This window comes from Agrobacterium sp. CNPSo 3708 (genome assembly GCF_028674915.1).
GTDB lineage: Bacteria > Pseudomonadota > Alphaproteobacteria > Rhizobiales > Rhizobiaceae > Agrobacterium > Agrobacterium cavarae.
In genome coordinates, this window is the sequence record NZ_JAQZSF010000003.1 from 1 (window position 1) to 55,966 (window position 55,966).

57 protein-coding genes and 1 pseudogene (1 of these 58 cut by a window edge) are annotated in these 55,966 nt (G+C 59.2%); 34 read left to right on the forward strand and 24 right to left on the reverse strand.

The window, feature by feature from the left end; all coding sequences use genetic code 11:
* The 3 genes from PVA19_RS07470 to PVA19_RS07480 all read right to left on the reverse strand — a co-directional run.
* Positions 1–225: ACT domain-containing protein (locus PVA19_RS07470; RefSeq protein ID WP_337993146.1), on the reverse strand; the 225-nt coding region annotated here is incomplete at its 3' end.
* 218 nt (positions 226–443) lie between these two features.
* A complete protein-coding gene (hutX, locus tag PVA19_RS07475; protein ID WP_440598529.1) occupies positions 444–983 on the reverse strand; it encodes a heme utilization cystosolic carrier protein HutX in 540 nt (179 codons plus the stop codon).
* The gene (locus PVA19_RS07480; protein ID WP_062439883.1) at positions 980–1,327 is read right to left on the reverse strand and encodes an antibiotic biosynthesis monooxygenase family protein; all 348 of its coding nucleotides are present in this window, start codon (positions 1,325–1,327) and stop codon (positions 980–982) included. The genes hutX and PVA19_RS07480 overlap by 4 nt, the downstream gene beginning before the upstream one ends.
* Positions 1,328–1,511: 184 nt before the next feature.
* Between PVA19_RS07480 and PVA19_RS07485 the strand changes: the two genes are divergently transcribed.
* Genes PVA19_RS07485 through PVA19_RS07495 form a run of 3 tightly spaced genes read left to right on the forward strand, consistent with a single transcriptional unit; the run spans position 1,512 to position 4,263 of the window.
* The gene (locus tag PVA19_RS07485; RefSeq protein WP_274101869.1) at positions 1,512–2,399 is read left to right on the forward strand and encodes a heme/hemin ABC transporter substrate-binding protein; all 888 of its coding nucleotides are present in this window, start codon (positions 1,512–1,514) and stop codon (positions 2,397–2,399) included.
* An 11-nt stretch (positions 2,400–2,410) separates the two neighbouring features.
* Positions 2,411–3,484 (forward strand): FecCD family ABC transporter permease, encoded by a 1,074-nt coding sequence (locus tag PVA19_RS07490; RefSeq protein WP_440598600.1) that lies wholly within the window; start codon positions 2,411–2,413, stop codon positions 3,482–3,484.
* A complete protein-coding gene (locus PVA19_RS07495; protein ID WP_274101872.1) occupies positions 3,481–4,263 on the forward strand; it encodes a heme ABC transporter ATP-binding protein in 783 nt (260 codons plus the stop codon). Before PVA19_RS07490 ends, PVA19_RS07495 begins: the two co-directional genes overlap by 4 nt.
* Before the next feature lie 9 nt (positions 4,264–4,272).
* Here the strand turns inward: PVA19_RS07495 and PVA19_RS07500 are convergent, their stop codons facing one another.
* The gene (locus tag PVA19_RS07500; protein ID WP_113180712.1) at positions 4,273–4,638 is read right to left on the reverse strand and encodes a YbaN family protein; all 366 of its coding nucleotides are present in this window, start codon (positions 4,636–4,638) and stop codon (positions 4,273–4,275) included.
* 256 nt (positions 4,639–4,894) lie between these two features.
* Here PVA19_RS07500 and PVA19_RS07505 point away from each other — a divergent pair, with 256 nt between their 5' ends.
* Together PVA19_RS07505 and ung are read left to right on the forward strand one after the other, a co-directional pair.
* Positions 4,895–5,290 (forward strand): VOC family protein, encoded by a 396-nt coding sequence (locus PVA19_RS07505; protein ID WP_062598821.1) that lies wholly within the window; start codon positions 4,895–4,897, stop codon positions 5,288–5,290.
* A 24-nt stretch (positions 5,291–5,314) separates the two neighbouring features.
* On the forward strand, positions 5,315–6,007 hold the full coding sequence (gene ung / locus PVA19_RS07510) for a uracil-DNA glycosylase (RefSeq protein ID WP_274101873.1): 693 nt from the start codon (positions 5,315–5,317) through the stop codon (positions 6,005–6,007).
* A 100-nt stretch (positions 6,008–6,107) separates the two neighbouring features.
* Here the strand turns inward: ung and PVA19_RS07515 are convergent, their stop codons facing one another.
* Positions 6,108–6,527 (reverse strand): hypothetical protein, encoded by a 420-nt coding sequence (locus PVA19_RS07515; RefSeq protein WP_274101874.1) that lies wholly within the window; start codon positions 6,525–6,527, stop codon positions 6,108–6,110.
* Between the two features lie 314 nt (positions 6,528–6,841).
* Between PVA19_RS07515 and PVA19_RS07520 the strand changes: the two genes are divergently transcribed.
* On the forward strand, positions 6,842–7,786 hold the full coding sequence (locus tag PVA19_RS07520; protein ID WP_274101875.1) for a VOC family protein: 945 nt from the start codon (positions 6,842–6,844) through the stop codon (positions 7,784–7,786).
* Positions 7,787–7,846: 60 nt separating this feature from the next.
* On the forward strand, positions 7,847–8,458 hold the full coding sequence (locus tag PVA19_RS07525) for an alpha/beta hydrolase (protein ID WP_274101876.1): 612 nt from the start codon (positions 7,847–7,849) through the stop codon (positions 8,456–8,458).
* Positions 8,459–8,525: 67 nt separating this feature from the next.
* Here the strand turns inward: PVA19_RS07525 and PVA19_RS07530 are convergent, their stop codons facing one another.
* From PVA19_RS07530 to PVA19_RS07540, 3 genes are all read right to left on the reverse strand, one after another.
* On the reverse strand, positions 8,526–9,107 hold the full coding sequence (locus PVA19_RS07530) for a transglycosylase SLT domain-containing protein (protein ID WP_062598816.1): 582 nt from the start codon (positions 9,105–9,107) through the stop codon (positions 8,526–8,528).
* 103 nt (positions 9,108–9,210) lie between these two features.
* Positions 9,211–10,065 carry a TrmH family RNA methyltransferase gene (locus tag PVA19_RS07535; protein WP_274102259.1) on the reverse strand — a complete coding sequence of 285 codons (855 nt, stop codon included), beginning with the start codon at positions 10,063–10,065 and terminating at the stop codon, positions 9,211–9,213.
* Positions 10,055–10,441: a hypothetical protein gene (locus tag PVA19_RS07540; protein ID WP_274101877.1), complete on the reverse strand. Its 387-nt coding sequence runs from the start codon at positions 10,439–10,441 to the stop codon at positions 10,055–10,057. Before PVA19_RS07540 ends, PVA19_RS07535 begins: the two co-directional genes overlap by 11 nt.
* A 40-nt stretch (positions 10,442–10,481) precedes the next feature.
* On the opposite strand from PVA19_RS07540, the gene PVA19_RS07545 reads away from it, so the two are divergent.
* On the forward strand, positions 10,482–11,504 hold the full coding sequence (locus PVA19_RS07545) for an RluA family pseudouridine synthase (protein ID WP_111850335.1): 1,023 nt from the start codon (positions 10,482–10,484) through the stop codon (positions 11,502–11,504).
* A 262-nt stretch (positions 11,505–11,766) separates the two neighbouring features.
* Complete coding sequence (rpoH, locus tag PVA19_RS07550) at positions 11,767–12,669, forward strand: RNA polymerase sigma factor RpoH (RefSeq protein WP_062425133.1); 903 nt, start codon at positions 11,767–11,769, stop codon at positions 12,667–12,669.
* Between the two features lie 229 nt (positions 12,670–12,898).
* On the opposite strand, the gene PVA19_RS07555 is transcribed toward rpoH, so the two are convergent.
* Positions 12,899–15,319, reverse strand: coding sequence for a hypothetical protein (locus PVA19_RS07555; protein WP_274101878.1), 2,421 nt, complete (start codon positions 15,317–15,319; stop codon positions 12,899–12,901).
* Between the two features lie 70 nt (positions 15,320–15,389).
* The gene (locus PVA19_RS07560; protein ID WP_062425131.1) at positions 15,390–16,688 is read right to left on the reverse strand and encodes an adenylosuccinate synthase; all 1,299 of its coding nucleotides are present in this window, start codon (positions 16,686–16,688) and stop codon (positions 15,390–15,392) included.
* 219 nt (positions 16,689–16,907) lie between these two features.
* Here PVA19_RS07560 and PVA19_RS07565 point away from each other — a divergent pair, with 219 nt between their 5' ends.
* Complete coding sequence (locus PVA19_RS07565; protein ID WP_274102261.1) at positions 16,908–17,795, forward strand: DMT family transporter; 888 nt, start codon at positions 16,908–16,910, stop codon at positions 17,793–17,795.
* A 56-nt stretch (positions 17,796–17,851) separates the two neighbouring features.
* Here the strand turns inward: PVA19_RS07565 and PVA19_RS07570 are convergent, their stop codons facing one another.
* The gene (locus PVA19_RS07570) at positions 17,852–18,091 is read right to left on the reverse strand and encodes a hypothetical protein (RefSeq protein WP_062439919.1); all 240 of its coding nucleotides are present in this window, start codon (positions 18,089–18,091) and stop codon (positions 17,852–17,854) included.
* 196 nt (positions 18,092–18,287) lie between these two features.
* On the reverse strand, positions 18,288–19,004 hold the full coding sequence (locus PVA19_RS07575; protein WP_274101879.1) for an SDR family oxidoreductase: 717 nt from the start codon (positions 19,002–19,004) through the stop codon (positions 18,288–18,290).
* 130 nt (positions 19,005–19,134) lie between these two features.
* Between PVA19_RS07575 and PVA19_RS07580 the strand changes: the two genes are divergently transcribed.
* Together PVA19_RS07580 and PVA19_RS07585 are read left to right on the forward strand one after the other, a co-directional pair.
* Positions 19,135–20,067, forward strand: coding sequence for a LysR family transcriptional regulator (locus PVA19_RS07580; protein WP_274101880.1), 933 nt, complete (start codon positions 19,135–19,137; stop codon positions 20,065–20,067).
* Positions 20,068–20,221: 154 nt separating this feature from the next.
* Positions 20,222–20,951: pseudogene (locus PVA19_RS07585) on the forward strand (3-keto-5-aminohexanoate cleavage protein).
* 97 nt (positions 20,952–21,048) lie between these two features.
* On the opposite strand, the gene PVA19_RS07590 reads toward PVA19_RS07585, so the two are convergent.
* On the reverse strand, positions 21,049–22,158 hold the full coding sequence (locus PVA19_RS07590) for a hypothetical protein (RefSeq protein ID WP_274101881.1): 1,110 nt from the start codon (positions 22,156–22,158) through the stop codon (positions 21,049–21,051).
* Positions 22,159–22,424: 266 nt separating this feature from the next.
* Positions 22,425–23,021, reverse strand: a complete 597-nt coding sequence (locus tag PVA19_RS07595) for a DUF1134 domain-containing protein (RefSeq protein WP_062425158.1) — start codon at positions 23,019–23,021, stop codon at positions 22,425–22,427.
* A 335-nt stretch (positions 23,022–23,356) separates the two neighbouring features.
* On the opposite strand from PVA19_RS07595, the gene chpT reads away from it, so the two are divergent.
* Positions 23,357–24,016 (forward strand): histidine phosphotransferase ChpT, encoded by a 660-nt coding sequence (gene chpT, locus PVA19_RS07600; protein WP_062599040.1) that lies wholly within the window; start codon positions 23,357–23,359, stop codon positions 24,014–24,016.
* Positions 24,017–24,127: 111 nt separating this feature from the next.
* Here chpT and PVA19_RS07605 read toward each other — a convergent pair whose 3' ends face one another.
* Positions 24,128–24,634 carry a GNAT family N-acetyltransferase gene (locus tag PVA19_RS07605; RefSeq protein ID WP_274101883.1) on the reverse strand — a complete coding sequence of 169 codons (507 nt, stop codon included), beginning with the start codon at positions 24,632–24,634 and terminating at the stop codon, positions 24,128–24,130.
* Positions 24,635–24,741: 107 nt separating this feature from the next.
* On the reverse strand, positions 24,742–25,446 hold the full coding sequence (gene ctrA / locus PVA19_RS07610; RefSeq protein WP_062425123.1) for a response regulator transcription factor CtrA: 705 nt from the start codon (positions 25,444–25,446) through the stop codon (positions 24,742–24,744).
* A 445-nt stretch (positions 25,447–25,891) separates the two neighbouring features.
* On the opposite strand from ctrA, the gene PVA19_RS07615 reads away from it, so the two are divergent.
* Positions 25,892–26,242, forward strand: a complete 351-nt coding sequence (locus PVA19_RS07615; protein WP_274101884.1) for a flagellar export protein FliJ — start codon at positions 25,892–25,894, stop codon at positions 26,240–26,242.
* Positions 26,243–26,548: 306 nt separating this feature from the next.
* Here PVA19_RS07615 and sciP read toward each other — a convergent pair whose 3' ends face one another.
* Both sciP and cysQ read right to left on the reverse strand, forming a co-directional pair.
* The gene (gene sciP, locus PVA19_RS07620; protein ID WP_062426213.1) at positions 26,549–26,824 is read right to left on the reverse strand and encodes a CtrA inhibitor SciP; all 276 of its coding nucleotides are present in this window, start codon (positions 26,822–26,824) and stop codon (positions 26,549–26,551) included.
* A 355-nt stretch (positions 26,825–27,179) separates the two neighbouring features.
* Positions 27,180–27,956: a 3'(2'),5'-bisphosphate nucleotidase CysQ gene (gene cysQ / locus PVA19_RS07625; RefSeq protein ID WP_113225569.1), complete on the reverse strand. Its 777-nt coding sequence runs from the start codon at positions 27,954–27,956 to the stop codon at positions 27,180–27,182.
* A 375-nt stretch (positions 27,957–28,331) separates the two neighbouring features.
* Between cysQ and PVA19_RS07630 the strand changes: the two genes are divergently transcribed.
* The 7 genes from PVA19_RS07630 (at position 28,332) to PVA19_RS07660 (ending at position 34,562) form a co-directional block, all read left to right on the forward strand.
* Positions 28,332–29,234 (forward strand): branched-chain amino acid ABC transporter permease, encoded by a 903-nt coding sequence (locus PVA19_RS07630; RefSeq protein WP_062426214.1) that lies wholly within the window; start codon positions 28,332–28,334, stop codon positions 29,232–29,234.
* Between the two features lie 4 nt (positions 29,235–29,238).
* On the forward strand, positions 29,239–30,633 hold the full coding sequence (gene livM / locus PVA19_RS07635) for a high-affinity branched-chain amino acid ABC transporter permease LivM (RefSeq protein ID WP_062439931.1): 1,395 nt from the start codon (positions 29,239–29,241) through the stop codon (positions 30,631–30,633).
* On the forward strand, positions 30,633–31,499 hold the full coding sequence (locus PVA19_RS07640) for an ABC transporter ATP-binding protein (RefSeq protein ID WP_062439932.1): 867 nt from the start codon (positions 30,633–30,635) through the stop codon (positions 31,497–31,499). Before livM ends, PVA19_RS07640 begins: the two co-directional genes overlap by 1 nt.
* Positions 31,499–32,224, forward strand: coding sequence for an ABC transporter ATP-binding protein (locus PVA19_RS07645; protein ID WP_274101886.1), 726 nt, complete (start codon positions 31,499–31,501; stop codon positions 32,222–32,224). Before PVA19_RS07640 ends, PVA19_RS07645 begins: the two co-directional genes overlap by 1 nt.
* Positions 32,225–32,477: 253 nt before the next feature.
* Positions 32,478–32,831, forward strand: coding sequence for a DUF6867 family protein (locus tag PVA19_RS07650; RefSeq protein WP_062426612.1), 354 nt, complete (start codon positions 32,478–32,480; stop codon positions 32,829–32,831).
* Between the two features lie 116 nt (positions 32,832–32,947).
* On the forward strand, positions 32,948–34,066 hold the full coding sequence (locus PVA19_RS07655; protein WP_062426218.1) for a branched-chain amino acid ABC transporter substrate-binding protein: 1,119 nt from the start codon (positions 32,948–32,950) through the stop codon (positions 34,064–34,066).
* Between the two features lie 259 nt (positions 34,067–34,325).
* Complete coding sequence (locus PVA19_RS07660) at positions 34,326–34,562, forward strand: hypothetical protein (protein ID WP_062426219.1); 237 nt, start codon at positions 34,326–34,328, stop codon at positions 34,560–34,562.
* Between the two features lie 252 nt (positions 34,563–34,814).
* On the opposite strand, the gene PVA19_RS07665 is transcribed toward PVA19_RS07660, so the two are convergent.
* The 5 genes from PVA19_RS07665 to PVA19_RS07685 all read right to left on the reverse strand — a co-directional run bounded on the left by PVA19_RS07665 (position 34,815) and on the right by PVA19_RS07685 (position 41,156).
* On the reverse strand, positions 34,815–35,348 hold the full coding sequence (locus PVA19_RS07665; protein WP_062426220.1) for an AAA family ATPase: 534 nt from the start codon (positions 35,346–35,348) through the stop codon (positions 34,815–34,817).
* Between the two features lie 252 nt (positions 35,349–35,600).
* Positions 35,601–36,512, reverse strand: a complete 912-nt coding sequence (locus PVA19_RS07670; protein ID WP_062426221.1) for a response regulator transcription factor — start codon at positions 36,510–36,512, stop codon at positions 35,601–35,603.
* On the reverse strand, positions 36,509–39,904 hold the full coding sequence (locus PVA19_RS07675; RefSeq protein ID WP_274101887.1) for a hybrid sensor histidine kinase/response regulator: 3,396 nt from the start codon (positions 39,902–39,904) through the stop codon (positions 36,509–36,511). Before PVA19_RS07675 ends, PVA19_RS07670 begins: the two co-directional genes overlap by 4 nt.
* A gap of 21 nt (positions 39,905–39,925) precedes the next feature.
* Positions 39,926–40,111 carry a hypothetical protein gene (locus PVA19_RS07680; protein ID WP_062426223.1) on the reverse strand — a complete coding sequence of 62 codons (186 nt, stop codon included), beginning with the start codon at positions 40,109–40,111 and terminating at the stop codon, positions 39,926–39,928.
* A 10-nt stretch (positions 40,112–40,121) separates the two neighbouring features.
* Positions 40,122–41,156: a glutamine synthetase beta-grasp domain-containing protein gene (locus PVA19_RS07685; protein ID WP_062426224.1), complete on the reverse strand. Its 1,035-nt coding sequence runs from the start codon at positions 41,154–41,156 to the stop codon at positions 40,122–40,124.
* A gap of 500 nt (positions 41,157–41,656) precedes the next feature.
* On the opposite strand from PVA19_RS07685, the gene PVA19_RS07690 reads away from it, so the two are divergent.
* The 12 genes from PVA19_RS07690 to ureC all read left to right on the forward strand — a co-directional run bounded on the left by PVA19_RS07690 (position 41,657) and on the right by ureC (position 53,165).
* On the forward strand, positions 41,657–41,842 hold the full coding sequence (locus tag PVA19_RS07690) for a DUF2735 domain-containing protein (RefSeq protein WP_062426225.1): 186 nt from the start codon (positions 41,657–41,659) through the stop codon (positions 41,840–41,842).
* Between the two features lie 194 nt (positions 41,843–42,036).
* Positions 42,037–43,326 (forward strand): urea ABC transporter substrate-binding protein, encoded by a 1,290-nt coding sequence (urtA, locus tag PVA19_RS07695; RefSeq protein ID WP_062426226.1) that lies wholly within the window; start codon positions 42,037–42,039, stop codon positions 43,324–43,326.
* Positions 43,327–43,562: 236 nt separating this feature from the next.
* On the forward strand, positions 43,563–45,170 hold the full coding sequence (gene urtB, locus PVA19_RS07700; RefSeq protein WP_274101889.1) for an urea ABC transporter permease subunit UrtB: 1,608 nt from the start codon (positions 43,563–43,565) through the stop codon (positions 45,168–45,170).
* Positions 45,167–46,336, forward strand: a complete 1,170-nt coding sequence (gene urtC / locus PVA19_RS07705; protein ID WP_274101891.1) for an urea ABC transporter permease subunit UrtC — start codon at positions 45,167–45,169, stop codon at positions 46,334–46,336. Before urtB ends, urtC begins: the two co-directional genes overlap by 4 nt.
* A 7-nt stretch (positions 46,337–46,343) precedes the next feature.
* Complete coding sequence (gene urtD / locus PVA19_RS07710) at positions 46,344–47,105, forward strand: urea ABC transporter ATP-binding protein UrtD (protein WP_062426613.1); 762 nt, start codon at positions 46,344–46,346, stop codon at positions 47,103–47,105.
* A gap of 2 nt (positions 47,106–47,107) precedes the next feature.
* Entirely contained in the window at positions 47,108–47,803 is a 696-nt protein-coding gene (gene urtE, locus PVA19_RS07715; protein ID WP_062598804.1) for an urea ABC transporter ATP-binding subunit UrtE, read from the forward strand.
* 242 nt (positions 47,804–48,045) lie between these two features.
* The gene (locus PVA19_RS07720; RefSeq protein WP_112359984.1) at positions 48,046–49,260 is read left to right on the forward strand and encodes an alpha/beta hydrolase family esterase; all 1,215 of its coding nucleotides are present in this window, start codon (positions 48,046–48,048) and stop codon (positions 49,258–49,260) included.
* 35 nt (positions 49,261–49,295) lie between these two features.
* Entirely contained in the window at positions 49,296–50,018 is a 723-nt protein-coding gene (locus tag PVA19_RS07725) for an urease accessory protein UreD (RefSeq protein WP_440598601.1), read from the forward strand.
* Positions 50,019–50,135: 117 nt separating this feature from the next.
* Positions 50,136–50,438, forward strand: a complete 303-nt coding sequence (locus PVA19_RS07730; RefSeq protein ID WP_062426232.1) for an urease subunit gamma — start codon at positions 50,136–50,138, stop codon at positions 50,436–50,438.
* Between the two features lie 184 nt (positions 50,439–50,622).
* Entirely contained in the window at positions 50,623–50,928 is a 306-nt protein-coding gene (locus PVA19_RS07735; protein WP_111850354.1) for an urease subunit beta, read from the forward strand.
* Complete coding sequence (locus PVA19_RS07740) at positions 50,928–51,356, forward strand: lysozyme inhibitor LprI family protein (protein ID WP_112359983.1); 429 nt, start codon at positions 50,928–50,930, stop codon at positions 51,354–51,356. Before PVA19_RS07735 ends, PVA19_RS07740 begins: the two co-directional genes overlap by 1 nt.
* A 99-nt stretch (positions 51,357–51,455) precedes the next feature.
* Entirely contained in the window at positions 51,456–53,165 is a 1,710-nt protein-coding gene (gene ureC / locus PVA19_RS07745; protein WP_274101895.1) for an urease subunit alpha, read from the forward strand.
* 230 nt (positions 53,166–53,395) lie between these two features.
* On the opposite strand, the gene PVA19_RS07750 is transcribed toward ureC, so the two are convergent.
* Complete coding sequence (locus tag PVA19_RS07750) at positions 53,396–54,715, reverse strand: MFS transporter (protein WP_111850444.1); 1,320 nt, start codon at positions 54,713–54,715, stop codon at positions 53,396–53,398.
* Between the two features lie 369 nt (positions 54,716–55,084).
* Between PVA19_RS07750 and PVA19_RS07755 the strand changes: the two genes are divergently transcribed.
* Positions 55,085–55,966, forward strand: partial view of a sensor histidine kinase gene (locus PVA19_RS07755; RefSeq protein ID WP_274101896.1) — the 5' portion only. 870 nt of this gene lie beyond the right edge of the window; only the first 882 of its 1,752 coding nucleotides appear in the window; it begins with the start codon at positions 55,085–55,087; its stop codon lies beyond the right edge, outside the window.

A 55,966-nucleotide genomic window follows, 5' to 3' on the forward strand; every position in this document is an offset into this window, starting at 1 on the left:
CATCTTGAAGCGCTCGGCAACCGGCTTGAAGCCTTCCTTGATGTCTGAAAGCGACACGCCCTCTTCCGAAATGAAGGAGACGCGCATGAAGAACTTGCCAGTTTCGAGGTCGTCGAATTGCGAGCTATCGACGATGTTGCAACCCTTGTCCGCGAGATAACCCGAGATGGCGGCGACGATGCCGCGTGTGGATTTGCAAGCTACGGTCAATACATAGGTCGTCATCTGGTCTTACCCCTCGCGATCTTTATGGTGCCTAATAGCGCAAGCGTGCGTGGGCGCAAGTCCTCCATCGCGCCGCTTTTGCGCTTCAGATCAATGTATGGAATTCATAAGGCACGCGCAGGGCGCGGAACATGCCGGGAGCGACATCGGCTGTTCAAAGCAGGAGTGGCGTCGGGCTGCCGAGATGGGATCATTCGGCAGCCCCTGATTCATGACCGTCAGGCGCGAAAACTATCGCGAAGGGTCTGGAAGCGGGCGACCTGGTGGGGCAGCAATTCCTTCTCCGCATCGCGACGCACGAAGATCTTGAACATGGCGCTGCCCGCCGCATTCATGAACCAGACCGAGAGCGACCGGCGTCCATGAAAGGTACGGTCGACGAAGGCGATGGAGGCGCAGGCCTCTTTCTTGATATGGCCGCCAATCGGGCTATCGCCGTGGATGTTGAACCAGCCATGTCCCTCGCTGCCTTCCGGCAACGTGCCTGCCACTTCGAAGACGATATCCGGCGTCTGGACGATCATCAGGATTTCGCCCCAACTGCGAAGCTCTTCCCAGATGGCGTTGAAGCTTTCGGCAGGCGCCTGGACAGCAGCACCGGGCGGCAGGATCGCCAGAATTTCGGCAGGTGTCACCTCAGCCTTGCCGGCAATGGCTTCCACCACACCATCGGGCTTTTCGGCGAGCGCGGCTTGAGCGCGGGCGCGGCGTTCGGTTGCCTCGTTCGAAGCGTTCAGCGTTGCGGCTGTCATCGTCATGCGGCGACCGAACGGGTTTCGCCGTTGGCGTCTTCATGGATGATCACATCGAAGCCTTCGAAATGCGGGCCTGAGAGATATTCGACCTTGCCGCGATTGTTGCCGGCATTGGCATGGGCAGCGCGGAACTGCTCGGAGCGCGTCCATGCGGTGAAATCGTCCTTGGTGGCCCAGACGGTGTGCGATGCGTAAAGCGTATGGTCTTCGGCCTTCGGGCCTTTCAGCATATGAAACTCCAGATAGCCGGGCATTTCGGCCAAATGGCGCTTGCGCTCGCGCCAGATGGTCTCAAAGGCCTCTTCATAGCCCGGGACGACGCGGAAGCGGTTCATTGCGATAAACATTGGGGTCTCCATTAAGTGGTGTATGCTACTCAGGATATTGAGCGCCTCGGCAAATGAAAAGAGGAAAATAGAAAAGATAACGCTCATACTCCACTTTATCGGATTGTGCGCATTTTAAAGATGTGTAAATAACTCAACTTATAGGCGGCACGCCTGCCGCACCGTTCGATAGCAGGGTTATGACATGCCGGTTTTCACGCGTTCCGCTCTCTTTGGTGTTGTTTTGCCAGCGCTCGCCGCGCTCGTGCCGTTGCACGCCGCCGCCTCGGACAAGGGCAATCCTGAGGCGAAGCGGATCGTTGCCGTCGGCGGTACGATCACGGAAATCCTTTATGCACTGGGTGCGGGCGAGCGCGTGATTGCGCGCGATTCCACCAGCACCTATCCTGCCGAGGCCATGCAAAAGCCGGACGTCGGCTACATGCGTGCGCTCTCCTCCGAAGGCGTTCTGGCGCAGAAGCCGGACCTCATCCTTTCCGAAGACGGTGCCGGGCCGCCGGACGTGATCGGCATCCTGAAAGCCAGTGAAGTGCCGATGGTGACGATCGATACCCCGCCGGATGCCAGGGCAATCGCCAAGAAGATTGAAGACGTTGGGGCGGCGGTCGGTCTGGACGATAAAGCGAAGGTGCTGGCCGACAAGGTCGATGCTGAGCTTGCTGCTCTCTCCAAGGATGTCGCCACCGTCGGCGACAAGAAAAAGCGGGTTCTCTTCGTGTTGTCCATGGCCGGAGGCCGCATCATGGCGGCGGGCAAGGATACCGAAGCGGCTGCGATCATCGAGCTTGCAGGCGGCGTCAATGCCGCGCCCGAGATTACCGGCTACAAGCCGCTGACGGACGAAGCGGTGATTGCCGCAGCACCCGATGTCATTCTCACCATGCAGCGTGGCGATCACGCGGCGAAGCCCGACGAGGTCTTTGCACTGCCCGCCTTCCAGTCCACACCCGCTGCTGCCGCAAAAGCCCTGATCAGCATGGACGGGCTTTACCTGATCGGCTTTGGCCCGCGCACGCCCGCTGCCGGTCGTGAGCTTGCGTCCAAACTCTATCCGGAGATCGTCAAGCCGTGAGTGCGATTGCGATGAATGCGGCTGCGGGAAGGGTGCCAGGAGATCGCTCCCGCAAGGGCGTCGTGACGCTTGGCGCACTCTGCCTCATCCTGTTTCTCGCCTGTCTCGTGTCGCTGGCAAGCGGCCCGACAGGCGTTGGCTTGCATGAACTCTGGCTTTATTTTACCGGCGGTGCCGAGGGCATGGATGCGCGTGACCGCATCATTCTGGAGGCCGTGCGCCTGCCGCGCACCGGGCTTGGGCTGATGATCGGTGCTGCCCTTGCCGTTTCGGGTGCGATGATGCAGGGGCTGTTTCGCAATCCTCTGGCCGACCCTGGCCTTGTCGGCGTGACCTCGGGTGCCGCCCTCTTTGCCGTTGCGGCATTGGCGCTGGGCGGCGGGCTGCTTGCGCCGCTGTCGCTCTTGCTCGGCGTCCACTTTCTGCCGGTCATGGCCTTTGCCGGCGGGCTGATCAACACATTCCTTCTCTACATTATTGCCACGCGCAATGGCGCCACCTCGACCACGGTGCTGATCCTTGCCGGCATTGCGGTGGCCGCCTTGAGCGGTGCCCTGACGGGCCTGATGATCTTCATGGCGGACGACCGGGCGCTACGCGACATCACCTTCTGGAGCCTTGGCTCGCTTGGCGGCGCCACCTCCACCAAGGTGCTGGCGACGCTGCCCTTCGTGCTGGCGATCCTTGTCAGCATTCCCTTCGTCTCCAAGGGGCTGGATGCGCTGATCCTTGGCGATGCCGCGGCTTTTCACATGGGGATTCCGGTGCAGCGGCTGAAGCGCATCGTTATCGTCGTCGTGGCCGCTGCCTGTGGCGCAAGTGTCGCGGCGGCGGGCTCCATCGGCTTTGTCGGCATTGTCGTGCCGCACCTGCTGCGCCTCGTCATCGGCTCGTCGCATCGTTTCCTGCTGCCCTCCTCGGCCATTGGCGGAGCGGCACTTCTGCTGCTTGCGGACAGTTTTGCCCGCACCGTCGCCGCTCCTGCCGAATTGCCGATCGGGGTGGTCATGGCGCTGATCGGTGCACCGGTCTTCCTCTTCCTGCTGCTTGGCAAGAACGGTCTCGGTCTGAGGAGCACGACATGATTTCGGCGCGCAATGTCACCGTCACGCGTGGAGAGCGGCATCTGATCGATGACGTGTCGATCAGCCTTGCACCTGGGACTTTCAGCATCATCATCGGCCCCAATGGTGCGGGAAAATCGACCTTGATGAAGGTGTTGTGCGGCGAGATGACGCCCGATCAGGGTCATGTCGCCTATGGCAATGTCGACCTCTCGGTTTTCTCTCCGGTGCAACTCGCGCGCCGTCGCGCCGTGCTGCCGCAGAGCACGGTACTCGCCTTTCCCTTCACCGCGCTTGAAATCGTGCGGATGGGTGCGGTGGCGCAAGGGTCGCGCACCCCGGATGAACAGGCACGACGCGCGCTTGCGAAAGTGGGCTTGAGCGGCTTCGAGGGCCGGGCCTACAACATGCTGTCTGGCGGAGAGCAGCAACGGGTGCAGTTTGCCCGTGCGCTTGCCCAGGTGCCGCTTGCCGTGGAGAACGGCGAAAGCCGTGTGCTGCTTCTCGACGAGCCGACCTCCAGCCTCGATCTCGGTCATCAGATTTCCGTCCTGGAAACAACGAAAGACTTTGTTGCGGCTGGCGGCACGGTGCTGGCGATCCTCCACGATCTCAATCTTGCGGCGGAGTTTGCTGATCAACTTATCGTCATGCACCGTGGCACCGTCACCGCGTGCGGATCGGCGCTCGAGACCATCAATGACGAAACCATTGCGCGGGTCTATGGCGTAGGTGGCGCGGTCGGGCGTCTGCCGGCCGATCACATCGCCTATGTGCTGCCCCAGGCGCGGCACCGTTAGGCCGCTCGTTCAGTCCTTCGGCGGCGATGGCCGCGTGACGACGAAGGTTCCGGCGCCGATCATCACCACCGCGACGATCAATGCATGAAGCGCCAACGGGGCCATGATGATGAGGTAAAACAGATAACTCATTGTCATCAAAGAGACTGCGGCGATCTTGGCGCGCCGCGGAATGGCGCCGTGTTCGCGCCAGTTGCGCAAGGATTTGCCGAAGCGTGGGTGGTTCAGCAGCCATGCCTCCAGTCGCGGCGACGATTTGGAAAAACACCAGAGCGCCAGCAGAAGAAACGGCGTCGTCGGCAGCACGGGCAAAAACGCACCGACCACACCGGTGGCGACCATCAGACAGCCAAGACAGAGATAAACAATGCGCATATCTGCCGGTAACACGGGCGTGCCATTCCTGACAAAGAAAAAGCGTGGCAGACCCTCGTTCCGAGCCAAGGGGTTGAACTCTCTGCCTTTCGGCTTTATCTGGCTGCCAAAATGCCGGGGTACAACCGGCCCAGCATGGTCCGCGCAATATGCGTTGCGGTTTTGCGATAAGGACATGCGACAAAACAAAAACTCGAAGCGTGAGGCGCGAATCCGAAAGATCGCGACACGCTTTAACAGGAAGAAGGAAAACACCATGGCCAAGCTGATCCACTCGATGGTCCGGGTGCTGGACGAGACGCGTTCGGTGAATTTCTACAAGCAGGCTTTCAATCTCGATGTTGCCGAGCGCTTCGAATTCGAAACCTTCACGTTGATTTATCTGAGCAACAGCCAGGGCGACTTCGAACTGGAACTGACGGTCAACAAGGGCCGCGAGGTGCCGTATGCGCTGGGTGACGGCTACGGCCATCTTGCCGTCAGCGTCGACGATGTGGATGCAGAGCATGCCCGCCTTTCCGAACTCGGCCTTTCGGTTGGCAAGATCATCGAGGCGGATTACAAAGGCATGCCGTTCGCCAAATATTTCTTCATCTGCGATCCGGACGGCTACAAGATCGAAGTGCTGCAGCGCGGCAATCGCTTCAAGTAAGAAGCTTACAGGGGACGGCTCACCATGGCAGAGGCTGGCGTAAAACTCGAAGAGAGCTGGAAACAGGCGCTTTCGGGTGAATTCGACAGCCAGTATATGCAGAAGCTGAAAGGCTTTCTGCTGGCCGAAAAGGACGCCGGCAAGCAGATCTTTCCCAAGGGGCCGGAGTATTTTCGCGCGCTCGATCTGACCCCGCTCAACGAGGTCAAGGTCGTGATCCTAGGGCAGGACCCGTATCATGGTCCGGGCCAGGCGCATGGTCTCTGCTTTTCCGTGCGCCCCGGCGTGCGCATTCCGCCCTCGCTCGTCAATATCTACAAGGAATTGCAGAGCGATCTCGGCGTCCACCCAGTCAAGCACGGCTTTCTGGAAAGCTGGGCCAAGCAGGGCGTTCTGCTTCTCAACAGCGTCCTGACGGTGGAGCAGGCGCGGGCCGCCTCGCATCAGGGAAAAGGCTGGGAGACGTTCACCGACGCCGTCATCCGCGCCGTCAACGAGCAGTGCGATCATGTCGTCTTCCTGCTCTGGGGCGCTTACGCCCAGAAGAAGGCGTCCTTCGTCGATCAGCGCAAACATCTGGTGCTGAAATCGGCCCACCCATCGCCGCTTTCCGCCCATAACGGCTTCTTCGGCAACCACCATTTCTCCAAGGCCAATGCCTTCCTCATCTCGCATGGAAGAGACCCGATCGACTGGCAGTTGCCGGACGAAGTGTAAGGGCTTTGCTCGTCAGGAGTCATGCAAAAACCCGCAGCGCCGAATGAGCGCATGCGGGTTCCAACACGACCGTCCGAGCGGTCTCAGCCTTTAACGTCAATCACTTGACGACGTTGATCTCGGCGACAGAATCTCGCACCACACCGTCCTTGTATGAGTTGCGGATCACAACCTTGTCACTGCCGGTGAACCCCTTTTTCGAGGTGTAATAAGCGGCGGCCCCTTGCACGTCTTTTCCGGTGCATTTTGCATAGGTCCCGTGGAATTTTCCATCTAGCTTTTCGTGGACGATGTCGACGGTGCCGTGTTGAGGGGCTTGCAGAACGCGCAGTTCCGGGATGACGCGAGCGCTGCAATCTCCCTTCACCGCGACAGCCCAATCGATTTTGGTGCGCTCGCCGCTGAGGGCGTTCTTTGTATAAGTGGTTTGCTTGATGCCTTCGGCATTCGTGGTGACACAGCTTGATACTGCAGTGGAAATCAATATTGCGGCAGAAATTTTAAGGAGGATTTTGTTCATGGTGGTTGTCCCAACCGAGGAATTTACACGCGAAATCTAGAAGTGCCGGTAGTACAGTCAAATTAAATTTCGTTTAGAATTGCGCATGTATTTCAGCGACTTGAGATATAGTGAGAAAACAACTGTCAGCGAGGAATCTGCGTAATTGCAGATAAGCTGGTGACGATTGACAGCCCAGAACTGTTCTCGGAAAAAGAACGATCCGTTCTGATTGTTCACTCTATGCGTCAGGGCCGATCTGCACCATCTTCAGCCCATCAAACACGGCACCTGCTTCCAGAGTGAAGCCCCCGCCGAAGCACAAGGGTTTTATCATGTTGAACCAGATCAAGGGCCTGCACCACGTCACCTCCATGGCCGCGAGTGCATCGGGCAACAACCGCTTCTTCACCGATACGCTGGGCCTGCGCCGGGTCAAGCAGACCGTCAATTTCGACGCGCCGGATGTCTATCACCTGTATTATGGTGATGAGGTCGGTTCGCCGGGCTCGGTCATGACCTACTTTCCGTTTCCGCATATTGCTCGCGGGCGTCCGGGTACGGGTGAAGTCGGCACCACGCTATTTTCAATTCCAGAAGGGTCGCTCGGTTATTGGCAGGATCGCCTCTCCAAGGCGAATGTCGAGGGGCTGAAGAGCGATGAAGCCTTTGGCAACAAGCGCCTGCATTTTGCTGGCCCCGATGGCGATGGCTTTGCTCTGGTGGAAGTCAAGGATGACAGCCGGGCGCAGTTCACTGGCAATGGTGTCGGCCAGGATCAGGCGATCCATGGTTTCCAGGGTGCGTCGCTGCGCCTACGCGATGAGGGTGCGACAGCGGAGCTTTTGAAGTTCATGGGCTATCAGGAAGTAGACCGGCAGGATGGCGTTGTCCGTCTTGGCATTCCCGGTGGCAATGGTGCCGATGTGATCGATATCGAGACGATGCCAAATATCTCCGGCGCGCGTCTGGGTGCCGGTTCCGTCCATCACATCGCCTTTGCTGTCGAAAACCGTGCAAAGCAGTTGGAGGTTCGCAAAGCGCTGATGGATACGGGGTATCAGGTCACGCCGGTCATCGACCGCGATTACTTCTGGGCGATCTATTTCCGGACGCCGGGTGGGGTGCTGTTCGAGATCGCCACCAACGAGCCGGGCTTCGATCGCGATGAGGATACCGCGCATCTGGGTGAGACGCTGCAACTACCCGAGCAGCACCAGCATCTGCGGCCCTTCCTTGAGCAGCATCTCGAGCCGCTCGATGGTTCGCTAAAGGCTTGAACATCAGGGGAACGAGGCTGGCTCAAACGCCGGCCTCGTAGAGGATTTGAGGAGTACGAGATGAGCATCGACAGTTACATTCATAAGCTGCGCGCCGGCACGCCCGGCCAGCCGGCTTTCTTTGTCTTTCACGGCACGGGCGGCGACGAGAACCAGTTCTTCGATTTCGCCTCACGGCTTTTGCCAAGCGCAAGCGTGATTTCGCCACGAGGTGATGTTTCCGAACATGGCGCGGCGCGATTCTTCCGCCGCAAGGCCGAAGGCGTCTATGATCTTGACGACCTTGACCGGGCGACCCGCCGCATGGCCAATTTCGTTACGGCGCACCGCGACGCGCATCAGGCGGGCAAGGTTGTTGGGCTCGGCTTTTCCAATGGCGCGAATATCCTTGCCAATATCCTGATCGAATTCCCCGATCTCTTCGATGCGGCAGCGCTCATGCATCCGCTTATTCCGTTCGAGCCGAAAGCGGCGCCTGCGCCGCAGACACGTCGGGTTCTGATCACGGCCGGGGAGCGCGACCCGATTTGCCCGGTGCCGATGACCAAGACCTTTGCGGACTATCTGAAAGCCCAAGGCGGAGAGGTCACGGAAGAATGGCATCCGGGCGGGCATGAGATTCGGTCGAATGAAATCGAAGCGGTGCGGACGTTTTTGACGCCTTATATGTGAGGCGTAAGAGAAGCGGCGGCCAAGCCTATTTGCGGCTCAGCCGCGGCTATTTCTCAATAGCCGCTTGTCAATAGCCGCATTGGCGAAGCTGTGCTTCGTAGCGGATCGCCATATTGGCCGAGCGCCGCGCCGCCTTTTGAATGGCGGTGTTGTTGCGCCACACGCCATTGGCGTAGCCGCCATGGCCGGAGTAATACGCGAGATAGAGGTTGTAGGGGTCGTTCAGCGCAATGCCGTTCTGGCGGTTGCTGGTGGAGTGATACCAGCCGACGAAATGAATGGCGTCGGTGAAGTCGGTGCGGCTGGCGCCCCAGCGACCGGTTTCGCGGCGGTAACGATCCCACGTACCGTCCAGCGCCTGGGCATAGCCATAGGCGGTGGATTTACGCTTCCACGGGATGAAGCCGAGAAGCTTGGTGCGCGGCGGGCGGGCATAGGGCTGGAAGCTCGATTCCGTATAGATCGTCGCCATCATCACCGGCACGGGCACGCCGAACTCGCGTTGTGCGGCCTCGGCATCCTTGCGCCAGTTGTTGAACATGCCGTTGCGCTGTTCGAAAATGGCACAGGCATTGGTAATCTGCGACGGGGCTGTCGCACAACCTGCCAGAACGATCAAAAGAAAAAGGGCGACAAAAACGCTACGCATCGCGAAAACCTTTCGTTCCGCGCATTAGTAAATCGTAAATCTTAATGCTCGGTTTTGAGACAGGGTTAATGCAAATGCGATCTGTTAAGGACCTGTTAACCGCTCAGATACGGCCCATGGCCGACGCCATCTGGTAGAGTGCGAGACCGGATGCGGTGCCAGCGTTGAGGCTATCGAGCTGCGGCGATTGGGCGATGCGCGCCGAATGGAAGCGCGAGAGCACGGCAGGCGGCAGTCCCTCTCCTTCGGTGCCAATCACGAGCGCCATGCGGGGCGAGGGCGGGATATGTCGGATTTCCGTTTTGCCGGCTGGCGAGAGGCTCCAGATCTCGAAACCTTCATTTGCCAGTGCCTCCAGCATGGAAAGCGCGTCTCCGCCGCGATGATAGGGGACGGAGAGGACCGAGCCGACAGAGACGCGCAGCGCCTTACGATAGAGCGGATCACAGGAGGTGGAGTCCAGAAACACCGCGTCCGCCATGAAGGCTGCGGCGTTGCGAAACATGGCGCCCATATTGTCGTGGTTGGAAAGGCCGCAGCCTGCGACGACCAGCGAGGCTTCCGGCAGGCTGGCAATCGTCTGCGCTCTGTCGCGGCTTCCCACCCTCACGCCCAAAGCCAATATGCCCCGGTGCAAGTGAAAGCCGACGATGGTGTCCAGGACCTCGGCCTCAGCGACATAGACCGGCACGTCTGCTGGAAAATCGGAGAGAATATCCAGTACGCCGGCGAGGCGATTTTTCAGGATCAGGATGCATTCGGCGCGGAAATCGCCGCCTGTCTTGTGGGCTGCCGCCAGCATGCGCAGCACAACCGTGCCTTCGACGATAAATTTGCCGTGCCTGCCGGTCAGGTCGCGTTCCTTGATGTCGCGAAAGGCAGCGATCCTTGGATCGTCCGCTCGCTCTATCGCAATGGGACGCGCGCCATTCGGCAGGGCAGGCAGATCATTGAGCATCGATGGTGACGTCTGCGACGAAGCGGCGTGTCTGGACATTGAAGACCAGCGCCTTGCGTGTGCCGTTGGCGAGGCGACCATAGAACAGCATGTCGCCATTGGCGAAGGAGACGTTCTCGATGGTGAAGCCCTGCGGCAGGCTTGCGGTTGCCGAGACCGGCTGATCGGACGGCACCTGCATGGACTGGCTCGCCGCCGGTGTGGCGGTTTTCGATGATCCCATCGCCTTGTAGACAACCGCGCCGAAGACGGCCATAAGGCTGATAAACATCACCAAGCCCGACACGATCTGCAAACGGATCATCTTGCGGCGAACTTTTTCCATGGCCGGGTCTAGCGGCTTGTCGTCCTGTTCGTCTTGCTCGATCTGCGTCATCGGGGTCCTTGGAAGTCTCGGATTGATCGGAAAAATAAGAATGAACGACCCCTTTAAACAAGGCGAAGACGCAAGGAAAGTCCTGATTGCTGGCGATGATGCCGAAGGGCGCCTCGATTCCTGGCTGGCAGCCGAAGTTGGGGGCGATCTTTCTCGCAGCCGCCTCAAGGCGCTGATCGAGCAGGGGGCCGTCTTCGTCAATGGTGTGGCCGTCACCGAGCCGAAGAAGAAGATCCGCGTCGGCGACCGCATCGAGATCACCATGCCGGAGCCGGAAGATCCCGAACCCAAGGGTGAGGATATTCCACTCGAGGTGGAATATGAGGATGATGACCTGATCGTGCTGATCAAGCCCGCCGGTCTCGTGGTGCATCCGGGTGCCGGCAACTGGACGGGAACGCTGGTCAACGCGCTGATCCATCATTGCGGCGACAGTCTCTCCGGCATCGGCGGCGTCAAGCGCCCCGGCATCGTTCACCGGCTGGACAAGGAAACCAGCGGTGTGATGGTGGTCGCCAAGAACGACAATGCCCACCGGCATCTGGCCGCACAATTTGCCGACCACGGCCGCACCGGCCCGCTGGAGCGTGCCTATAAGGCGATTGTCTGGGGCCGCCCGAAGAGCCTGCGCGGTACGATCGATGCCGCCTTGGGACGCAGCACCGACCGAACGAAACGCGCCGTCAAGCGCGAGGATGCCGATGATGCGCGGGAAGCCATAACCCATTATGAGGTGGTGGAGCGCTATCACGAAAAGCCGGATGCAACCTCGCTCGCCTCCATGGTGGAATGCCAGCTGGAGACCGGGCGCACCCACCAGATCCGCGTTCACATGGCCCATATCGGCCATCCACTGATCGGCGATCCCGAATATGGCGCGGCCTTCCGCACCAAGGCGAACCTTCTGCCGGAACCGGCGAAGATCGTCGTCAACCGCTTCCCGCGCCAGGCGCTGCATGCCTATCTGCTGGTCTTCGAACATCCGCGTACCGGCGAGGTGATGGAGTTCGAAACGGATATGCCGGACGACATGGCAGAACTGGCCGAAGCGTTGCGGGCTTAAGCGGCAAGCAACGCCTGACGGTGCGCGCCACCCTGCCGTTTTTCAATGATGATTTTTTTGGGAACGATTTCCGCTGAGATCGGTTTTTTCAACGTCCCGTGATGAGGTATTATTGGTCGCTATGGGAGTGTCGCGTTTCCTTGAAACGTGACATCCGCATACATATTTAAGACATGGCTTGAAGCGGGGTCGGAAATGAACCGCGATAAGGTTCGCCTTAGGTTTGGGAACCGTGCCTGAAAAAACATAAAGGGGGTGCTTTATGGCCCGCAATAGTTTGCCATCGATTACGGCTGGTGAAGCCGGTCTGAACCGATATCTAGACGAAATTCGCAAGTTCCCGATGTTGGAACCGCAGGAAGAATATATGCTGGGCAAGCGTTATGCCGAGCACGGCGACAGAGATGCCGCCCATAAGCTCGTGACCAGTCACCTTCGCCTCGTTGCCAAGATCGCCATGGGTTACCGTGGTTACGGTCTGCCGATCGGCGAAGTCGTGTCCGAGGGCAATGTCGGCCTGATGCAGGCGGTGAAGAAGTTCGATCCCGATCGCGGCTTTCGCCTTGCGACCTATGCCATGTGGTGGATCAAGGCGTCGATCCAGGAATATATCCTGCGCTCGTGGTCTCTGGTCAAAATGGGCACGACCGCCAACCAGAAGCGCCTCTTCTTCAACCTGCGTCGTCTCAAAGGGCGTCTGCAGGCGATCGACGACGGCGATCTGAAGGCCGAGCATGTCAAGGAAATCGCGACGAAGCTGCAGGTGTCCGAGGAAGAAGTCATCTCGATGAACCGCCGCCTGTCCGGCGACGCCTCGCTGAATGCGCCGATCAAGGCGTCCGAGGGCGAATCCGGCCAGTGGCAGGATTGGCTGGTGGACGACCAGGAAAGCCAGGAAGCGGTGCTGATCGAGCAGGACGAGCTCGAAACCCGCCGCCGCATGCTTTCCAAGGCACTCGGCGTTCTGAACGATCGCGAACGCCGCATCTTCGAGGCACGCCGTCTGGCGGAAGATCCGGTAACGCTCGAAGAGCTGTCCACCGAATTCGACATCAGCCGCGAACGCGTTCGCCAGATCGAAGTCCGCGCCTTTGAAAAGGTGCAGGACGCGGTGCAGAAGCAAGCCGAAGAGGCTGCCAAGGCACTCCGGCTCGTGGACGCCTGATACGTTTAAAGCGTGTCGCGATCTTTCAGATTCGCTCCCTACGCTTTAAGTCCTTGTTTTGTCGCATGTCGTTATCGCAAAACCGCTGCACACTTTTGCGCGACATGCGTTAGAGCGCCGTGCGTCCTATTGGACGCACAAAGGACGCTCTATCTTCTTTGATCTACGCATCGTGCTTTCCGAAAATCGATTCCGATTTTCGGGCCGATGGTTGAGTTATCCGACCTGCTTACTGCGCGGGCGTCGGCGATGCCGCCATCCACTCGCGAAGCGCGGTCTCAAATGCAGACTTGCCGTCAGCGCCCTTCTGAAGCGTCAGAAGCGCCCGGCGACCGTTGCGGTAGGACACCGGGATGTCGATCCAGTCGCGGGTTCTGAGCAATTCCAGATTGGTCTTGCGTGCGTCGGGGAAGTCGTTCAGCGCGATCATGTGGAAATCGTCGGTGATCTTTGCAGGAACGGCGATGAGTGCGTTGCCGCGGTCCTGTTCAGTGGACTTCATGGCGATGCGCTGGACGCTGTCGATGGCGCCGCCTTCGAAGCCGGGCGAGACCGAGAAGACGATCTCGACCAGATGGCTTGCGGGAAGCGACGGGTCGGTGTTGCGCTTGAAGGTGATGAGTGCGCTGAGGCCACGGCCGGGAATGGTGATCTGGCCCTGAACCTCAGGCGATGGCTTTCCAGCCTCGTCCTTCTCGTTCTGCAACGTCCAGGAGACCGTTCCTTCGATCGCTGTCGGAACCGTCTGGCCAAGCACTTCCTCGTAAAGGAACATGCGGTCGCCGGTTGCTGCGGCAGCCGGGGCTGCGGTCTGCTGTGCGGCGGGCTGGTTGCCAGAGGCTGCAGGTGCCGCGGCAGCTGTGTTCTGGGCCGAAGGCGCTTCGTTCTGCTGATAGACCGATTGGCCTTCTGCGGTCACAGGCTGGCCATTGGCGCCTGGGCCTGGGCCTTCGTCCTTCTCCGTACCATCGGCGAGAAGCCGCTGGGTGAACTTCGTGCCGGTGACGGAGCCGTCATCGGCAGGACGCGTCGCTGCCGGCGTCGCTGTCGACGCCTGGCCCTGGGCCGGTGCCTGGCCGTTGGCCGCTGGCTGATTGCCAGCCGGTGTTTGGCCATTGGCCGGTGCCGATGCCGTCTGCGAGGTTCCGTTGGATGGTGTCTCGGTCGATGTGCCCGTCTTGGCCGAATTGACCAGACCGCCGACCATGTCGTTCAGGGCCTCGCGGTTCATCCAAGCGGCGTAACCACCGCCTGCAAGCAGCACCAGGAGGCCAACGCCAAGAACCATGCCGGCATAATTGCGCTTCGGCTTTTTCTTCGTCGCATAGGCGGCGGCCGGAATGCCAGCGCCGGTAAAGCCGTTGTCGAAATTATTGCCGGCCGTCTTGTCGGAGCGCTCGTTTGCGCCGCCATCATAGCCGATCAGTTCTTCGAGATCGTCCCAGGGCGTGCGTTCCTTGTCGTCCTTCTTGGCGCTTGCCGCAAAAGGATCTTCATCTGCACGGGGCAGGGATGGCGAAGACTTCGGCGGCAGATCGAGTGCCGTGTCCTGAAAATACGAAGAGAAATCGTCGACCGGAGCCGCAGCCATGCCAGCGGCAGTTGCTTGCGTGGTTTCCGGCTGATCGCGATGAGCGTCATGCTCGTCGAAGGCGGCATAATGCGTCTCGTCGGAAGCGGGACGGTTCTCCGGCTCTACGCTGACATTGCCATAGTAATTGGAATGGCCGTCGAAGCCTGCCGTGTAGGGAAGCGGTGCGTTCTCATGCAGCACGGTTTCGGTGCTGAAGGGTTCTGCCTGACGCGGTTCTTCGCGCGCGTCGTCATCCTGACGGATCTCCTCATGACGGTAATCGTCATGGGCAACCTCGTCGTGGCGATAAGCGGCATGAAGCTGATCGTCAGCTACATGGTCGCCGACCGTCGTCTCTTCGCGCTCCCACGGGGCGGGCTCGAGATGGCTGTCCTGGCCGACCCAGTCGCGGTGCGCGTGGTCTTCCTCGGCGACGGGCTCATGACGCGCTTCGACACCGTGGTGCTCGTCCTCATGCTCATGAGCATAGGCCGGGGCCTCGTGGCGATAGGTCTCCGGCTCCTGGTGCGTCGCGGGCGTCTCGTCGAATGCCGGGCGCTCGTAACGCTCGGTGTCTTCTGCCGTCTCCCCGGCACGGTAGGCCGGCTCTTCGGCCGGCTCAGCCTGATAGGCGGGCTCGCGCTCTTCGTGCCGTTCCACATCTTGGTGGGCAGCATAGGTATCGTGCTGCTCAGGCTCCGCCTGCTGATCTGGATGGGCGGGTTCCGCCTCATCCCGATGGTCATCGGCGTAGCGCTGCTGCTGTGCGACGCTTTCTTCATAATAGGGCGACGACACGTCTTCGGTCGCAGGCGCCGCGTAAGCGGCGGCCGCGCCTTCGTCTTCGTCCTCCACTGCGGGAAGTGCTTCGGAATACTCGCCCTCGACCTCGGCAATCGCGGTGTCGAGCTTCATGATCTGCCGCTGGAGCATTTCTTCCGGCGGGCGTGGCTTCATGTTTTCAAGCTGGCGCACGACGGCGCTGCGTGCCTTGTCGTACACCTTGGCCCGGTTTTCGGGAGTATTGTTCGCCAAGCCATCCACGGCCTTGCGAATGACTGCTACAAAATCCGCCATCAGCACTTTCTCGTCGGGACCGGCAACACGCTGACCCGAAATGGTTTATGAAGTTTGATCGCCGAGGACATTAGTCCTCAAACGGGTCAGTCACAAGTATGGTGTCGTCACGCTCCGGGCTGGTGGACAGCAGTGCCACGGGCGCGCCGATCAGTTCCTCGACCTGACGCACATATTTGATCGCCTGGGCCGGCAGGTCCGCCCACTTGCGGGCACCGACGGTCGATTCCTTCCAGCCCTCAAGCGTGATGTAGATCGGCTCGACGCGGGCCTGTGCGCCCTGGCTTGCCGGAAGGTGATCGATTTCCTGGCCGTCGAGCTTGTAGCCGACGCAGATTTTCAGTTCGTCCAGGCCATCGAGAACATCGAGCTTGGTGAGCGCAATGCCGGTGATGCCGTTGGTGGCGACCGACTGGCGCACCAAGGCCGCATCGAACCAGCCGCAGCGGCGCTTGCGGCCCGTAACGGTGCCGAATTCATGACCCTTCTCGCCGAGGAACTGGCCGATTTCGTCGTGCAGTTCGGTCGGGAAGGGGCCTTCGCCGACGCGCGTCGTATAGGCCTTGGTGATGCCCAGAATATAGCCGAGCGAGCCGGGGCCCATGCCCGAACCGGCAGCCGCCTGACCCGCCACCGTGTTGGACGACGTCACATAGGGATAGGTGCCGTGGTCGATATCGAGAAGCGAGCCTTGCGCGCCTTCGAACAGGATGCGCGCACCAGCGCGGCGCTTCTTGTCGAGCAGCAGCCAGACGGTTTCGCTGAAGGGAAGAATGCGATCGGCAATCGATGTCAGCTCTTCCATGATGGTTTCATGCGCAACTTCGGCAGCGCCGAAACCGCGACGAAGGGCATTGTGATGGGTCAGAATGCGGTCGACTTTGGCCGACAGCGCCTCACGGTCTTCGAGATCCATGACGCGGATGGCGCGACGGCCGACCTTGTCTTCATAGGCAGGACCAATGCCGCGGCGGGTGGTGCCGATCTTGGTGCCACTGTTGGAAGCCGCGTCTTCGCGCATGCCGTCCAGTTCGCGGTGCAGAGACAGGATGAGCGTGGCATTGTCGGCGATGCGCAGGTTCTCAGCCGTCACCTTGACGCCCTGGGCTTCCAGACGGCCCATTTCCGCAATCAGTGCGTGAGGATCGACCACCACGCCATTGCCGATGACGGCAAGCTTGCCAGGACGAACGACGCCGGAAGGAAGCAGGGACAGCTTGTAGCTGACGCCATCAATGACAAGCGTATGACCGGCATTGTGCCCACCCTGATAGCGCACGACCACGTCGGCGCGCTCGGAGAGCCAGTCAACAATCTTACCCTTGCCTTCGTCGCCCCACTGCGAGCCGACCACGACTACATTCGTCATTTCTTGCTTTCCTGCTCATGGCGCCGGGGCGCCCCTACCTCAAACCCGCAAATCTATACTGCGTTGTTTTGCGGAAAGCGACCCTGTTTATGCAGCGGAATTTTGCTTTTGTAGGATAATTGTGCCCATCCTATGGCTGAAAAGCGTGCAACTGCTCTTGCGAAGCCGTGAGGGCGAGTGCAGAAATCGGGCACGTCTTTGAATGAAAGTTCTGTGCCCGTGCCCTCCAGAGCCTATCTCGTCCTCACCATTGCCGCATTGTGCTGGGGCGGCAATGCCGTCGCGGGCAAACTTGCGGTGGGCCATATCAGCCCGATGGTGCTGACCTTTCTGCGCTGGGTGGTTGCGGTGGTGATCATTGTCGCGATCTCCTTGCCGCAACTGGCCCGCGACTGGCCGGTGGTCAAAAAGCGGCTGCCCTATTTCTTCATCCTCGGTACGGTGGGATACACCTGTTTCAACGCGGCTCTCTACTCGGCGCTGAAATACACAACCGCGATCAATGCCGCGGTCATCCAGGCTGTCATTCCGGCGGTGATCTTCATCTTCAATTTCGCGCTCTTCCGCACCAAGGTGCTGGCCGTCCAGATCATTGGCTTCATGCTGACCATCTTTGGGGTTGCGCTTCTCGCCTCCCGCGGCGATCTGATGTCGCTCGTGCGGCTTGAGTTCAATCCGGGCGATGCGATCATGCTGCTCGCCGTGCTCGCCTATGCGATCTACACCGTGATCCTGCGCTGGAAGCCGGCGGTGGACTGGCGCACGCTGATGGCCATTCCAGCGACGGCCGCTCTTCTGACCTCGATACCGCTCATGGGATGGGAAGTCTTGAGCGATCAGGCGATCTGGCCCGAAGCGAAGGGTTGGGCGATCGTTCTTTATACCGCACTCTTCCCGTCGCTCGTCGCGCAAATCTCTTTCATCAAGGGCGTGGAAGAGATCGGTCCGAACCGCGCCGGGCTCTTCATCAACCTCATTCCGGTTTTCGGCACCTTTCTATCGGTGATGATCATCGGCGAGACGCTGCATCTCTATCAGATCATCGCCCTTCTGCTCGCACTTGGCGGCATTGCGGTGGCGGAACGAAAAAAGCCGCCTGTCGTGTAGGCCACAAGGGCGCAACGACGGGCGGCAGTCGGTCATGAATCTCTTTGATATTCGGTTCAGCGCAGCTTTTCGAACTGGTCGAAGCGCTGGAAGTAGAAGTCGAGCGAGGCGATCGCGGCCTTGCGCTCGATGTCCACTTGCTCGCCCTGTGTGATCGATGGGGCGGATGCAATGAGGTTGCGCTCGATCTTGGCAAAGCTTCTGGCGAGACCGCCGGGGCCTGCCGCGTCTGCGTGGCTTGCGATGGATGCGATAACGATGCCGCACAGTGCGGCTGCGAAAAGCTTCTTCAACATGTCTAACCCCGTTTCGTGGCCGGCTTGCCCGCCGGTTTCTTTTGCGCTTCGGTTACCGGGCCGGTTTTTCTTTTGTTGTCCGGCCTCTGTTGAAGACGACATTACGAGGCAAAATTTTCGGGGCGTTTAAATCGATCGGTACAATTTTATCGGTCTTTATTTTTAATGCCGCTCATCGCATTTTTTTCGGCGATCCTCACCAGGGAACCTCACGTCCTTCCCGGTCAAGATAGCGAAGACCTGGCTTTCCCTGCTGCGCGAGAAGCGTGGTAACGATCTGCGGTATGGTTTCTTCCATGCCGAAGGGCGCGTTGGGGCCGCCAAGTCCGGTGCGGATCCAGCCTGGCGCCATCAGCGCCAGGGCGCGAGAATCGTGGGCATGGCGAGCCGCATAGCTGCGCATATATTGGTTCAGCGCAGCCTTGGAGCCGCGATAGACCTCATGACCGCCATTCGTGTTGTTGGAAATGCTGCCTTGCCCGGACGACATGACGCCGATCAGACCAGCCGGCGTCACGCAATCCTGCAAGCCTTCAACCACCCGCATGGGGCTAAGCGCATTCGTGACCATCACGCGGATGAACTCATCGGTGGATACCTCCGCAATCGTCTCATCCTGATTGGTGTTCGCCGTACCAGCGTTCACGAACAGGATGTCGATCTGTTTCTCCGCCAGCCGATCACGCAACGCGGCGATCTGCTCCGGCTCTGTGACGTCGAGCTGTTCGATTTTGACACGGCCTCGATGTGCGTCGGCAAGGTCGTGCAGCTGGCTTCGATCAAGTCCGCGCACCGTTCCGATCACATTCCAGCCGCGTCCCAAAAATTCTGCCGCCATGGCATGGCCAAGTCCGCGCGATGCGCCGACGATGAGACTGGTTCTGTTGGTTTTGTTTGCATGGTTCGAGGTCAAGATCTCGCCTTTCCTTTTGATGTCGGACGCCATCATCCTCCTCGCAGGTGAAGTGCGCCAGACGCACAGGATGCAAACTATTATTGCATGAGACGCTATGCATCTGTCGGGTATCGGATAGAGTGTTTCGATGGACACCATCGACCTCAATCTTTTGACGGCACTGGATGCGCTTCTGACTGAAGGCGGTGTAACGGCGGCCGCGCGGCGGCTGGGCCTCAGTTCATCCGCCATGAGCCGGACGCTTGCCCGATTGCGTGCCGCGACCGGCGATCCTCTGCTCGTGAGGGCAGGTCGTGGGCTGGTGCCAACGCCACGCGCCATCGCGCTGCGTGAGCGCGTTCATGTGCTGGCGCGCGATGTGCGCGCCGTTCTCAGCCCGCAGGACGGTACCCTCGATCTGGCCGCTCTGGAGCGGACCTTCACGATCCGGGCCAATGAAGGTTTCATCGCCCTGTTTTCCGCTCCCCTGGTCGCCGCGGTGGTTGCGACCGCTCCCCATGCGCGCCTGCGCTTTGCGCCGAAGCCGGTTAAAGAGGCGGGACCGCTCCGGGACGGAACGATCGACCTGGAAATCGGAGTGCTGGGTGACTTTGCGCCCGAGGTTCGAACGCATCTTCTCTTTCGCGACCGCTTTGTCGGCGTTGTCCGACAGGGGCATCCGCTGCTCTCAGCACCGGTGACGCCTGAGCGGTATGCCGCCGCCCGGCATGTCGTCGTGTCCCGGCGCGGGCAATTCACCGGGCCGGTCGATGACGCTCTTGAGACGCTCGGCCTTAGCCGCGAGATCGTGGCCGTGGTGCCGGGCTTCCCCGATGCCTTGCGGATTGCGCGCCAGTCCGATCTCGTCGCGCTGGTCACGCAATCCTGCCTGTCCGACGCACGGTTCGAAGATCAGTTGGTGAGCTTTCCGCTACCGGTGGAAACGCCTGAGATCGCCGTCGTGGCGCTTTGGCATCCCCGCATGGAAGCCGATCCTGCGCATCGCTGGCTGCGCGAGACGGTCATTGCCGTATGCCGGTCCTCCGCGCCGTCGTCGAAACCGGAGGACAATGGCGGCTAGAGTGCCGTGCCTCCTATTGGACGCATAAGGGATGCTCTATCGTCTTTAATCCAGGCATCGCGCATTCCGAAAATCGATTCCGATTTTTGGGCCGATGCTGTCGGCAAAATCTGGGAAGCCACGTCCGCCACAACAAAAGCGACAGGAAGCTCACATGATTGTCCAAGCCTGCATCAACGGAGCCCGTCCCGCCGGTTATCATCCGAATTTGCCCCCTGACGATCGATGGCATGGTCCGCGATGGTGTTGCCTCGATCGAGGCGGGTGCGGCCGAACTGCACATCCACCCTCGCGATGATGCAGGCCGGGAAAGCCTTGCGGCCGTCGATGACACGATCTGCGCCATGCGCCGCGCCTGCCCAGGCACGCTGATCGGCGTTTCCACGGGCGCATGGATCGAAGCAGATGCAGCAACCATGCGGGCGCGCATCGCGGCCTGGCGTGAGCGGCCCGATTATGCGTCGGTCAATCTCTCCGAACCGGATGCTCCCGCGGTGATGGCGCTTCTCGACAGGATCGGGGTCGGCATCGAAGCGGGTCTGGCGACGATCGCCGACGCGAAGCGGCTCATCGCATTGCCGGATTGTCCGCCCCTGTTCCGGGTGCTGATCGAAATTGAAGAACAGGATGTCAACAAAGCCGACGAGATCGCCGATGGCATCGCGCAGGTGCTGGCCGAGGCCGGGCTGTCCAGGCCGATCCTGCTGCACGGCTTCGATGCGACCGTCTGGCATTTCGTGCGACGCGCGCGAGAGCGGCGCTGGTCGACCCGGGTCGGATTGGAAGACGGCCTGTCAAAGCCAGATGGGACTCTGGCCAGCGGGAATGCCGAGCTGGTCGCCGCGGCTGTGGCAATATTCGCGCCGAACGGATGCGTCCGCTGATCCTTCGCCACGTGTATCGTTGCGCGTGGCCGAGGCTACATCACTTCCGAGAGCGCCGATGATGGCGCTCACCCTTGCTACGGCGTGAGCATCCTTCTTAGGATGACCCGGCGCGGCGCGCCATCAGCTCGCGGGCGCGGTTTGCCAGGCTTTGGCGGTTACCTGCGCTTTCGGCATTGGCGATGAGAGCGGGGATGGGAGAAGTCTCACCTTCTTGCGCGGCAGTGAGCGCGATCATGCGTGCAGCAATCTGGCTGATCTCGTTGCGGATCGCGTCATCATGGGTGTCGCCCTTGATGTTCAACAGCCGCTCCGTCAGCGCCGTGCCCTGATTGCGGATATCCTCGATTTCACGCGAAAGTCGTTCTGGCGTTTCCACAGAGGTTTCAGACTGGATGAGCGGACGAGGGGCGGTGCTCAGCGCATCCTTGCTGCCCTCGTTGCCGCTCATGCGCTCTTTCAGGCGGGCGATTTCCTGGGCGCGACGCTCCAGCAGCATTTCGCTATCGGCATTGCGTGCCATTTCCTTGGCAAGCTGATCTTCAAGCCGCGCAATCTTGCGACTTTCGCGGTTCATATGCTGGGCGGTCTCGCGCGCTTTTGCGGCAGCGTCTTCCAGCTGGCGGGTGATGTCCTCACGCTCCTTGCGCCAGGAGGTTGCCTTGCTCTTGCCCTGCTCAACTTCCAGATCGCGGGCCGACAGCGCGATCTTGAGATCGTCCAGCTCACGGGAAATGGCGCTGACGCGCTTGGTGAGATTGGAGATTTCCTGGGTGCGGGCGATCGCCGTTTCTTCGGCGTCGTTGAGCTTGGTCGTGAGCCGAGCGACGGCGTCCTCGTGACGGCGGGCCTTGGCGCGCAGGTCGCCCGCCTCCAGCGTCATCTGCTCGAGCTGCAGTTTCAGCTCGCGGGTTTCGGCGAGAAGCCGTCCGGCATCGCCCTGGGCCGCTTCATTTTTGAACTTCAATGCCAGAGCCTTTTCCCGCTCGGAATCCAGTTCCTGACGGGTACGGGCATTTTCCGCGGCATACAGCGCACGCGCCATGTCCTTTTGCGCACGCACCTCCTGCGGGCTCATCGGCATCGTCGCACGCAGTCGCTTTTCGGTATAGGAAACGATGCGCCGGTGGATCGCAGGGGCAATCAATGAAACCAGCAAAATTGCGCAGAGGAAACCAAGGCCGAAAATAAGGGCGTACTCAATCACGCGTGGTCGTCTCCACAGGAAGCGCCATGGGTCGATGACCCAGAATGGCAGCTCATTTCATCGTCGCGGCGAAGACTGTCATGGCAATCTTGCGCCAGGCGGTCATCGCCTTACACGCTAAAGCGCCGTGTGTCCTATTGGACGCACAAAGGACGCTCTACCTTTTTGAAGCTACGCATCGTGCTTTCCGAAAATCGATTCCGATTTTCGGGCCGATGCTGTAGTCGCGTTAGAGGACTTTACTGCAAAAGTGAGCGGCTGACGAATCAGAAAGGATTCCAGGTCGGCTGCGGGGTGAGCTTCAGATAGCCGACATTGATGCCAAGACGCGCGCCGATGCCGGTACGGATCGGGGCGATGGTGACGTCGCTGTTCTTCAAAACCGTCATGCCAACGCCGGCGACGATGAAGGCCGAGCCGCTGACGCCGCCATAACGACGATAGAGCGCGTTGACGGAAGGAAGGTTGTAGACGAGCATCATGGCGCGTGTGCCCTGGCCGCCGTAATCGAGACCGAGCGATGGGCCCTGCCAGAAGACAGGATGCTGACCGGCATTCTTCGTATAGAGCGTACCTTCGCCATAGGTGAGGCCTGCAACAAAGGCGCCGGAGCCTTCCTGGCCCAGAATGTAGCCATTCGGCAGACCATATTGCTGGAATGCGCGTTCCACGACCTTCGCAAGGCCGCCCGTCGTCTCGCCGAAGAAGCCGTGACCGGCATCGACAATTTCCTGGATTGTGTATTGATCGCTGCTTTGTGCCGATGCCTGCGCAGCCGACAAAGACAGGCTCGCGAGCATCACGAAAATCTTTACCAGTCCGAGGCGTGCGATGGTGCGGAGTTGGTTAAGTCGCATCGTCAGTTCCGTCCGTCTGTTTGTTACCATTGCCGTGTTAAGACATTTGGCATTTTGAGACCATGATATTAACAATCGGTTTACCAAATATGGTGTCATTATGGCTTAGAGCGTTTCCTTGCTAAATGGAATCGGTCCGGCGAAGCACGTTTTCGACAGGACATATTGTATTTAACAAGGAAAAGCTCATGAGAGCGCCTCGCGTCCTTTCGGACGCCCGTGGGGCGCTCCAACAGTTTGAAGTGACGCGTCGTGCTTTTGCGAAAATCGGTTCCGATTTCCGGGCCAATGCTGAAGCAATTTTTATAGGGTCCGCGCTCCATCCGCGCAGGAGAAAATCTATGACATCAAAATTCAATATCTCGCTCTCCGGCCCGGATCTGGCGGCACTTCTGTGCAGCCGCGTCTGCCACGACGTCATTTCGCCGGTCGGAGCCATCAATAATGGTCTTGAACTCCTCGACGAAGGCGGCACCGATGCCGATGCGCTGGACCTGATCCGCACCTCGGCGCTGAATGCCTCCGTAAGGCTGAAGTTTGCACGTCTTGCCTTCGGTGCTTCCGGCTCGGCCGGCGCGTCGATCGACACGGGCGAAGCGGAAAAGGCCGCCAAGGATTTTGCCGCTGCGGAAAAGAAGGTGGAAGTCACCTGGTCCGGTCCGCGCGCCATCGTCGCCAAGAACCGCGTCAAGCTGCTGCTGAACCTCTTCCTCGTTGCCTATGGCGCGATCCCGCGCGGCGGCAATGCGGATATCGTCCTGGAAAACCCCGAAGGCGATGCCCGCTTCGAAATCACCGTCAAGGGCCGCATGATGCGCGTGCCCGCCAAGTTTGCAGCGCTTGCCGAAGGCACGGAAGAAGAGGCGATCGACGCCCATTCCGTTCAGCCTTACTACACGCTGCTGCTGGCGGAAGAAGCCGGCATGAAGATCGAGTACAAGATTCATGAGGACCGTGTGGTCTTCACAGCCTCCATGGCCGAGGCTGCCGAAGCGGCCTGATTCAGATGTGGGCTGCCGTGAGGTGGCCCGTTTTTGTGCCGAGTGAAATGTGGGGGTAGCTTCAAAGCTGTTGCCCCCATCACTGACATTGCGAGCCGCTTTTTCGGGTCGTTAAAGACGCTTCACCATCACCTCGTTGGCATAAAATTGCTCGCCGATCCGGAACGTAGTCTGGCCGTCGCGCGTAAAACCGAGACGTTCATAGAAGGCGATGGCGTCTTGATTCTCGCTGTTGACCGCGAGCCACACGCCGTCACATTTCCGTTCGACGCAGAGCCTGAAAACTTCATCGAGAAGCCGTCTGCCGATGCCTTTTCCCTTGTGTCGCGGCTGAACATAGAGCGTTGCGACTTCTGTTTCTGGGCCGTTCTCGATAGGGGCGGGGCTTTCGAGCGTGACGCGCACGAAGCCGTCTATGCCGTCGCTATTGTCGGAGACGAGAACGATCTCGTTTTCATCATCGATGAAGGCTTCGAATATCTGCGTGGTGAAGGTCGAAAGGGCGTAATCGGCAAAGAATTTCGACACGCCGTTCCTGAGATAGGTGCCGATCCAGACTTCGATGGAGAGTGCCGCAAGGCTGGAAGCGTCGTCTATTGAGGCTTTGCGAATCGCCATGGTACGCTCTTTCCCATTGTCTCGCGGTGTCGCAAAAAACAAAACCCGCCGTTTGCGCGGCGGGTTTGTCATGACAATCATGCTTGGGAGGCATGTTCAGGAGATAATCAGGCGGTCTCGAGATATTCGGTGTTGCTGTCCGGCTCGCGTAGCACGTAGCCGCGGCCCCAGACGGTTTCGATGTAGTTCGCGCCGCCTGCTGCGTTTGCGAGCTTCTTGCGCAGCTTGCAGATGAACACGTCGATGATCTTCAGTTCAGGCTCGTCCATGCCGCCGTAAAGGTGGTTGAGGAACATTTCCTTGGTGAGCGTGGTACCCTTGCGGAGCGACAGAAGCTCCAGCATCTGGTATTCCTTGCCCGTCAGGTGAACGCGCTGGCCGCCGACTTCAACAGTCTTGGCATCCAGGTTAACGATCAGTTCGCCGGTGGCGATGACCGACTGGGCGTGACCCTTGGAGCGGCGCACGATGGCGTGAATGCGGGCAACCAGCTCGTCCTTGTGGAATGGCTTGGTCATGTAATCGTCGGCGCCGAAGCCGAGACCGCGCACCTTGTCTTCGATACCAGCCATGCCCGACAGAATGAGAATCGGGGTCTTGACCTTCGAGAGACGGAGCGTTCTCAAGACCTCGTAACCGGACATATCCGGGAGGTTGAGATCGAGAAGGATAATATCGTAATCGTAGAGCTTTCCAAGGTCCACGCCTTCCTCACCGAGGTCGGTCGTATAGACGTTGAAACTTTCTGACTTCAACATCAGCTCAATGCTCTGAGCCGTTGCGCTGTCGTCTTCAATAAGTAGAACCCGCATAATTATCCCCTTTGCCGCCCGCGGTTGGTAAATCAATGCCTTTGCGCGATGCGGATCCAGACGTTGCCTGATTTGCAGGCTGCCACCAAATGGTTAACAAATTCTTCTCTCCTTTGGCAAGGTATGCAGAATTTATTAAATAATTCGGGCACTCTGCTGTTTTTCAACGTGAATCCCTCATCGCCAAACATGAACCAATAGATGAGGAAAACCCCCTAAGTGATTCAATCGACTCTTGCATTGTCGTGCCCAGTGGTTTTTTGGGCTTGGCATTTACCGACCTTTAAATGATCTCCCTTATCATTAACGATGCCCGTAAATGAAAAGTTAACAGCGCAGTTTTTTTATTAATGGCGGGTAACTTTTGAGAATCATTCCGGCACAGCCGGAGTGGCGGGTTGGTTCCTGTTTGAACCGGGGTCTCGCTATCCACGGAGTATTGAGTATGAAGTCGCGTGACAGCCTAGTTCGCCTGAAGGAATTTCAGGTCAACGAAAAACGTCGTCAGTTGCAGCAGCTGCAGTCGATGATGTCCGAATTCGAACGGATGGCCAAGGAGTTGGTCCATCAGATCTCGCTGGAAGAAAGAAAGTCCGGGATCACCGATCCCAGCCACTTCGCCTATCCGACGTTTGCCAAAGCTGCGCGCCAACGTGCCGACAACCTTCAGGTCTCCATTCGCGAGTTGAAGATGCAGCAGGAAGCCGCGGAAGCCTCTCTGGAAGAAGTGCAGGCCGAGTATGACAAGGCCGCAGCACTGGAAAACCGCGATACGGCGGTGCGCGCCCGCGCTTGACGCTTTTGCGTTAACGCAGGTGCTTTGATCCTGACGTCATTGACGGCGGCCAGCTGATCAGGAGGCTGCTTTCAATGACGCTGTGTCATTTTTGTAGATGACAGTCCGCCTGGCGAAAGCCGGGCGGATTTTTTATGGGTTACTGACCGATCAGATCGAGGGGCAGGGGAGAAATCCCAACCACTTGCCATTAAGACAGTGTGAAGTCCGAAAACAAAAAAGCGCCACGCCGTCCCGGATGAGCGGGATGGGGTGACGCCGTATCTGGCAAGGCTGGACGCAACCCATGCGCCCAAGCCTAAACTCTTAGTGGCGGTATTGCTGAATGCGCGTGGTGCGCAGGCCGGCGAGGCCATGATCTGCAATCGACGACTGCCAGGACAGGAATTCTTCCACTGTCAGCGTATAGCGCTCACAGGCTTCCTCCAGGCTGAGAAGACCCCCGCGCACGGCGGCGACGACTTCGGCCTTTCGGCGGATAACCCAGCGACGGGTGTCGGCTGGTGGCAGATCGGCAATCGTCAAGGGGCTGCCATCGGGACCGATGACATATTTAACTCGCGGGCGTATCATTTCGGTCATTGGACACTCTACACAAACTCAAGACCATATGCTGGGCACTTTAGGGGCGTACCTTTAAAAAATACCTAAGCGTGCAGAGATAATTTATTAACAATTTGAATGATTTCGCTGCGTTTGTTCGTGCTTCGCGGCACATAAGCGCAAAATGAGCGCTTTACCGCTCACGGAATTGTCAAAAATTTTTTCGTCAGAAACGGAATCTGGGAGAGGTTGCAAGGGTCGCGCGGATGGGCGGCTGCGGCTTCTACGGGTTACGTTGCAGGCCAGCACCCAGCTCTTCGCATGGCATTGGATTGCATCTTTGGAGCGCCGGGTCGCTCGGTCAGGAGAGATTCCTGCGGCAATAGGGAAGCCGTTATCGCGGGGGAGCGCCCCAGGCGATGAAGTCGGGGTTGGCCAGCATGTCGTCATTGCTCTGGTCGATTTCGTAGCGCAGCGGCAGGCCCGCCATATCGAGCGTGATGCCACCGGCAGCCCTGAGAACCGCGTCGCCTGCGGCGGTGTCCCACATCATGGTGCGGCTGAAGCGCGGGTAGACGTCGGCCGCTCCTTCCGCCAGCATGCAGAATTTCAGCGACGAGCCAATAGAGATACTGTCGATCAGGCCGTTTTCGGCAACGAAGGCTTCGGTCTTGGGCGTGCAATGGGAGCGACTGATCACGGCAACCGGCATGGGCGGTTTGGCACGGCAGCGAATGGAGTGGTTCGACACCCGCTCGAATTCACCTGAGATGAAGAGCTTGCGCGCCGTTTCCTTTTCGCCGGTCCATGCCACGCCAAGGGCTGGCGCATAGACGACGCCGAGCACAGGCGTGCCGTCGCGGATCAGCGCAATGTTGACGGTAAAATCCTGCTTGTCGGAAATGAATTCCTTGGTTCCGTCCAGGGGATCGACGAGGAAAAAGTCGCTTTTGATCTCTGGTATATGGCCGCTGGCGGCGGCTTCTTCGGCGACGACGGGGATGTCGGGATAGTGGCGCGCAAGAGAGGAGAGGATGATGTCTTCGGCGCGTTGATCTGCCTCTGTCACGGGAGAACAGTCATTCTTGTAGGTGACCTGCGGACCTGCGGCATGAACCGCCATGATTTCCCTACCAGCGCTCAAAGCCGCGGCGATCAGACTTTCCAGCATTTCCATTCCTTCAGAACCCGCAAGCCCACAGCCCTTCTGCTGCAAGGCTTTCTGTCATCACGAGAAGCGATCCGGTGAAGGTTGGTTACGCCTGAAGAGAGCGATGGTCAAATATATCTATTTATGAACAAAGTGGTTGTCTTCGGCGCTTAAAATTTCGGGCATTGTTGCCGCTTTCATCATCTTTTTGATGCCGATTGCAGCAATCGGTGGGTCAACATTAAATTTTGTGCATATTTCCACCTTTTTAGCTTCACATTTTTAACGAACGCGATATGGGTTTGGGTCAAGAGGGACCAAAACAGCAATGAGAGCCCTCAGGAAGCAACATAAACGAGGTGCGTTCCAACTTGAGGACGTGCCCGGGGGAAAAATATGGAGTATTTTATCCAGCAGCTCATCAACGGGCTGACTCTTGGATCGATCTACGGCCTCATCGCTATTGGCTACACGATGGTCTACGGTATCATCGGCATGATCAACTTCGCGCACGGCGATATTTTCATGCTTGGCGGCTTTGCCGCGCTGATCGTCTTTCTCATTCTCACATCCTTCATCGCAGGCATTCCGGTCGCCATTCTTCTGTTGGTGATGATGGTCGTTGCCATGCTGGTGACGGGCCTGTGGAACTGGGCAATCGAGCGCGTCGCCTATCGTCCGCTGCGCGGCTCGTTCCGCCTTGCGCCGCTGATCACGGCAATCGGCATGTCGATCGTGCTGTCGAACTTCATTCAGGTGACGCAGGGTCCGCGCAACAAGCCGATCCCGCCCATGGTCACCGAGACGTATCATTTCGGCGCAATCACCATTTCGCTGAAGCAGCTTCTCATCGTGGCCATCACCTCGGTGCTGCTGTTTGCCTTCTGGTACATCGTCAACAAGACGCCGCTTGGCCGTGCGCAGCGCGCCACCGAGCAGGATCGCAAGATGGCGGCGCTGCTTGGCGTCGATGTCGACCGGACGATTTCGGTGACCTTCGTCATGGGTGCAGCGCTCGCCGCCGTCGCCGGTACGATGTATCTGATGTATTACGGCGTGGCCTCGTTCAATGACGGCTTCATCCCAGGCGTCAAGGCTTTCACGGCTGCGGTTCTGGGCGGTATCGGCTCGCTTCCGGGTGCTGTTCTCGGCGGTCTTCTGATCGGGCTTATCGAGTCGCTCTGGTCGGCCTATTTCTCCATCGCCTACAAGGACGTGGCCGCCTTCGGTATCCTGGCTTTCGTGCTGATATTCAAACCGACTGGCATTCTGGGCCGTCCGGAAGTCGAGAAGGTTTAAGCACATGGCAAACATTCCTTCTGACAACACCGCCGAGCAGGACGTCATGGCAAGAGCGGTGAAGGAAGCCATTATTGCTGGCTTCGTTTCGCTCGGCATGTTCCTGCTTTATGTGGGCATCGTCACCTATCAGGATATCAACAACCAGCTGGTCTGGGGCACGCGCTGGGGTCTCCTGGCGATCTTTGTCGCCATTGCCGCCATCGGTCGCTTCGTCGTGGTCGGTGTCATCGAGCCGCATCTCGACCGCCGCAAGCTTGCCAAATCCAAGGCTGGCATTCTGGAAATTTCTGAGGAAAAGAACTTTTTCCACAAGCATTTCCTGAAAATCGCGCTGGTGTTCCTGCTGCTCTATCCGATGGTTGCCGTCTATTTCCGAGGCGCTCAGGGCTCGCTGATCTTCGTCGACAATTTTGGTATCCAGATCCTCATCTATGTGATGCTCGCCTGGGGTCTGAACATCGTCGTCGGTCTGGCGGGTCTGCTCGATCTCGGTTATGTCGCCTTCTATGCCGTCGGCGCCTATTCCTACGCGCTGTTGTCCAGCTATTTCGGCCTGTCCTTCTGGGTGCTTCTGCCGCTTGCCGGGATTCTAGCCGCCTTCTGGGGAATCATTCTCGGCTTCCCGGTGCTGCGTCTGCGCGGCGACTATCTCGCCATCGTGACACTTGCCTTTGGTGAGATCATCCGGCTTGTGCTGTTGAACTGGACGGATGTGACCCGAGGCACATTCGGTATTTCCGGAATTGCCAAGGCTTCGGTCTTTGGTATCTGGTCTTTCGATGTTGGTGCGCCGAACAACTTCGCCAAGGCTTTCGGCCTGCCGATGTCGTCGGGTTACTACAAGATCTTCCTCTTCTACGTGATCCTGCTTCTGTGCATGCTGACGGCCTATGTCACCATCAAGCTGCGCCGCATGCCGATCGGTCGTGCCTGGGAAGCGCTGCGTGAAGATGAGATCGCCTGCCGTTCGCTCGGCATCGATACGGTCAAGACCAAGCTCACCGCCTTTGCAACAGGTGCGATGTTTGGTGGCTTTGCGGGGTCCTTCTTTGCCGCACGTCAGGGCTTCGTCTCTCCGGAAAGCTTTGTCTTCCTTGAATCGGCCGTCATCCTCGCCATCGTCGTTCTCGGTGGCATGGGCTCGCTGACCGGTATTGCGATTGCTGCCGTCGTCATGGTTGGCGGTACGGAACTGCTGCGTGAGATGGAATTCCTCAAGCACGTCTTCGGTCCGGACTTCACGCCAGAGCTTTACCGCATGCTGCTCTTCGGCCTTGCCATGGTTATCGTCATGCTGTTCAAGCCCCGCGGCTTCGTCGGCTCGCGTGAACCCACGGCCTTCCTGAAGAAACGCAAGTCTGTCTCCGGCAGCTTCACCAAGGAAGGTCACGGCTGATGGCTTCCGGAAACACTGCGATGAACAAGAATACCATCCTGAAGGTCGAACATCTGTCGATGCGCTTTGGCGGGTTGATGGCGATCAACGACCTTTCCTTCGATGTGAAGCGCGGCGATATCACCGCGCTGATCGGTCCGAACGGGGCCGGCAAGACCACCGTGTTCAACTGCATCACCGGCTTCTACAAGCCGACGATGGGCATGATCACCATGGTGCGTAGCAATGGCGAGGAGCATCTGCTCGAGCGTCTGCCGGACTTCGAAGTGACCAAGAAGGCCAAGGTTGCCCGTACCTTCCAGAATATCCGCCTGTTTTCAGGCCTCACGGTTCTGGAAAACCTGCTGGTTGCGCAACACAACAGGCTGATGAAGGCCTCCGGCTACACCATCCTCGGCCTGCTCGGGCTTCCGGCCTATACGCATGCGGCCGAAGCATCGGTCGAAAAGGCCAAATACTGGCTGGAGAAGGCCGATCTCATTGATCGTGCCGACGATCCGGCGGGCGATCTGTCCTACGGCGCGCAGCGCCGTCTGGAAATTGCGCGCGCCATGTGCACCGAGCCTGAGCTTCTGTGCCTAGACGAACCGGCCGCCGGTCTCAACCCGAAGGAGTCGCTTGCGCTCAACGCCCTCCTGCGCGGCATTCGCGACGAGGGAACCTCGCTGCTTCTGATCGAACATGACATGTCGGTCGTCATGGAAATCTCCGACCACGTCGTGGTCCTCGAATATGGGCAGAAGATTTCTGACGGTACGCCCGATCATGTGAAGAACGATCCCAAGGTCATTGCCGCCTATCTTGGTGTCGAGGACGATGAAGTGGAAGAAGTGATTGCAGAAGAACTTGACGGGAGAGCAGTCTGATGTCTGACACTCTCCTGAAAATTCAAGGCGTTGAAACCTATTACGGCAATATTCGCGCTCTTGCTGGCGTGGATGTGGAAGTGAAAAAGGGTGAGATCGTCTCCTTGATCGGCGCCAACGGTGCCGGCAAGTCGACCCTGATGATGACGATCTGCGGCGCGCCGCAGGCACGCAGTGGCGAAGTCATTTTCGACGGCGAGGATATCACCCGCCTGCCGACGCATATGATTGCCCGCAAGCGCATCGCCCAGTCGCCTGAAGGCCGCCGAATTTTCCCGCGCATGTCGGTGCTGGAAAATCTGCAGATGGGCGCCAATCTCGACAACCTCAAATACTTCAAGGAAGATGTCGAGAAGGTCTTCACCATGTTCCCGCGCTTGAAGGAGCGCCAGAGCCAGCGTGGCGGCACGCTTTCGGGCGGCGAGCAGCAGATGCTCTCCATCGGTCGCGCGCTGATGTCGCGTCCGAAGCTTCTGCTCCTCGACGAGCCGTCTCTCGGCCTGGCTCCTTTGATCGTCAAAGGCATTTTCGAGGCGATCAAGAAGCTCAACCAGGAAGAGGGGCTGACTGTCTTCCTCGTGGAGCAGAACGCTTTCGCGGCCCTGAAGCTTTCCGACCGCGCCTATGTGATGGTCAATGGCAAGGTGACGATGAGCGGTTCTGGCAAGGAGCTTCTCGCCAATCCGGAAGTGCGTGCAGCCTATCTCGAAGGCGGACGCCACTGACGATGAGAGGGTGCGGGGGTCGTCGATCCCCGTCCTTTGACAAGGCGCAAAAGTTTTTATGATTTTGTGCCGCTGCCCATGAAAAAATGCTTGCTTTCGAAGGCGTTGGGCGCAAATCTGCTGAGAGCCTGTCAGACTGCATAGCCGGTTTGGCGGATCAAAAACAAACAATAAAGCTTGCCGGAAAACGGTCAAGCGAAACAGAAAACAGGATCGTTTGCTTCTCGTGGCGGCGGTGCTGATTGGGGAAAAGATGCAGGGCCTTTTTTTCGAAACCGATAGTGGCGTTCGCTATATCTTGCGTGGCCTCGTCGTTCTTCTCGGCTTCTGGACTGCCTGGCGTACAGGCAAGTCCGTTGCCGATGGCTGGGGTCAATATCCGCAGGTGGTGATTTACGCTCTGCTTCTGGGCTGCGTCATGCGCTTTTTGCATTACGCGCTCTTTGCCGGTCCGTTGTTGAACGGCTTCTACTACCTGATCGATGTCGCGGTTCTCCTGGCCTTCGCAACGGCCGGCTTCCGCATCCGTCGGACCAGCCAGATGGTCGATAACTACTACTGGCTCTACGACCGGACATCGGCATTTTCCTATAAGAAGAAACATTGACAGACGGGTTTTTCTGAAATCAGAATTCCCTCCTGAGAGGAACAGCCTGGACAGTTAATTTGGGTGCTGGACAGGTCGAGAAAACCAACCCAATCAAAGGAACTGGGAGTAATATAATGAAGAAGTCTCTTCTTTCCGCAGTTGCGCTGACCGCAATGGTCGCGTTCAGCGGTTCGGCATGGGCCGATGTCCTGATCGGCGTCGGTGGTCCGTTGACTGGCCCTAACGCTGCTTTCGGCGCTCAGCTCCAGAAGGGTGCAGAGCAGGCCGCAGCGGACATCAATGCTGCTGGCGGTATCAACGGCGAGAAGATCAAGATCGTTCTCGGCGACGACGTGTCCGACCCCAAACAGGGCATCTCGGTTGCCAACAAGTTCGCAGCCGATGGCGTGAAGTTCGTCGTCGGCCACTTCAACTCCGGCGTTTCCATTCCGGCATCTGAGGTTTATGCTGAAAACGGCATTCTCGAGGTCACGCCTGCTGCGACCAACCCGGTCTTCACCGAGCGCGGCCTGTGGAACACCTTCCGTACCTGCGGCCGTGACGACCAGCAGGGCGGCATCGCGGGCAAGTACCTCGCGGACCACTTCAAGGATGCCAAGGTCGCCATCATTCATGACAAGACCCCTTATGGTCAGGGCCTTGCCGATGAGACCAAGAAGGCTGCCAACGCCGCTGGCGTGAAGGAAGTCATCTATGAAGGCGTCAATGTCGGCGACAAGGACTTCTCCGCCCTCATCGCCAAGATGAAGGAAGCTGGCGTTTCCGTTGTTTACTGGGGCGGCCTCCACACCGAAGCCGGCCTGATCATCCGTCAGGCAAAGGACCAGGGCCTCAAGGCCACGCTCGTTTCCGGTGACGGTATCGTTTCGAACGAACTGGCTTCGATTGCTGGCGACGCCGTTGAAGGCACGCTGAACACCTTCGGTCCTGATCCGACCCTGCGTCCGGACAACAAGGACCTGGTTGCGAAGTTCAAGGCTGCAGGCTTCAATCCTGAAGCTTACACGCTCTACTCCTACGCCGCCGTTCAGGTGATTGCCGAAGGTGCAAAGGCTGCCGGTTCTCTCGACGCTGAAGCCGTTGCTGCAGCGCTGAAAAAGGGCACCTTCAAGACCGTTCTCGGCGATATCTCCTTCGACGAAAAGGGCGACCCGAAGCTTCCTGGCTACGTCATGTACGAGTGGAAGAAGGGCCCGGACGGCAAGTACAGCTACTTCCAGCAGGGCATGTAATCTGCTTTCTGGATTTGAGATTGATGGAGCCCGGCAGCGATGCCGGGCTTTTTCCGTTCTTTGGCTCCCGGTAGTATCGGCATCCGGCGGCAAGCTCAGTCTTCTATCAAGCATCCTGCTGTCGTTCCCGGCGAAGAGAGGACTGAGTGAGACTCCCCTTCGAGCATGTTCGATCACAATAAATTAGATAAATGTGATGACGGGCGGAACCGGCTGCGACGCGCCACGTTTCCCGCAGCCTCAATTCAGGAGTTCATGAATGAAAAAGCTTGTTGTTTCCGCAGTGCTCGCCGCCGCGTCGTTCTTCTCGGTCACCGCACCATCCTTCGCTGAAACCGTCACCGTAACGACGTCGCAGCGCGTCATGCGGGAGCCGGTCCGTGAAGAATACCGCCCGCGCCACTACCGCCATGCCCCGCGCGATTGCTTCGTCAAGAAGGAACGCATCCGCCGCCACGGTGAGATCATCGTCCGCAAGACGCGCGTTTGCCGCTAATCTCAGCGCTTGGTCTCCCTTCCGATGGTGTCGGAGGGGAGGACAGGTGCGATGCTGTTCTTTGTTGGGTGGCTGTATGTGGCGGACGGAGTTCCGCCTTTTTTGCATTGTGGGGGATCTGAGTGGTGGCTACCCCCCGTGTCCTGCAGCACATCTCCCCCTCAAGGGGGGGATCGGTAAGGGGCGCCGACGCGGTTTAGCCTCGACGTTTGCGATTTTTGCTTCGTATCGGTTTAAGCGGGCCTGTCTTTTTCATTTGTCTTGAAGCAGGTTCAGCACAAATTCCACGCGGTCATCAACGCCTATCCTCGGCAGGATGACGACGTCATATCCCAGATCATCGTAATCGCGGCAGAGCCGCTGATACTCATCTACGGCGTCCTCGAAGCCGTGGCGGCGCTCGTTGTCCGTTGCGTAGATTTCGGGCCACGGGGGCGTGAGGAAGACCCGATTGTCATAACGAAATTCTCTACGCAGCCCTTCATACCAGCGGTCGTGTCCCAGATGGCGAAGCGCGGAGGCGGCGTCGATCAGGCTGCGGTCAAAGATCGAGATGCCTGATGCGTTGCGGGCGGCTGCGTAGTCCTGTTCCGCCATCGCAAGTGCTTGCTCAAGGAAGGCTTTGAGATCGAGCCAGGGGAGGGCCGTGCCTCCCGTTTTCAGCTGTTGTGCGACGACGCGTCGGCCCGGTTCTTCGACCGTGGCGAACCCGTGTTTTGAAAGGTTTGAGAGGAGCGTGGATTTGCCGCCGCCGGAGCAGCCGGAGAGGATGACGAGTTTGGCCATGGGTTTATCCTTACAGCATCAGCCCGAAAATCGACCTCGATTTTCGGAAATCAGGATGCATCAATTCAAAAAAGTAGAGCGTACTTTGCGCGCCCTATAGGACGCACGGCGCCTTAATGGATGAGATGGTGCAGCCCCGTCGTGATCAAGCGACAATGGCGCAATGGAGCGTGACACTGTGGAGCGCGCGAGGGCTCGCAGATCGGGTGTTACTTATCGGGCAGGCGGCGGAGACAGACGGCTCCTGGGATCTCAGCTATCGTGCAGCACATTTGCCGCTTTCACTGCGGCAGAGGCGCGGTTTTCGACGCCGAGTTTGACGTAGATCTGTTCCAGATGCTTGTTCACCGTGCGGGCCGAGAGGCCGAGAATCTCGCCGATGTCGCGGTTGGATTTGCCCTTGGCGATCCAGACCAGCACTTCCGATTCCCGCGTCGTCAGCGAGAAGCGGTCACGCAGTAAAGCGTCGCCGGATTTGTCGTTGGTGGTGGTAAGGCGGAAGAGATATTCGTCGGCGCCGACGGCACCCAGAAACGTAAATTGCAGCGAAGGCCGGTCCGACTGTGTGATCACCAGCGGCGTGTCACGGGAGGCCTGCTTCTCCATCCATTCGCCAATGGTGCGCGACACGATATCGAGGCCATCATTGCTGCCGGTTGCGGCGTTGATGAGGCGCGTTGCCTGTGGCGTGGACCAGAGGATCGTGCCATCGGCGCGCACCGCCAGAAGGTGACGGCCAGCGGCATCCAGCGCGACGCGCGCGCTTTGGGCGGAGCGCGCATTGGAGAGGTGAACCCGAAGCCTGGCGCGCAGCTCGTCGATATTGATCGGCTTGCTCAGATAATCCACGCCGCCGCATTCCAGCGCGCGCACCACATGTTCGGTTTCGGTCAGCCCGGTCATGAAGATCACTGGCACCTGCGCCACGGCGGCGTTTGCCTTCAGCCGCAGGCAGGTTTCGAAGCCATCCAGGCCCGGCATGACGGCATCAAGCAGCACGAGATCGGGCGTCACGCGCTCGACGATGTTGAGGGCTGCCTGTCCCGAGGTTGCGATCAGCACAGAGAAGCCGGACTGTTCCAGCGCCTCGGTCAAAAAGCCGAGCGCTTCCGGGCTGTCATCGACCAGAAGAACGATATCGCGGGGCTGCAACGATCGGTTCATCCGTGTCCGTCCTTTCTGTCGAAAGCCTGGAGATAATCGGCATAGCCGGCGAGGTCAAAAGCGCGCACGAAGCGGCGGGCTTCTTCGGTAAAGGCGAGGTTCTCAGGTTCAGCCGCAAGGCTATCAAGCTTTGCTTCGATGCCACGAATATAGCCTATTTCGCCAAGTGCAATCAGATCCTGTAAATGAGCCGGTGCCGGTGCCTGTATTGCGCCGGGCTTTGCTTGACTTTGGGCTAATGAGACCGGGGGCAGGTCGGTATCATAAACCCATTGCAGGCCGAGATGAACGGCCAGCCGGTCGCAGAGCTTGCGGATATCCACGGGCTTTGCCAGCGTGTCATTATGGCCATCCTTACCAGCGCCGATGATCGCCGTATCGCCGATATTGGCCGAGAGCATGAGGATGGGCGCCGTTTGGCCTGCGTCGCGCAGCCTGTCCACCAATTGCCAGCCGCTCATGCCAGGCATGGAGATGTCGATCAGGAAGGCGTCCGGCTGCATCGCCTCGATCAGCGCCAGGCAGTCTGGCCCGCTTTGCGCCGTCAGCACGACGAAATCGAGCGGCGACAGCACCTCCATCATCAGGTCGCGGTGATCCTCATTGTCATCGACGACGACGATGGTGCGGCGTGGGCCGGCATAGGAAACGATCTTCTTTTCCGGTGCAAGTGCGGTGCTGGGCCGATCGACGGAGGAGAGCATCAGCCGTACCCGGAAGGTCGAGCCGACATCCTTCTCGCTTTCGACGGAAATCTCGCCGCCGAGCGTATTGGTCAGCAGTTGAGTGATGGTGAGGCCGAGGCCGAGCCCCGGCATGGGCTTGATGATTTCGGCTTCGCCACGCTGGAAAGGCTCGTAGATACGGGCAAGATCCTTTTGCGCAATACCGCGCCCGGTGTCGGTGACGGTGAAGGTGGCGACCTGGCTTCGATAGGTGACGTCGAAGCTGACAGTGCCTTCGTCGGTGAACTTGATGGCGTTGGAGAGCAGGTTGACGAGGATCTGGCGCAGGCGTTTCTCGTCGCTGCGCACATATTGCGGCAGACCTCGTGCCCGTTCATGACGGAAGGTTAGCCCCTTGGCCTGCGCCTGCGGGCGGAACATGTCGATGATCTGGTCGAGGAAATCCTGAATGTTGATTTCGTTGGATTGCACCTGCAGGCGTCCCGCCTCGATCTTGGAGATATCCAAGAGACCGTCGATCAGGCCGGAGAGGTGATCGGCGGAGCGGCGGATGACCTTGATGGCGGACTGGCGAGGCGCGGGGATGGTCTCGTCGCGCTCAAGGATCTGGGCGTAGCCAAGCACGGCGTTGAGCGGCGTGCGCAATTCGTGGCTGAGCCCCACCACATAGCGGCTCTTGGCGCGGTTGGCGGCTTCGGCGGTTTCCTTGGCGTTTTGCAAGGCGGCGTCGGTCTTCTGGTGGGCGGCGATTTCCTTCAAAAGCAGCGTGTTCTGACGCGAAGATTCCTCCTCCGCCACGACGCGGCTGTCATGGGCGAGCACCAGGAACCAGCAGACGATGCCGGCAATGACGGCAAAGACGAAGAAGACGATCAGGATGGTGCGGTTGACGACATCCGCCGTCGCCGGCGTGCCCGTGCCGACCTGATGAGCGATCAACCCCAGAATGCCGCCAATGGCGGCAACGGCGAGTATCGAGAAGATGGCATAGCGGCCTAGCCGGGTCGATAGCTTGGCAACGAGCTGTTCCGGCAGGAAGGTCTTTGCCACCTGGGCCGTCTGATAATTCAACCGTGCCTTCGGCTTGCACATATCGTGGCAGCGGCTGTCCAGCGAGCAGCAGAGCGAACAGATCGGACCGGCATAGGCGGGGCACCAGGCCATGTCTTCCGGCTCGAAAGGATGCTCGCAGATGGAGCAGGTGATGCTGGAAAGCTCCTTCCACTTCTGGCGCGGCTTGCGCGCTAGATAGAATTTTCCCTTCGTGCCCCAGGCGATCAGCGGTGAGGCGATGAAGGCGACGATGAGGGTGATATAGGGCGCCAGCGATGCGGCAAGTGTGCCGAACAGACCGAAATGGGCGCTGAGTGCGATCGTTGCGGAGAGCGCCATGGCACCGACGCCGACGGGATTGATATCGTAAAGATGGGCGCGCTTGAACTCGATGCCGGGTGGGGCAAGGCCGAGCGGCTTGTTGATGAAGAGATCGGCGGAGATGGTGCAAAGCCACGCCATGGCGACGATGGAGAAGATGCCCAGCGTTTCTTCCAGCAGCCGATAGATACCAAGCTCCATCAGAAGGAGTGCAATCGCAACGTTGAAGACCAGCCAGACGACGCGGCCCGGGTGGCTGTGGGTGAGCCGCGAGAAGAAGTTCGACCAGGCGAGCGAGCCCGCATAGGCATTCATCACGTTGATCTTCAACTGCGACACGACGACGAAGGCCACCATCAGGATCAGCGCGGCATTGTGGTTCGGGATCATGTAGCCGAAGGCGGTCAGATACATTTGCGACGGGTCGGCGGCACGATCCACCGGCACGCCGGAGGATAGCGTCAGCACCACCAGGAAGGAGCCCGCCAGAAGCTTGGGAACGCCCACCAGAACCCAACCGGCACCGGCGAGGAAAACGCCGAACTTGTGGCGCCACTTGCTCTGACCTTCGGCCGGCAGGAAGCGCAGAAAGTCCACCTGTTCGCCGATCTGCGACATCAGCGCCAGGATGACGGCGGAGGCCGCACCGAATTCGATGAGGTTGAAGGAGGCGATTTCACCGGGGGAGGCAGAGGCATGGTGAATGCCAGAAAAGGCGAGCCAGAGATCGAACTTCTGCCAATCCATCAGGGCGATGAAGATGAAGGGCAGGACGTTGAGAACGATCCAGAAGGGCTGCGTCAGGATCTGGAACTTGCTGATGAGCCGCACGCCATGGGTGACGAGCGGAATGACCATGACCGCCGAGATGATATAGCCGATCCACAGCGGAATGCCGAGCGCCAGTTCCAGCGCGCCGGACATGATCGACGCCTCGATGGCAAAGAGCATGAAGGTGAAGGCGGCGTAGATCAGCGATGTGATGGTGGAGCCGATATAGCCGAAGCTTGCACCGCGCGTCAGAAGGTCGATATCGACGCCGTGGCGGATGGCGTAGCGGCTGATCGGCAAGCCGACGAGCAGCATGGCGATCGCGGCAGCAATGATGGCGAAAAAGGCGTTGGTCGTGCCGTAGGAGAGGGTGATGGCGCCGCCGATGGCTTCCAGCGCCAGAAAGGAGATCGCGCCGATGGCGGTGTGAGAAATGCGGCTTGAGGAGAATTGTCGGGCGCTCTTGGCGGTAAATCGCAGCGCGTAATCTTCCAGCGTCTGGTTCGCGACCCAGCGGTTATATTCGCGTCTGACGGGGATGATGCGTTGCCGTGCGGCCATGCCAGTGTTTCACAGCCTCCACTAAAGCTTGGTGTCCGTATCTCTCTCCGGCGTCATGGTCGGGCTTGACCCGACCATCCACCAGCGGATGGAAACCTGGATCCTCGGCTCAAGCCCGAGGATGACGAGCGCGCCGCGGTCGTTGAGTCCACGTTGCCCGCTACCGGCGGACAGAAAAATGGCGTCGCCCGGATCGAGCGACGCCATTCATTTTACCTTAGGCAGCAGCCGACTTTGCGGTCGGGACTTCTGCGATCGTCTTCAGCACGACGGAAGCGATCTGGTAAGGGCAGCCCTGGGAGTTCGGACGACGGTCTTCGAGGTAACCACGATAGCCGTTGTTGACGAAGGAGTGCGGAACGCGGATCGATGCGCCACGGTCTGCAACGCCGTAGGAGAACTTGTTCCACGGAGCGGTTTCGTGCTTGCCGGTCAGGCGCAGGTGGTTGTCCGGACCGTAAACGTCGATGTGCTCTTTCCAGTTCTTTTCGAAGGCAGCCATGAGGGCTTCGAAATACTCCTTGCCGCCAACTTCACGCATGAACTTGGTGGAGAAGTTGCAGTGCATGCCAGAGCCGTTCCAGTCGGTGTCGCCGAGCGGCTTGCAATGGAATTCGACGTCGATGCCGTACTTTTCGCAAAGGCGAAGAAGCAGGTAGCGAGCGATCCAGATCTGGTCGGCGGCACTCTTGGAGCCCTTGCCGAAAACCTGGAATTCCCACTGACCCTTGGCCACTTCGGCGTTGATGCCTTCGTGGTTGATGCCAGCTTCGAGGCAGAGGTCGAGATGCTCTTCGACGATTTCGCGAGCGATCGAACCGACGTTCTTGTAGCCGACGCCGGTGTAATATGGGCCCTGCGGAGCTGGGTAGCCCTGCTCTGGGAAGCCGAGCGGACGACCGTCTTCGTAGAAGAAGTATTCCTGCTCGAAGCCGAACCAGGCGCCTTCATCGTCAAGGATGGTTGCGCGGCTGTTGGACGGATGCGGCGTTACGCCATCCGGCATCATGACTTCGCACATGACCAGCGCGCCGTTGGTGCGGGCAGGGTCAGGGTAGATTGCGACTGGTTTCAGAACGCAGTCAGAGCTGTGGCCTTCGGCCTGCATGGTGGAGGAGCCGTCAAAGCCCCAAAGCGGAAGCTGCTCGAGTGTCGGGAATTCGTCGAATTCCTTGATCTGCGTCTTGCCGCGCAGGTTTGCTACCGGCTTGTAACCATCCAGCCAGATGTACTCGAGTTTGAACTTAGTCATTACGAACCTCTCATGGGTTAAGATGCGAAGCCTTGATTGTTTTCGTCCGGTTACCGGTGGAAAACGCTCTCGCTTTCAAGGGCTGCCGATAGATATGCATGCCGCGTGCCAATTCGCGTGTGTCTCGAATCGGCGCCTCATTTTTTTCTGCCAACCTTGCTGCCGAACCGGTTGGTACGGCAAAATTCCGTCCTGACATGCGATGAGGGTTTTTCTCAAATTTTTAGAATTATGAAGGCTTTATGAAGCGAAATCGGCCGATTTTCTGCTGAAACTGTAAGCGAAGGGGTCGTTCTGAATGTTTTTTGACCTGAAAGTGCGAAATTTGAGTGATTAGCTGCATAAAGACTATTCGATTAACCGACGCGCAATCGATGTGATTAAAAATTAGGCTTTGTGATATTTTTTTAAGCGAATGGGGTGAATTTCGGCTTTCAATCAGCTATAGTCCGGAACGAAGCATGGTGCTGAGGTGTTTGACTGGAAGAAAAGAGGCCGTCATGAGAACCGAACCCAATTTTGAAAGTGCCAAGATCTATCAGTTCCCCGTCGGAGGCCGTGCAGGCTACCGAGGCTTTCGCAAGGATGCGTCGGTTCAGTCCATCCAGGCAGAGGCTCCGCGCGTGGACTTCGACAGCTGGTACCATCAGGACGCCATTGCCGAGGACGAGAAGCCCCATAACTGAGGTATCTCGCATCCTCGCTTACTCCGTCGGCTGACCTTGCGTCGGCCCTCACACTTCCATGTGCTGATTTCGCCACCCCACCTACGTCAAACGACGTATACGGTTTCGCGGCACCGAGCCCGATAGTCCCCTCCAGCAGCGGTTCAACATGCCGCTGAGGCCTTCACGGCCCAACACGAAGAGGGGTTCTTCCGATGACTTTCAGCAAGATGCTCACTGGCGCGCTGCTCGGCGCCATCATGTCCACCACTGCATTCCACGGCGCATTTGCCGCTGACGACACGATCAAGATCGGTGTGCTGCACTCGCTCTCCGGCACGATGGCGATTTCGGAAACGACGCTGAAGGACGCCATGCTGATGCTCATCGATGAGCAGAACAAGAAGGGCGGCGTTCTTGGCAAGAAGCTGGAAGCCGTCGTCGTTGATCCGGCCTCCGATTGGCCGCTCTTTGCCGAAAAGGCGCGTCAGCTGATCAGCCAGGACAAGGTTGCCGCCGTCTTCGGTTGCTGGACCTCGTCTTCGCGCAAATCCGTTCTGCCGGTTTTCGAAGAGTTGAACTCTATCCTCTTCTACCCCGTGCAGTATGAGGGAGAAGAGTCCTCGCGCAACATCTTCTACACTGGTGCTGCGCCGAACCAGCAGGCGATCCCCGCCGTCGATTACCTTGCCAACACTGAAGGCGTCGAGCGCTGGGTTCTGGCCGGTACGGACTATGTCTACCCGCAGACCACCAACAAGATCCTGAAGGCCTACCTGATGTCGAAGGGCGTCAAGGAAGAGGACATCATGATCAACTACACGCCATTCGGTCACTCCGACTGGCAGACGATCGTCTCCGACATCAAGAAGTTCGGCTCTGCCGGCAAGAAGACTGCGGTTGTCTCCACCATCAATGGTGACGCGAACGTTCCCTTCTACAAGGAACTGGCGAACCAGGGCGTGAAGGCTGAAGACATTCCGGTCGTTGCCTTCTCCGTCGGTGAAGAAGAGCTTGCCGGTCTCGATACCACGCCTCTCGTCGGCCATCTTGCCGCCTGGAACTACTTCCAGTCCGTCGATACGCCGGTCAATGCCGAGTTCATCAAGGAATGGCACGCCTTCACCAAGAACGACAAGCGCGTGACCAACGACCCCATGGAAGCCGCCTATATCGGCTTCAACGCCTGGGTGAAGGCCGTCGAGGCTGCCGGCACCACGGACACCGACAAGGTTCTGGACAGCATCATCGGCGTTTCGGTGCCGAACCTGTCCGGCGGTTACGCCACCGTCATGCCGAACCACCACATCACCAAGCCGGTGCTGATTGGCGAAATCCAGTCGGACGGCCAGTTCCAGATCGTCCAGCAGACCGCGCAGGTCGTGGGCGACGAGTGGTCCGATTACCTGCCGGACTCCAAGGACCTGATCTCCGACTGGCGCAAGCCAATGTCCTGCGGCAACTTCAACGTTGCGTCGGGCAAGTGCGGCGGCAAGGGCATGTGATTGGGTGATCCCTCTCGAGGCGCTGATGCGCCTCGACTGGACTCCGGCTCAACTCCGGGGTGAGGGAGACCGGGCAATCGCCCCACGCCGCCGTCATCCTCGGGCTTGACCCGAGGATCCACTGTTTACACTCACTCTCTCTAGCGTCGCTGGTTTCTGGCAGACGTGATGGATCCTCGGGTCAAGTCCGAGGATGACGTCGAGAGGGAGAGAGGCTCCAAGGGGGACTTGGGACCATGTTTTTCCGACTGTTGGCCGTGATCGGCCTGTTGTTCAGCCTGACGGCTTCGGCCTTTGCCCAGCAGGGCGATGCCAAGCCGTTGATCGATGCGCTGGGCAAGGCCGATTTCAAGCAGGCTGAAGCGCTGATAGGGCAGATTGCTGCGACCGGCGATGCACGCGTCGTGCCTGCACTCGAAGTGCTTGCTGCCGGCGAACTCTATGTTCGCAAGGCCGACAGCCTGGTGTTTCTCACCAAGCCCGCCGGCGATAATCTGACCCTGATCGATCCGATGACGGGTGAGGCGATCGGGGAAGCGCCGAAGGCAGCGGTGACGAAGATCAAGGTCAACAATACGCTGCGTCGTGTCACGCGCGCAGCACTCGGCGGTCTGACGCTGCTGAGCCCCGATCGTGGTGTGCGGCTTGCCGCGGCGGATGCCGTGTTGAAGGCGCCGAGTGCTGAAAATCTCGGGCTGTTGGAAGCGGCTCTTGCCAAGGAAACCGACGCCCAGGTTCGCGCGCGCATGGAAGAGGCGCGGGCCGTTTCCCTGCTTAGCTCCGATCGTTCCGTCGAAGACAAGCGCGGCGCCATCGACACGATCAAGACGATCGGCGGGCGTGATGCGATCAGCATCCTGATGGCTGCATCATCCTCCGTCGATGCCAGCCTGAAGCCGGACATTGACGCGGCGATCTCGCATATCCAATCCTCGCTGGCGCTATGGGATGCGGCCCAGAACATCTGGTACGGCCTGTCTCTCGGTTCCGTGCTGCTGCTTGCGGCCATCGGCCTTGCCATCACCTTCGGCGTGATGGGCATTATCAACATGGCCCATGGCGAGATGGTGATGATCGGCGCCTATTCCACCTTCATCGTTCAGGATATCATTCGCAGTCACTTCCCAGGACTGTTCGACTGGTCGCTCACCATCGCGCTGCCGGTCGCCTTTATCGTCACCGGATTTGTCGGTCTCGTCATCGAGCGCGGCGTGATCCGCTTTCTCTATGGCCGGCCGCTGGAAACACTGCTGGCCACCTGGGGTATTTCGCTGATCCTCCAGCAGGGCGTGCGCTCCATCTTCGGGCCGACCAACCGCGAGGTCGGCAGCCCAAGCTGGATGTCCGGCTCCTTCAGCGTCGGCTATCTGAACTTTACCTGGAACCGCGTCTGGATCGTCTGTTTCTCGCTGTCGGTGTTCGTTGCCCTGCTTCTGCTTCTGAAGCGCTCCTCCTTCGGCCTGCAGATGCGCGCCGTGACCCAGAACCGGCGCATGGCCTCTTCCATGGGTATCCGCACACCCTGGGTCGATGCTTTTACCTTTGCGCTCGGTTCGGGCGTTGCGGGTCTTGCGGGCGTCGCGCTCAGCCAGATCGACAATGTGTCGCCCAATCTTGGCCAGAGCTACATTATCGACAGCTTCATGGTCGTGGTCTTCGGCGGTGTCGGCAATCTCTGGGGAACGCTGGTCGGCGCGCTGTCGCTTGGTGTTCTCAACAAGTTCCTGGAGCCCACCGTCGGTGCCGTTCTCGGCAAGATCCTCGTCCTCGTCCTCATCATCCTGTTCATCCAGAAGCGGCCACGCGGTCTCTTCGCACTCAAGGGAAGGGCGATCGAAGCATGATTACCGGCTTTCTCCTTCGCGCTCTCGACCGCCGCATCTCGATTGCCATCGGCATCATTCTGGCCGTGGCGCTCATCATTCCGGCACTGAACCTTCTCTTGCCGCCCAGCAACCCGCTGCATGTGCCGACCTATATGATGTCGATGCTCGGCAAGTATCTGGCTTACGCGCTATTGGCGCTGGCACTCGATCTCGTCTGGGGCTATTGCGGCATTCTCTCGCTCGGCCACGGGGCGTTTTTTGCGCTCGGCGGCTATGCCATGGGCATGTATCTGATGCGCCAGATCGGCTCTCGCGGCGTCTATGGCGATCCGGTGCTGCCGGATTTCATGGTCTTCCTCAACTGGAAGGAACTGCCCTGGTTCTGGCACGGCTTCGATATGTTCTGGTTCGCCATGCTGATGGTGCTCGTCGTGCCCGGTCTGCTTGCCTTCATCTTCGGCTGGTTCGCTTTCCGCTCGCGCGTCAATGGCGTCTACCTGTCGATCATCACCCAGGCCATGACCTACGCACTGCTGCTTGCCTTCTTCCGCAACGACATGGGTTTTGGTGGCAATAACGGCCTGACAGACTTCAAGGATATTCTCGGCTTTTCCGTTCAGGCAGACGGAACACGTGCCGTGCTGTTTGCCATGACCGCACTGATGCTGGCGCTGTCCCTGATGATTGCCTCCGGTATCGTCAACTCCAAGTTCGGCAAGGTGCTGGTGGGTGTGCGCGATGCCGAAAGCCGCGTTCGCTTCCTTGGCTTTCGCGTCGAAAACATCAAGCTCTTCACCTTCGTCGTCTCGGCGATGATGGCGGGCATTGCCGGTGCGCTTTTCGTGCCGCAGGTGGGCATCATCAATCCGGGCGAGTTCGCGCCGGCCAACTCGATCGAAGTGGTTGTGTGGACGGCCGTTGGCGGCCGCGGCACGCTGATCGGGCCAATCATCGGCGCGCTGCTGGTCAATGGCGGCAAGAGCTACTTTACCAGCGCCTTTCCCGAGTTCTGGCTCTTTGCGCTGGGCGGCCTCTTCATCGCCGTCACGCTGTTCTTCCCCAAGGGCATTGTCGGCACCATCCAGCACACTATGGCGGGTCGTCGCGGCAAGGGTGCAAAGCCCAAAGACAACCCGGCAAAGCCCGGCAATGACGATGCGGTGGCGCATCAGGCAGCGGAGTGAGGCGGATATGAACACAGTTTCTGATACGAGAGCAAAAAGCCTGCTCTATCTAGACGGCGTTTCCGTTTCCTTCGATGGCTTCCGGGCGCTGAACTCTCTCTCCTTTGTGGTCGAGCCCGGCGAGTTGCGCGCCATTATCGGCCCGAATGGAGCCGGCAAGACGACGATGATGGACATCATCACCGGCAAGACGCGGCCGGACAGCGGCACGGTGCTGTTCGAAGACCAGATCGATCTGACGAAGAAGGACGAGGCCGATATCGCCCAGCTCGGCATCGGCCGGAAATTCCAGAAGCCGACCGTGTTCGAAAGCCACACGGTCTGGGACAATCTGGAACTGGCGCTGAACCGCAAACGCGGCGTCTTCGCCACGCTGTTCTACCGTCTGACGGCGGAAGACAAAGCGCGCATCGAGGAAATCCTCGCAACTGTGCGCCTCGGCCACCGCCGAGATGATCTTGCGGCCAATCTCTCCCACGGCCAGAAACAGTGGCTGGAAATCGGCATGCTGCTCGCTCAAGAGCCGAAGCTTCTGCTGGTGGATGAACCGGTGGCGGGCATGACGGACGCCGAGACGGCGGAAACGGCCGTGCTGTTGAAGGAAATCGCCAAGACCCGTTCCGTGGTGGTGGTGGAACACGACATGGGCTTCATCCGCGAGCTTGGCGTCAAGGTGACATGCCTTGCCGAAGGCTCCGTGCTGGCCGAGGGATCGATCGATTTCGTTTCGAACGATCCGAAGGTCATTGAGAACTATCTGGGGCGGTGAACATGCTAAGCGTCGAAAACATCAATCTTCACTATGGCGCGGCGCAGGCTTTGCGTGGCATTTCGCTCAATGCCGAGATGGGCAAGATCACCTGTGTGCTAGGGCGAAACGGGGTGGGCAAGAGTTCGCTGTTGCGTGCGGTCACCGGTCAGCATGCCATCAGCGGCGGCTCGATTACCTTTGGTGGAGAGAGCCTGAATGGACTTGCACCCTATCAGCGGGCGAAGCGTGGGGTGGGCTACGTGCCCCAGGGGCGTGAAATCTTTCCATTGCTGACGGTGCAGGAAAATCTGGAGAGTGGTTATGCGCCGCTGCCGCGCAAGGAGCGGTTTATTCCCGACGACATCTTCAGCCTGTTTCCGGTGCTGCAAAGCATGTTGTCACGCCGCGGCGGCGATCTTTCCGGCGGGCAACAGCAGCAGCTGGCGATTGGCCGGGCGCTGGTAACGCGTCCGAAGATCCTGGTGCTGGACGAGCCGACCGAGGGCATTCAGCCGTCGATCATCAAGGATATCGGACGGGCCATCAAGTATCTGAGGGATTCAACCGGCATGGCGATCCTGCTGGTCGAGCAATATCTGGATTTCTGCCGCGAGCTTGCCGACTATGTCTACATCATGGATCGCGGCGAGGTGGTGCATCAAGGTGCGGCGGAAACGCTCGACACGCCGGAAGCGCGGCGGCATTTGACAGTATAGTTGCTGCGGATTTGCTCACGCCGTAATAAAAACCCCGTGATAAAGTGAACAGCCATGCGCTCAGGCATGGCTTTCATGCAGGTTTTTACGTTTCATTCACCAAAGTCCTGTGTTATTGGCAACATGAATGCTGCATGCAAGACACACCCGAGAGGTCATCTGCACGCCGCGACCGTCGATCCCTTACATTCCGCGAATTTTCCGGCATCTTGTCGGAGAACTGTGCCAATAAAGGCGTGCCGATGAATTTGACTGTTGCTGGCCGGACGTTCCGGCTTCAATTCCCTGCCAAGACATTGTTCGCAGGGTTTGCCATCCTCACAAGCATGAGCGCCGCAGCATCGGCGTCGATGTGCGGTCAGGCTGCAAAGCCCGGTCGGCATGAGTTTTCGCTCATGTCACAGGGGGCAGAACGCGAGGGAGTCTATTTCGTTCCATCCTCTTATGATGGATCGAAGCCGGTGCCGGTGGTTTTTGACTTTCATGGCAGCAACAGCAATCCGAACGGCCAGCTCGATCGCAGTGGCTGGGACAAGGTCGCCGAACGCACGGGCGTCATGGTCGTGGCACTGCAGGGCAGTCTCGACGGCGATCTGCCAGGTACCCATGCCTGGAACGTGCCGGGCGTGACCACCCGCAAGGGCGGGCTGGATGAGGTCTCTTTCATCCGCGATGCGGTTTCCATGGTGAAGTCGAAGTTCTGCGTCGATGAAGAGCGCTTTTATGGCTCCGGCTATTCCGGCGGCGGGCGCATGCTTTCCCAATATCTGTGCAGCGGCAGCAACGATTTTGCCGCAGCTGGCTTTGTCGCCTCGCTTCGCGCAGGCGTTCCGGTGGAAGCCGAAGGCCGCTGGCGGCCGGATATGGCAAGCTGCACGCCAGCCAAGCCGATGTCGATCATCGCTTTTGCCGGCACGAAGGATCCGGCCAATCCCTATCAGGGTGGCGGCAAGCCTTACTGGCAGTATGGCGGCGAGACGGCGCTGAAGCGTTGGGCGGAGCTCGATGGCTGCAAGGGTGCGGTGAAGAGCAAGTCTCTCGGCAACTTCACATTCAATTCCTATGATGTCTGCAAGAGCGGATCGCGCATTCATTCCTATGTGATCGACGCCTGGGATCATGCATGGCCGCGCGCCACGATGAAGTCCGACGTCATTGCCGCTTCTGCCGTTCTGACCCGCAAGCCCGGCAGCGATGTGACGCCGAAGGCTCAGCCTGCGGTGGACCGCAGGACATCGGGTGATGAGAGCGCAAGACAGGTTGATGCAGCCGAAAGAATGTGGGATTTCTTCCAGAATACGGAAGGGCAGATGGTTGTCGACGCAACGTCGAAGACGGATTGCTCTGTGAAAGCGGTTTCCGCATCCGCGAAGCCCTCGGAGACGACGTGCAGCCAGTCCTTGAAAGCATCAGCCAACCCCGTCCGCAACGCGCCCGTGGCCGAGGACGCATTGTAACCAAAGCGCTTGATGGGCGCAGTCGTCTGGATGAATTGTTCCAGGAAGGCTGCGCCAAGATCAGGCTGCCCGATACATTTTCCAATGAAATGGAAGCCATTCTCATCAATTCCTCCGGCGGTTTGACCGGGGGAGACGAGGTGGAATGGCAGGCGCATGCCAAGGCAGGCACCCGCCTTGTCGTGACCACGCAGGCCTGCGAAAAGGTCTACAAGGCCGCTGCCGGGACTGCGAATGTCTCCGTTCGTGTCACAGCGGAAGAAAACACTCGGCTGCACTGGCTTCCCCAGGAAACCATCCTCTTTGATCGCGCCTCGCTGACACGCAGGCTGGAGGCTGATCTGCATGCCTCGTCCGAGTTTCTCGCTGTGGAAGCGGTGTTGCTTGGCCGTCAGGCCATGGGCGAAGCAATGGAAGAAGGGCTGTTTCGTGACCGCTGGCGCATTCGTCACGGCGGCAAGCTCGTTCACGCGGAAGAGCTTTTTCTCGACGGTCGCATTGCCGATCTGACGCAGCGGTCTTCCGTTCTCGCGGGCCGCGTCGCCTTCGCCACCATCCTTTATATCGGGCCGCTGGCTGAGGCACTCTTGCCTAAAATCAGAGCGTTTGCCGGAGAAAGCGGCGGCGCCAGCGAATGGCAGGGGAAGCTCGTCGTGCGACTGTCTGCACAGGACGGTTTCTCCTTGAGAAAAATGCTTTTTCCCATCATTTCGCTCTTGCGCAACGGCGCGCCAGTGCCGAAAGTCTGGAATCTGTGAAGCGGGTGCAGCGCCCCTAAAGCCGGATGACCGTCTGGCCTAAGTGACTGCATCGGCGGGATGATTTTGAGCGTACCTTCCAAGCCCTGAAGGACGCTCGGCTGGAATGGGACGACGATGAACCTTACTCCCCGGGAAAAAGACAAGCTCCTGATCTCCATGGCCGCCATGGTGGCGCGCCGGCGGCTCGAACGCGGCGTCAAGCTCAATTATCCAGAGGCGATCGCGCTGATCACCGACTATGTGGTGGAAGGTGCGCGTGACGGCCGCGCCGTGGCCGAACTGATGGAAGCGGGCGCCCATGTCATCTCGCGCGATCAGGTCATGGAAGGCATCGCCGAGATGATCCACGACGTGCAGGTGGAAGCCACCTTCCCGGACGGCACAAAACTCGTCACCGTGCATGAGCCGATCCGTTAAAGCGCCGCGCGTCCTATTGGACGCACGGCGCTTTACCTTTTTTGAATCGACGCATCGTGCTTTCCGAAAATCGAGTCCGATTTTCGGAAAGCACGATGCGGTAAGACCGACAGAATTTGTTTTACGCATTGTCCAGGGCAGAATCGCCTACACGTTTGCTGGCTATGCTGAAGGGAGAACTGGGATGATACCAGGTGAGATCATTGCTGCCGAGGGCACGATAGAGCTCAATGCCGGCCAGCCGACCGTGACCATCGAAGTCGCCAATTCCGGTGACCGCCCGGTTCAGGTGGGCAGCCACTATCATTTCTTCGAAACCAATGCCGGGCTGATTTTCGAGCGCGACAAGGCCCGCGGCATGCGACTGGATATTCCGGCCGGCACGGCGGTGCGTTTCGAGCCGGGGCAAAAGCGTGAAGTGACGCTCGTGCCGCTATCCGGCAAGCGCGAGGTCTATGGCTTTCGCCAGCAGATCATGGGGAAGCTGTGATGGCCTCACAGTTGAATCTGAGCGCCTTGGTTTCTCTCGTCCTGCTTGTCGGCTCCGGCGCCGCCACCGCGGCGTTTGCCCAGGACAAAAAGGTCAATTGTGCCGACCCTCAGACGCAGATGGAGATGACCCAGTGCGCCGGGGAAGACTACGACAAGGCCGACAAGGACTTGAATGTCGAGTACCAGAAGCTCCGCAAGCTTTTGGGCGAGCGTGACAAGGCGGCTGACGAGAATGGCAAGGGCGCGGTCGACGCGCTGGTTGCTGCGCAGCGCGCCTGGGTCGCCTACCGCGATGCCAATTGCAACCTTGCGGGATTTCAGGCGCGTGGCGGGTCGATGGAGCCGCAGCTTGTCGCCTCTTGCCTTGCGCAGATGAGCCGCGATCGGACGCAGGAGTTAAAGACGCTTTCCGCACAGTTCTGGTAGCCCTGATCTGTCAAGACACGTCACGATGCCAAGGCGGATGCCGCCTTGGTCTTTATCAAAACAATAGCCTTCTCCGCCTCTGAGGGAGCCAGACCGCCCATGTCCTACAAGATTTCCCGCGCCGCCTATGCCAACATGTTCGGCCCGACCACCGGCGACAAGGTGCGCCTGGCCGATACGGAGCTGTTCATCGAAATCGAAAAGGATTTCACCACCTATGGCGAAGAGGTGAAGTTCGGTGGCGGCAAGGTCATTCGTGACGGCATGGGCCAGAGCCAGGCGACGCGTGCGGAGGGTGCGGTCGATACCGTCATCACCAATGCGGTGATCGTCGATCATTCGGGCATCTACAAGGCCGATGTCGGCTTGAAGGACGGGCGCATCCACGCAATCGGCAAGGCGGGCAATCCGGATACGCAGCCGGGCGTGACGATCATCGTTGGCCCTTCGACCGAAGCCATTGCGGGTGAGGGCAAGATTCTGACCGCTGGCGGCATGGACGCCCATATCCACTACATCTGCCCGCAGCAGATCGAAGAAGCGCTGATGAGCGGCGTGACCTGCATGCTGGGCGGCGGTTCTGGTCCTGCGCATGGAACGCTTGCCACCACCTGCACCGGCGCATGGCATATCGAACGGATGATCGAAAGCTTCGATGGCTTTCCGATGAATCTGGCGCTTGCCGGCAAGGGTAATGCCTCGCTGCCGAAGCCGCTGGAAGAAATGATCCTGGCAGGCGCCTCCTCGCTGAAATTGCATGAGGACTGGGGCACGACGCCGGCTGCCATCGACAACTGCCTGACGGTGGCCGACGCCTTCGACGTGCAGGTGATGATCCATACCGATACACTGAACGAAAGTGGCTTCGTGGAAGACACGGTGGCCGCCATCAAGGGCCGCACCATCCATGCCTTCCATACGGAAGGGGCAGGCGGCGGTCACGCGCCGGATATCATCAAGATCTGCGGCAATCCCAACGTCATTCCGTCCTCCACCAATCCGACGCGGCCCTACACGGTCAATACGCTGGCGGAGCATCTCGATATGCTGATGGTCTGCCACCATCTGTCGCCGTCCATTCCGGAAGACATTGCTTTTGCCGAAAGCCGTATCCGCAAGGAGACCATCGCGGCGGAAGATATTCTACACGATATCGGCGCCTTCTCGATCATTTCCTCCGACAGCCAGGCCATGGGCCGCGTCGGCGAGGTGGCGATCCGCACCTGGCAGACGGCCGACAAGATGAAGCGTCAGCGCGGCCGCCTGAAGGACGAAAAAGGCGAGAACGACAATTTCCGCGTTCGCCGCTACATCGCCAAATACACGATCAATCCGGCGATCGCCCATGGTGTGAGCCACGAGATCGGATCGGTCGAAGTCGGCAAACGTGCCGACCTCGTTCTGTGGTCCCCGGCCTTCTTTGGCGTAAAGCCGGAAATGGTGCTGCTCGGCGGTTCGATTGCGGCGGCACCCATGGGCGACCCGAACGCCTCCATTCCCACGCCGCAGCCAATGCATTACCGCCCGATGTTTGCGGCTTACGGCAAGCTGCGCACCAACTCCTCCGTCACCTTCGTATCGCAGGCCTCGCTCGATGGCGAGTTGGCACAGCGTCTCGGTGTTGCCAAGAAGCTGGTGGCGGTGAAGAATGTCCGCGGCGGTATCTCGAAGGCCTCGATGATCCACAACACGCTGACCCCGCATATCGAGGTGGACCCGGAGACCTATGAGGTGCGCGCAGATGGCGAGTTGCTGACCTGCGAACCGGCAACGGTTCTGCCCATGGCGCAGCGCTACTTCCTGTTCTGATATCGGGCTTTTTGAAATGGTCCGCATAACTGCGCGATCGTCGCCTTAGCGTCGTCTCCGCTCCGTTGGCGGATTGGCGAGGGGCGCACGCGTTTGAAATGATGCGTTGTGCTTTTGCGATACTGACGTCAGTTGCGAGAATTGGTCTACCTCCAAAAACGAAGCGGGCGCCGTCCAGAGACGGCGCCCGCTTCGTTTTGTTATCGGTCGCAGACCCCTGATGAGGGTCTTTAGTCTTCGATGATCTCGCTCTGCTTGCTGGTATCGCGCATGAACAGGTAGACGACAAGCGACACGCCGATCATGGCGGTGACGTACCAGTAGAAGCCCTGTTCCCAGCCAGCGCTCTTGAAGCGCAGTGCGACGAACTCCGCGGTACCGCCGAAGAGCGTGTTGGCGAGAGCGTAAGGGAGAGCAACGCCGAGTGCGCGGATATGGGCGGGGAAGAGTTCCGCTTTGACCACGGCGTTGATCGAGGTGTAGCCCGTCACGATCACCAGTGCGGCCATGACCAGCAGTCCGGCAATCAGCGGGTCCTTGGTGTGTTCCAGGGCCGAGAAGATCGGGTAGGTGAAAAGAACGCCCATCACGCCGAATGCGATCATAAGGGGTTTGCGGCCGATCTTGTCGGACAATCCGCCCGCGATTGGCTGCAGCAGCATGAAGATGAGGAGCGTGATCGCATTGATCTCGCTGGCGACTTCGCGCGAGAAGCCGGAGGTGTTGACGAGGAATTTCTGCATGTAGATCGAGTAGGCGTAGAAGGCCAAGGTGCCGCCTGCGGTCAGCAGCATGACGAGTGCGGTCTCTTTCGGATGCTTGGTCAGAAGCTGCCAGAAGCCGGACTTCGGCTTGCCTTCAGCCTTGGCGTTCTTGAAGCTTTCGGTTTCTGCAAGGCCACGACGCAGCCAGAAGACCACGACGGCAAGTGCCGCACCGACGAAGAACGGGATGCGCCAGCCCCAGGCATTCAAATCTTCCGTGGTCATGACGTTTTGCAGAATGATGAGGACGGCGATGGCCAGAAGCTGGCCCGAGATCAGGGTCACGTACTGGAAGGAGGAAAAGAAGCCGCGGCGTTCCTTGCCGGCCATCTCGGAAAGATAGGTGGCAGAGGCACCATATTCGCCGCCAACGGAAAGCCCCTGCAACAGACGGGCGATGACGAGAAGTGTGGGCGCGGCCACGCCGATCGTGTTGTAGTCAGGCGTCAGCGCAATGATCAGCGAGCCCAAGCACATCAGGGTTACCGAAAGCGCCAGACCGGACTTGCGGCCATGACGGTCGGCATAAAGGCCCATGATCCAAGCGCCGACAGGGCGCATCACGAAGCCGACGGCGAAGACGGCTGCGGAATTGAGAAGCTGCGCGGTCTGATCGCCTGCGGGAAAGAAGTGCGGGGCGAAGTAAAGCGCAAAGGCGGCATAGACATACCAGTCGAACCATTCGACGAGATTGCCCGTCGAGCCGCCGATGATCGATTTCAGGCGATGCTTGCGGTCCGCCGACTGCGCGGCTCTTCCCTGGGTGACAGTATTTCCGGTCTCGATCAACACACTCAGACCCTCCCTTGGTCAAGTTATACAAAGACGCCCAGTGCCTTCTTCCAGGCAGGGCCAAGATCGTGACGCGCGGCTTGGGGCTTGGGTCTTCCCTTAGAGTGACCAGCGATTGTCCCGCTTAAAGCGTGCTTGCTGATCAGCACATGGCCGTTAATTTTTAGCTGTTGGGCCATCCTCCCGACGGCGCGTCCTCGTCTTGCAATCTGCGGGAGGGGCGGTCGACGTGTGAAGGTTTTGTTGCGCTGTGGTCAAGCTGTTGAATTTTATTATCGTTTCAAAATCTATCCTCGTACTGCGAAAGAAATTTGTGCTGATTTATGCATGGCATTCTGATAGATTGTGCAATATCCTGCACAGATGTCAGTGAAACCTCGTCTACAAATCGTCGTGCTGGTGCTGCTCGTCCTGGCCGCTATCGCTCTCGTCTGGAGCGGAGCGTCACTCTGGTCGCGTCGGCAAGCATCGCAGCAACTGGCCGGAGAGGCCGAGTTGCTGGTACGCCAGCACAGCCTGTTGATTGACAGCGAACTTGCCCGTTTTCGGCTCATGCCGATCGTTCTGGGCGAATATGGCGATCTGGTCGATGTTCTCTCGACCAGGAATGCTCAGACGGCAGCGCGGCTCAGCGAGAAGTTTGGCTCTCTCGTGCGAGAGACCGGAGCCTCCTATATCTACCTGATCAATCGAAACGGCGTTGCCGTTGCCGCCTCCAATGCCAGCGATGACAGCAGCTTCGTCGGGCAGGATTTCGGCTTCCGGCCCTATTTCTCCGGCGCCATGCGCGACGGGAAGGCGGAATATTATGGTGCCGGCTTACTCACCCGTCAGGCGGGATTGTTTCTGGCGCGGCGCGTCGGCCAAAACGACGCGGCATCCGGTGTCGTCGTTGTCAAATACGAGTTCGGTGCGCTTTCCTCCATCTGGGCCGGTGATCCGGGGCGCACGCTGATCGTCGATGCCAACGGCATCATTCTGGCGGCACCTGACAAGGACCAGATTTTGACAACGCTGGCGCCGCTGCCAACCGCCGTTCGTCAGCGCATCGATGCGATCAGCCAATATGGCGATGCAAAGCTGCAGCCGGGCAATTATCGGTTTGCCGGTCCGGATCATATCGAGACGGCTGAGGGCGCGGACATGGTCTATGCCGCACTTCCCATTGCCGGAACGGATCTTCGCATCCTGCATCTTCTCAACACGCGGCAAGCGCGTATCGCCGCAGACCGGCGAGCGACGTTT

Coding starts and splice junctions, on each gene's coding strand:
- hutX (WP_440598529.1), bottom strand. CDS start 983: ATGACGATGACAGCCGCAACGCTGAACGCTTCGAACGAGGCAACCGAA.
- PVA19_RS07480 (WP_062439883.1), bottom strand. CDS start 1,327: ATGTTTATCGCAATGAACCGCTTCCGCGTCGTCCCGGGCTATGAAGAG.
- PVA19_RS07485 (WP_274101869.1), top strand. CDS start 1,512: ATGCCGGTTTTCACGCGTTCCGCTCTCTTTGGTGTTGTTTTGCCAGCG.
- PVA19_RS07490 (WP_440598600.1), top strand. CDS start 2,411: ATGAATGCGGCTGCGGGAAGGGTGCCAGGAGATCGCTCCCGCAAGGGC.
- PVA19_RS07495 (WP_274101872.1), top strand. CDS start 3,481: ATGATTTCGGCGCGCAATGTCACCGTCACGCGTGGAGAGCGGCATCTG.
- PVA19_RS07500 (WP_113180712.1), bottom strand. CDS start 4,638: ATGCGCATTGTTTATCTCTGTCTTGGCTGTCTGATGGTCGCCACCGGT.
- PVA19_RS07505 (WP_062598821.1), top strand. CDS start 4,895: ATGGCCAAGCTGATCCACTCGATGGTCCGGGTGCTGGACGAGACGCGT.
- ung (WP_274101873.1), top strand. CDS start 5,315: ATGGCAGAGGCTGGCGTAAAACTCGAAGAGAGCTGGAAACAGGCGCTT.
- PVA19_RS07515 (WP_274101874.1), bottom strand. CDS start 6,527: ATGAACAAAATCCTCCTTAAAATTTCTGCCGCAATATTGATTTCCACT.
- PVA19_RS07520 (WP_274101875.1), top strand. CDS start 6,842: ATGTTGAACCAGATCAAGGGCCTGCACCACGTCACCTCCATGGCCGCG.
- PVA19_RS07525 (WP_274101876.1), top strand. CDS start 7,847: ATGAGCATCGACAGTTACATTCATAAGCTGCGCGCCGGCACGCCCGGC.
- PVA19_RS07530 (WP_062598816.1), bottom strand. CDS start 9,107: ATGCGTAGCGTTTTTGTCGCCCTTTTTCTTTTGATCGTTCTGGCAGGT.
- PVA19_RS07535 (WP_274102259.1), bottom strand. CDS start 10,065: ATGCTCAATGATCTGCCTGCCCTGCCGAATGGCGCGCGTCCCATTGCG.
- PVA19_RS07540 (WP_274101877.1), bottom strand. CDS start 10,441: ATGACGCAGATCGAGCAAGACGAACAGGACGACAAGCCGCTAGACCCG.
- PVA19_RS07545 (WP_111850335.1), top strand. CDS start 10,482: ATGAACGACCCCTTTAAACAAGGCGAAGACGCAAGGAAAGTCCTGATT.
- rpoH (WP_062425133.1), top strand. CDS start 11,767: ATGGCCCGCAATAGTTTGCCATCGATTACGGCTGGTGAAGCCGGTCTG.
- PVA19_RS07555 (WP_274101878.1), bottom strand. CDS start 15,319: ATGGCGGATTTTGTAGCAGTCATTCGCAAGGCCGTGGATGGCTTGGCG.
- PVA19_RS07560 (WP_062425131.1), bottom strand. CDS start 16,688: ATGACGAATGTAGTCGTGGTCGGCTCGCAGTGGGGCGACGAAGGCAAG.
- PVA19_RS07570 (WP_062439919.1), bottom strand. CDS start 18,091: ATGTTGAAGAAGCTTTTCGCAGCCGCACTGTGCGGCATCGTTATCGCA.
- PVA19_RS07580 (WP_274101880.1), top strand. CDS start 19,135: ATGGACACCATCGACCTCAATCTTTTGACGGCACTGGATGCGCTTCTG.
- chpT (WP_062599040.1), top strand. CDS start 23,357: ATGACATCAAAATTCAATATCTCGCTCTCCGGCCCGGATCTGGCGGCA.
- PVA19_RS07605 (WP_274101883.1), bottom strand. CDS start 24,634: ATGGCGATTCGCAAAGCCTCAATAGACGACGCTTCCAGCCTTGCGGCA.
- ctrA (WP_062425123.1), bottom strand. CDS start 25,446: ATGCGGGTTCTACTTATTGAAGACGACAGCGCAACGGCTCAGAGCATT.
- PVA19_RS07615 (WP_274101884.1), top strand. CDS start 25,892: ATGAAGTCGCGTGACAGCCTAGTTCGCCTGAAGGAATTTCAGGTCAAC.
- sciP (WP_062426213.1), bottom strand. CDS start 26,824: ATGACCGAAATGATACGCCCGCGAGTTAAATATGTCATCGGTCCCGAT.
- cysQ (WP_113225569.1), bottom strand. CDS start 27,956: ATGCTGGAAAGTCTGATCGCCGCGGCTTTGAGCGCTGGTAGGGAAATC.
- PVA19_RS07630 (WP_062426214.1), top strand. CDS start 28,332: ATGGAGTATTTTATCCAGCAGCTCATCAACGGGCTGACTCTTGGATCG.
- livM (WP_062439931.1), top strand. CDS start 29,239: ATGGCAAACATTCCTTCTGACAACACCGCCGAGCAGGACGTCATGGCA.
- PVA19_RS07640 (WP_062439932.1), top strand. CDS start 30,633: ATGGCTTCCGGAAACACTGCGATGAACAAGAATACCATCCTGAAGGTC.
- PVA19_RS07645 (WP_274101886.1), top strand. CDS start 31,499: ATGTCTGACACTCTCCTGAAAATTCAAGGCGTTGAAACCTATTACGGC.
- PVA19_RS07650 (WP_062426612.1), top strand. CDS start 32,478: ATGCAGGGCCTTTTTTTCGAAACCGATAGTGGCGTTCGCTATATCTTG.
- PVA19_RS07655 (WP_062426218.1), top strand. CDS start 32,948: ATGAAGAAGTCTCTTCTTTCCGCAGTTGCGCTGACCGCAATGGTCGCG.
- PVA19_RS07660 (WP_062426219.1), top strand. CDS start 34,326: ATGAAAAAGCTTGTTGTTTCCGCAGTGCTCGCCGCCGCGTCGTTCTTC.
- PVA19_RS07665 (WP_062426220.1), bottom strand. CDS start 35,348: ATGGCCAAACTCGTCATCCTCTCCGGCTGCTCCGGCGGCGGCAAATCC.
- PVA19_RS07670 (WP_062426221.1), bottom strand. CDS start 36,512: ATGAACCGATCGTTGCAGCCCCGCGATATCGTTCTTCTGGTCGATGAC.
- PVA19_RS07675 (WP_274101887.1), bottom strand. CDS start 39,904: ATGGCCGCACGGCAACGCATCATCCCCGTCAGACGCGAATATAACCGC.
- PVA19_RS07680 (WP_062426223.1), bottom strand. CDS start 40,111: ATGGCGTCGCTCGATCCGGGCGACGCCATTTTTCTGTCCGCCGGTAGC.
- PVA19_RS07685 (WP_062426224.1), bottom strand. CDS start 41,156: ATGACTAAGTTCAAACTCGAGTACATCTGGCTGGATGGTTACAAGCCG.
- PVA19_RS07690 (WP_062426225.1), top strand. CDS start 41,657: ATGAGAACCGAACCCAATTTTGAAAGTGCCAAGATCTATCAGTTCCCC.
- urtA (WP_062426226.1), top strand. CDS start 42,037: ATGACTTTCAGCAAGATGCTCACTGGCGCGCTGCTCGGCGCCATCATG.
- urtB (WP_274101889.1), top strand. CDS start 43,563: ATGTTTTTCCGACTGTTGGCCGTGATCGGCCTGTTGTTCAGCCTGACG.
- urtC (WP_274101891.1), top strand. CDS start 45,167: ATGATTACCGGCTTTCTCCTTCGCGCTCTCGACCGCCGCATCTCGATT.
- urtD (WP_062426613.1), top strand. CDS start 46,344: ATGAACACAGTTTCTGATACGAGAGCAAAAAGCCTGCTCTATCTAGAC.
- urtE (WP_062598804.1), top strand. CDS start 47,108: ATGCTAAGCGTCGAAAACATCAATCTTCACTATGGCGCGGCGCAGGCT.
- PVA19_RS07720 (WP_112359984.1), top strand. CDS start 48,046: ATGAATTTGACTGTTGCTGGCCGGACGTTCCGGCTTCAATTCCCTGCC.
- PVA19_RS07730 (WP_062426232.1), top strand. CDS start 50,136: ATGAACCTTACTCCCCGGGAAAAAGACAAGCTCCTGATCTCCATGGCC.
- PVA19_RS07735 (WP_111850354.1), top strand. CDS start 50,623: ATGATACCAGGTGAGATCATTGCTGCCGAGGGCACGATAGAGCTCAAT.
- PVA19_RS07740 (WP_112359983.1), top strand. CDS start 50,928: ATGGCCTCACAGTTGAATCTGAGCGCCTTGGTTTCTCTCGTCCTGCTT.
- ureC (WP_274101895.1), top strand. CDS start 51,456: ATGTCCTACAAGATTTCCCGCGCCGCCTATGCCAACATGTTCGGCCCG.